The 41,507-nt window shown below is 66.0% G+C and carries 39 protein-coding genes and 1 pseudogene (1 of these 40 running past the window's edge); 31 read left to right on the top strand and 9 right to left on the bottom strand.

Translation table 11 applies throughout. From position 1 onward, the window contains the following. The first annotated feature begins 215 nt into the window (after positions 1–215). Positions 216–1,718, top strand: a complete 1,503-nt coding sequence (locus tag B3Z70_RS02085; protein ID WP_292020679.1) for a methyl-accepting chemotaxis protein — start codon at positions 216–218, stop codon at positions 1,716–1,718. A gap of 8 nt (positions 1,719–1,726) precedes the next feature. Here B3Z70_RS02085 and B3Z70_RS02080 read toward each other — a convergent pair whose 3' ends face one another. Continuing rightward, entirely contained in the window at positions 1,727–2,251 is a 525-nt protein-coding gene (locus B3Z70_RS02080; RefSeq protein WP_292044517.1) for a MarR family winged helix-turn-helix transcriptional regulator, read from the bottom strand. A gap of 258 nt (positions 2,252–2,509) precedes the next feature. Here B3Z70_RS02080 and B3Z70_RS02075 point away from each other — a divergent pair, with 258 nt between their 5' ends. The 3 genes from B3Z70_RS02075 to B3Z70_RS02065 all read left to right on the top strand — a co-directional run bounded on the left by B3Z70_RS02075 (position 2,510) and on the right by B3Z70_RS02065 (position 7,649). After that, positions 2,510–5,029, top strand: a complete 2,520-nt coding sequence (locus tag B3Z70_RS02075) for a sensor domain-containing phosphodiesterase (protein ID WP_292020684.1) — start codon at positions 2,510–2,512, stop codon at positions 5,027–5,029. A 360-nt stretch (positions 5,030–5,389) separates the two neighbouring features. Further along, positions 5,390–7,153, top strand: coding sequence for an ATP-binding protein (locus B3Z70_RS02070; RefSeq protein ID WP_292020686.1), 1,764 nt, complete (start codon positions 5,390–5,392; stop codon positions 7,151–7,153). Between the two features lie 127 nt (positions 7,154–7,280). After that, entirely contained in the window at positions 7,281–7,649 is a 369-nt protein-coding gene (locus B3Z70_RS02065; RefSeq protein WP_292044515.1) for a TA system antitoxin ParD family protein, read from the top strand. A 75-nt stretch (positions 7,650–7,724) separates the two neighbouring features. On the opposite strand, the gene B3Z70_RS02060 is transcribed toward B3Z70_RS02065, so the two are convergent. The 3 genes from B3Z70_RS02060 to B3Z70_RS02050 form a co-directional block, all read right to left on the bottom strand. Further along, positions 7,725–9,023, bottom strand: a complete 1,299-nt coding sequence (locus B3Z70_RS02060; RefSeq protein ID WP_292020703.1) for a putative bifunctional diguanylate cyclase/phosphodiesterase — start codon at positions 9,021–9,023, stop codon at positions 7,725–7,727. A 411-nt stretch (positions 9,024–9,434) separates the two neighbouring features. After that, positions 9,435–10,406 (bottom strand): tyrosine-type recombinase/integrase, encoded by a 972-nt coding sequence (locus B3Z70_RS02055; RefSeq protein ID WP_409514368.1) that lies wholly within the window; start codon positions 10,404–10,406, stop codon positions 9,435–9,437. Continuing rightward, a complete protein-coding gene (locus B3Z70_RS02050) occupies positions 10,376–10,837 on the bottom strand; it encodes an Arm DNA-binding domain-containing protein (RefSeq protein ID WP_292020690.1) in 462 nt (153 codons plus the stop codon). The genes B3Z70_RS02055 and B3Z70_RS02050 overlap by 31 nt, the downstream gene beginning before the upstream one ends. Before the next feature lie 479 nt (positions 10,838–11,316). On the opposite strand from B3Z70_RS02050, the gene B3Z70_RS02045 reads away from it, so the two are divergent. From B3Z70_RS02045 to B3Z70_RS02020, 6 genes are all read left to right on the top strand, one after another. Further along, positions 11,317–12,138, top strand: a complete 822-nt coding sequence (locus tag B3Z70_RS02045; protein ID WP_292020692.1) for an RNA polymerase sigma factor — start codon at positions 11,317–11,319, stop codon at positions 12,136–12,138. Then, entirely contained in the window at positions 12,083–13,063 is a 981-nt protein-coding gene (locus tag B3Z70_RS02040) for a FecR family protein (RefSeq protein ID WP_292020694.1), read from the top strand. The genes B3Z70_RS02045 and B3Z70_RS02040 overlap by 56 nt, the downstream gene beginning before the upstream one ends. Positions 13,064–13,157: 94 nt before the next feature. Then, a complete protein-coding gene (locus B3Z70_RS02035; RefSeq protein ID WP_292020697.1) occupies positions 13,158–15,524 on the top strand; it encodes a TonB-dependent receptor domain-containing protein in 2,367 nt (788 codons plus the stop codon). 2 nt (positions 15,525–15,526) lie between these two features. Further along, on the top strand, positions 15,527–16,810 hold the full coding sequence (locus B3Z70_RS02030; RefSeq protein ID WP_292044512.1) for a ComEC/Rec2 family competence protein: 1,284 nt from the start codon (positions 15,527–15,529) through the stop codon (positions 16,808–16,810). A gap of 131 nt (positions 16,811–16,941) precedes the next feature. Then, complete coding sequence (locus tag B3Z70_RS02025; RefSeq protein WP_292022752.1) at positions 16,942–19,659, top strand: TonB-dependent receptor; 2,718 nt, start codon at positions 16,942–16,944, stop codon at positions 19,657–19,659. 59 nt (positions 19,660–19,718) lie between these two features. Then, the gene (locus tag B3Z70_RS02020) at positions 19,719–20,741 is read left to right on the top strand and encodes a hypothetical protein (protein WP_292022754.1); all 1,023 of its coding nucleotides are present in this window, start codon (positions 19,719–19,721) and stop codon (positions 20,739–20,741) included. Here the strand turns inward: B3Z70_RS02020 and B3Z70_RS02015 are convergent. After that, positions 20,738–23,620, bottom strand: a complete 2,883-nt coding sequence (locus tag B3Z70_RS02015; RefSeq protein ID WP_292044510.1) for a TonB-dependent receptor — start codon at positions 23,618–23,620, stop codon at positions 20,738–20,740. The genes B3Z70_RS02020 and B3Z70_RS02015 overlap by 4 nt on opposite strands. Before the next feature lie 333 nt (positions 23,621–23,953). On the opposite strand from B3Z70_RS02015, the gene B3Z70_RS02010 reads away from it, so the two are divergent. The 5 genes from B3Z70_RS02010 to B3Z70_RS17235 all read left to right on the top strand — a co-directional run bounded on the left by B3Z70_RS02010 (position 23,954) and on the right by B3Z70_RS17235 (position 26,739). Then, complete coding sequence (locus tag B3Z70_RS02010) at positions 23,954–24,493, top strand: RNA polymerase sigma factor (RefSeq protein ID WP_292019599.1); 540 nt, start codon at positions 23,954–23,956, stop codon at positions 24,491–24,493. A gap of 86 nt (positions 24,494–24,579) precedes the next feature. Further along, positions 24,580–25,413 (top strand): FecR family protein, encoded by an 834-nt coding sequence (locus B3Z70_RS02005; protein WP_292019601.1) that lies wholly within the window; start codon positions 24,580–24,582, stop codon positions 25,411–25,413. Positions 25,414–25,463: 50 nt separating this feature from the next. Next, positions 25,464–25,916, top strand: a complete 453-nt coding sequence (locus tag B3Z70_RS02000; RefSeq protein WP_292019602.1) for a MarR family winged helix-turn-helix transcriptional regulator — start codon at positions 25,464–25,466, stop codon at positions 25,914–25,916. Between the two features lie 36 nt (positions 25,917–25,952). After that, positions 25,953–26,549 (top strand): SDR family NAD(P)-dependent oxidoreductase, encoded by a 597-nt coding sequence (locus tag B3Z70_RS01995; RefSeq protein ID WP_292019604.1) that lies wholly within the window; start codon positions 25,953–25,955, stop codon positions 26,547–26,549. Then, on the top strand, positions 26,479–26,739 hold the full coding sequence (locus B3Z70_RS17235; protein ID WP_409410502.1) for a hypothetical protein: 261 nt from the start codon (positions 26,479–26,481) through the stop codon (positions 26,737–26,739). Before B3Z70_RS01995 ends, B3Z70_RS17235 begins: the two co-directional genes overlap by 71 nt. An 894-nt stretch (positions 26,740–27,633) precedes the next feature. Here the strand turns inward: B3Z70_RS17235 and B3Z70_RS01990 are convergent. Next, positions 27,634–28,854 carry a PQQ-binding-like beta-propeller repeat protein gene (locus B3Z70_RS01990; protein WP_292019606.1) on the bottom strand — a complete coding sequence of 407 codons (1,221 nt, stop codon included), beginning with the start codon at positions 28,852–28,854 and terminating at the stop codon, positions 27,634–27,636. After that, positions 28,790–30,058, bottom strand: coding sequence for a hypothetical protein (locus B3Z70_RS01985; protein WP_292044509.1), 1,269 nt, complete (start codon positions 30,056–30,058; stop codon positions 28,790–28,792). The genes B3Z70_RS01990 and B3Z70_RS01985 overlap by 65 nt, the downstream gene beginning before the upstream one ends. A gap of 221 nt (positions 30,059–30,279) precedes the next feature. Between B3Z70_RS01985 and B3Z70_RS01980 the strand changes: the two are divergent. Continuing rightward, positions 30,280–30,670 (top strand): annotated as a pseudogene (locus B3Z70_RS01980) (IS5 family transposase); the annotation flags it as partial. Between the two features lie 30 nt (positions 30,671–30,700). Here B3Z70_RS01980 and B3Z70_RS01975 read toward each other — a convergent pair. Beyond that, complete coding sequence (locus B3Z70_RS01975) at positions 30,701–30,901, bottom strand: hypothetical protein (RefSeq protein ID WP_292019610.1); 201 nt, start codon at positions 30,899–30,901, stop codon at positions 30,701–30,703. Between the two features lie 274 nt (positions 30,902–31,175). Here B3Z70_RS01975 and B3Z70_RS01970 point away from each other — a divergent pair, with 274 nt between their 5' ends. From B3Z70_RS01970 to B3Z70_RS01915, 12 genes are all read left to right on the top strand, one after another. Continuing rightward, complete coding sequence (locus tag B3Z70_RS01970; protein ID WP_087120598.1) at positions 31,176–31,949, top strand: YebC/PmpR family DNA-binding transcriptional regulator; 774 nt, start codon at positions 31,176–31,178, stop codon at positions 31,947–31,949. Between the two features lie 47 nt (positions 31,950–31,996). Further along, the gene (locus B3Z70_RS01965; RefSeq protein WP_292019612.1) at positions 31,997–32,278 is read left to right on the top strand and encodes a hypothetical protein; all 282 of its coding nucleotides are present in this window, start codon (positions 31,997–31,999) and stop codon (positions 32,276–32,278) included. Then, a complete protein-coding gene (locus B3Z70_RS01960) occupies positions 32,275–32,550 on the top strand; it encodes a type II toxin-antitoxin system RelE/ParE family toxin (protein ID WP_292019614.1) in 276 nt (91 codons plus the stop codon). Before B3Z70_RS01965 ends, B3Z70_RS01960 begins: the two co-directional genes overlap by 4 nt. 77 nt (positions 32,551–32,627) lie before the next feature. Then, entirely contained in the window at positions 32,628–33,146 is a 519-nt protein-coding gene (locus tag B3Z70_RS01955; RefSeq protein ID WP_292019616.1) for a hemerythrin domain-containing protein, read from the top strand. 18 nt (positions 33,147–33,164) lie between these two features. Continuing rightward, the gene (locus B3Z70_RS01950; protein WP_292019618.1) at positions 33,165–33,527 is read left to right on the top strand and encodes a hypothetical protein; all 363 of its coding nucleotides are present in this window, start codon (positions 33,165–33,167) and stop codon (positions 33,525–33,527) included. A gap of 58 nt (positions 33,528–33,585) precedes the next feature. Further along, positions 33,586–34,104 (top strand): crossover junction endodeoxyribonuclease RuvC, encoded by a 519-nt coding sequence (gene ruvC / locus B3Z70_RS01945; RefSeq protein WP_292019620.1) that lies wholly within the window; start codon positions 33,586–33,588, stop codon positions 34,102–34,104. Beyond that, complete coding sequence (gene ruvA, locus B3Z70_RS01940) at positions 34,101–34,718, top strand: Holliday junction branch migration protein RuvA (protein WP_292019622.1); 618 nt, start codon at positions 34,101–34,103, stop codon at positions 34,716–34,718. The genes ruvC and ruvA overlap by 4 nt, the downstream gene beginning before the upstream one ends. Positions 34,719–34,878: 160 nt before the next feature. Next, positions 34,879–35,910, top strand: a complete 1,032-nt coding sequence (ruvB, locus tag B3Z70_RS01935; protein WP_292044508.1) for a Holliday junction branch migration DNA helicase RuvB — start codon at positions 34,879–34,881, stop codon at positions 35,908–35,910. 54 nt (positions 35,911–35,964) lie between these two features. Further along, positions 35,965–37,437 (top strand): alpha/beta fold hydrolase, encoded by a 1,473-nt coding sequence (locus B3Z70_RS01930; RefSeq protein ID WP_292044507.1) that lies wholly within the window; start codon positions 35,965–35,967, stop codon positions 37,435–37,437. A 4-nt stretch (positions 37,438–37,441) separates the two neighbouring features. Further along, the gene (locus B3Z70_RS01925) at positions 37,442–37,816 is read left to right on the top strand and encodes a hypothetical protein (RefSeq protein WP_292044506.1); all 375 of its coding nucleotides are present in this window, start codon (positions 37,442–37,444) and stop codon (positions 37,814–37,816) included. Positions 37,817–37,842: 26 nt separating this feature from the next. After that, positions 37,843–38,295, top strand: coding sequence for a tol-pal system-associated acyl-CoA thioesterase (gene ybgC, locus B3Z70_RS01920; protein WP_292044504.1), 453 nt, complete (start codon positions 37,843–37,845; stop codon positions 38,293–38,295). Positions 38,296–38,498: 203 nt separating this feature from the next. Then, complete coding sequence (locus B3Z70_RS01915; RefSeq protein ID WP_292023734.1) at positions 38,499–38,930, top strand: hypothetical protein; 432 nt, start codon at positions 38,499–38,501, stop codon at positions 38,928–38,930. Positions 38,931–38,946: 16 nt separating this feature from the next. On the opposite strand, the gene B3Z70_RS01910 is transcribed toward B3Z70_RS01915, so the two are convergent. Then, entirely contained in the window at positions 38,947–39,687 is a 741-nt protein-coding gene (locus B3Z70_RS01910; protein WP_292023732.1) for an SDR family oxidoreductase, read from the bottom strand. Between the two features lie 303 nt (positions 39,688–39,990). Here B3Z70_RS01910 and tolQ point away from each other — a divergent pair, with 303 nt between their 5' ends. The 3 genes in view from tolQ to B3Z70_RS01895 are tightly spaced (at most 4 nt apart) and all read left to right on the top strand, a layout consistent with a single transcriptional unit that may run on beyond the window. Next, positions 39,991–40,743, top strand: coding sequence for a protein TolQ (tolQ, locus tag B3Z70_RS01905; protein WP_292044502.1), 753 nt, complete (start codon positions 39,991–39,993; stop codon positions 40,741–40,743). Between the two features lie 3 nt (positions 40,744–40,746). Continuing rightward, positions 40,747–41,202, top strand: a complete 456-nt coding sequence (gene tolR, locus B3Z70_RS01900; RefSeq protein ID WP_248118418.1) for a protein TolR — start codon at positions 40,747–40,749, stop codon at positions 41,200–41,202. A 4-nt stretch (positions 41,203–41,206) separates the two neighbouring features. Beyond that, a protein-coding gene (locus B3Z70_RS01895; RefSeq protein WP_292044499.1) for a cell envelope integrity protein TolA crosses the window boundary here: on the top strand, positions 41,207–41,507 show its 5' portion. Its footprint extends 608 nt past the window's final position; only the first 301 of its 909 coding nucleotides appear in the window; it begins with the start codon at positions 41,207–41,209; its stop codon lies off the right edge, out of view.

Raw genomic sequence — 41,507 nt, 5'->3', positions numbered from 1 at the left:
GTGAATGTCGATTCGTCCTAGTCCGACGTTGGGTGACCGATGGCGCCTCGTCGCAACCGCTGGGCGTCGGGTCCGGGCTCGTTCATATTTTCGGGCGGCGGCGCCCGGGCGGAACCGAACGGCAGGCTTCGGTCTTGGGAGATATATCAAGTTTGATATACCGGCTCTTAGGGTTTCCGCCTTAGCCGATGGGTTTCAACCGAAACAGGCAGACCATGTTCGATCGCACGAAGAAGCGCGTGGCGGAACGCCACCGCGTCCACGATCTAGAGGCGCGTGTGGCGGCGATCAGTCGGTCGCAAGCCGTAATCGAGTTTGATCTGGATGGGGCCGTTATCACGGCCAACGAGAACTTTCTCAACGTGGTCGGCTATGCGCTGGAAGAGGTCGTGGGCCGCCATCACGAGATTTTCGTCAGCGACGAGCAGAAGGGCTCGGACGACTATCGCCGATTCTGGGAGCGTCTTCGGGACGGGGCCTTCATAGCGGACAAGTTCCTGCGACGTTCAAAGTCCGGCGATCCCGTCTGGATCCAGGCGACCTACAACCCTTTGTTTGACGATCAAGGCAAGCCGTACCGGATCGTCAAATTTGCGTCTGATGTCACGGCGGTGGAGACAGAGAGGCTGACATACGAGGCTGAGCGTCAGGCCTTGACGGCTGTTCGGGAGGACGCAATCGGCCGAGTCGCAGACACGCTCCGAGGCCTTGCGGCGGGGGATCTCACGCGGACCCTGCCAGGCGATTTTCCTCCGGACTTTTCGAGGCTCAGGGCAGACATCAATGACGCGCTTGAGGGGCTCGCCGGCGTTGTTTCGGTCATCACGACAGGTGCGCAATCGATCCGTACGGGCTCCGACGAAATTCGTCTGGCGGCTGACGAACTATCGCGGCGGACCGAACAACAGGCCGCCGCATTGGAGCAGACGGCGGCTGCACTCGATGAGATCACGGCGACGGTGAGGCGGTCCGCTCAGGGGGCGGACGCGGCGTCCGCGGTCGCCTTGTCGGCGACGACACAGGCCAAGTCTTCGGGCGATGTCGTGTCCAAGGCGATGACGGCGATGACGGCGATCGAACAGTCTTCCGTCCAGATCGCTCAGATTGTCGGCGTGATTGACGAAATCGCATTTCAGACGAACCTGCTGGCGTTGAATGCTGGAGTCGAGGCGGCGCGGGCCGGCGAGTCCGGGCGCGGCTTCGCTGTCGTCGCGTCGGAGGTTCGCGGGCTCGCGCAGCGATCTGCAGCGGCTGCGCGCGAAATCAAGACGCTTATCTCGGCGTCAACGGCCGAGGTGGAGGAGGGGGTAGGCCTGGTGGGAAGGACGGCGGAGGCGCTCCGCCTCATCGAAGATCGTGTTGATCAGGTCGCAGGCTTGGTCGCGGAGATCGCAGCGTCGTCGCAGGAGCAGGCGATCGCGCTCGCCGAGGTCAACACAGCGGTCAATGACATGGACCGCATCACCCAGCAAAACGCCGCCATGGTGGAGGAGGCGACCGCCGCGAGTGACGCTCTGGCCCAAGAGGCAACGGCTTTGGTCGAGAGTGTCGCGCGGTTCCAGACGGAAGCGAACAAGCGGGACGAGGGCCATCCAGATTCGACGCGGCGTGTCCTCGCGAGCGGACTGCTTGCCGTCACGACCCCGCCCGTAGCCCCGCCAAGCGTTCGGACAGCGCCGAGACTGCACGTGGTCGATCGGACGTGGGAGGCGTCCTAGGCGGCGTCTTAGAGCCGTTTCGCCGTGGGGCGTCCGTCTGGCGCGAACTGAGGTCTCAAGGCCGTGTTCAAGCGCTGAAGCTCGTCCGTCAGACACTCTAACCCCGCGCTGCTCAGCGGCAGTCGTCGCACGACCTCCTCGCGCACCGCCTCGAGATGACTTTGTGTCGCGATCCCTTTTTCCGTCAGGCTGATCCAGGTTTTGCGGTCGTCGTCCGCATCACGTCTCTTGTCGATGAATCCGGCCGCAGCCAGCCGCTTGATCAGGGGCGTCATCGATCCTGTCTTGAGAGACAGCCGGGTTCCAATCATCCCGATGGTCTGCGCTTTTCGGGTTTCGAGAAGAACGATGAGGATCAGGTACTGAGGATGGGTCAGACCCAGCGGCGCGAGCAATTTTCGATAGAGCTTCACGACGAGAGCGCTGGATGTGGAGAGGGCCAGACAAAGCTGGGCGTCGACCGCCAGTTCCCGCGATGACGCCGGATGACGGGAGGTGGTGCTTGCCGCTGGTTGAGGGATCGCTGTGGCCATTGGCTGGACGATAAGCACGACCGGGTCGCGAGGGAAGCGGCCGGGTCGCTCGGCGTGACCTTGACGAGGCGCCCGGCGCGGCAGGCGACAATCATCGACGCACTGTGGCGCTTCCGATATTCCGCGTCGTTGGGGAATGACTGCTGAATGGGCGGGATGCTCGTCTGAAAGGCCCTCAACTTCGTCGCTTAAAAAGAACGGCTGTCGAAGGGTGATCTTCTTTACGGCCCCGTAAGCCTGATCTGACACCCTCAGGGCATGGCTCTCCTGGACCGAGACAGCATCGCCGTGCGGGAACAGGCGAGACTGAGCGCGCTCATCGATCTGAATATTCTCGACACGGCCCCCGAGACAGAGTTCGACGAACTCGCCCGCATCGCCGCGACGCTCGTCGGTACGGCGAGCGCAGGCGTCAGCCTCATCGATGAGCGTCGGCAATGGTTCAAGGCGCGACGAAACATCGACTTCTTAGAGTCCGAGCGCAGCCTCGCGTTCTGCGATCACGCGGTCGCGCAAGGCGAGCTCATCGTGGTGCCCGACGCTTCTTCGGATCTGCGTTTCGCCGACAATCCTCTTGTGACGCAAGACGGGGGCATTCGGTTTTATGCGGGCGCGCCGCTGAGGCTCGCGTCTGGCCACTGCATCGGGGCGCTTTGCGTGTTCGACCCCGTGGCGCGACCCGACTTAAGCGAAGCGCAGAAAACGACCCTCATGCTGCTGGCGGATGTCGCCACGGCGTTAATCAAGACCCGTCACGCTCGACGGCTCGACAGGATCGCCGCCGAAGTCGTGACGGCTTCGGCGGATGCCGTCGTCGCTGCAGATGCTGAGGGAAGGATTGTCTACGCCAATGGAGCGGCTGAGCGGCTGTTCGGCCGACCGGCGGAAAAGATGATCGGTCAGGTCCTTGAAAGTCTGTTCGATGGACCTGCCAATCCGGTGCGCAGGTTGATGGACCAATTCCGAGATCGGGCGGAACGGTCGTCGTCTATCTCGTCTTTCGTAAAGCGCGACGACGGCGTGTCCACGGCTGTTGAAGTGACGGTCTCGCCTTGGGGGACAATGGAGGAGCGCGGCGTGGCGGTCGTGGCGCGCGACGTCTCCGAACAGCGCCGTGTCGAAAAGGCGCGGGCCGACGTACAGGGACTGCTCGACAATGTTGTCGCCAATCTCCCGGCCATGCTGTTCGTCAAGGATGCGCAGACCTACGACTACGTCCTGATCAACAGGGCGGCCGAGGCGGTCATGGGCAAGACCGCCGCCGAAGTTCTGGGCTCGAATGACCGGCGACTGTTTCCCAAGATCGGAGCCGCGTACGAGAGTCGCGACGCGGAAGCCGTCTTACGCAGGGTTCCGCATGTCTTCGAAAGCAGTTTCGTTCGCGACGATGGCGTAGTCGCCCGTTTGCGGACAACGCGCGTCTTGATCGACGGTCCGGATCGCCGCGACCAGTATATCCTCGGCTTCTCGGAAGACGTGACCCCGACACGGATTGCGGAGGCGAAGGCGCTCCACCTGTCGCGGCACGACGACTTGACCGGGGTGGTCAACCGGTTCGGCGCCGCCGAGCGCCTCGAGCGCCAAGTGCAGGCGGGAGCGCGGTTCGCCATGCTCAGCGTCGATTTGCGGCGCTTTAAAACGATTAACGAGCAATGGGGGCTGACGGCGGGCGATCAGGTGCTGACCCAGGCGGCCGATCGCTTGCGGGCCATCGTGTCGCCCTCCGACTGGATCGCCCGTGTGGGGGGCGATGAGTTCGCCGTTGTCTTGATCGGCTCCGAACCGAAGACCCGCGCCAGGGATGCCGCCGAACGGATCGCCGCATCCCTGTCCGCGCCCTACGCCACGGATCGCGGTCTGGCCCATCTCGACGTCGCCGTCGCCGGCGTCATCGCGCCAGATCATGGAGAGACCGCCGCCGAACTGCGCGAAAATGTCGATGTCGCCCTGACGCGCGCGAAACAGTCCGAGACGGGCGCCCCCTGCTTCTTCGACGAAACCTCCGATGTCGAGACCCGGATGCGACGCCGCTTGAAATCGGATCTGCGCGGGGCGATCGAGCGAGGCGATATCGGTTTGGCCTATCAACCGGTCGTGGCGGCTGAAACGGGGAAAATCACCAGCGCCGAAGCCCTGGCGCGGTGGCGCCATCCGTCTTTGGGGCCGATCCGTCCGGACGTCTTCATCGGACTGGCCGAGGATCTCGGTCTGATCGAGGCGCTCGGCAGCTGTCTGCTGCGCCTTGCTTGCCAGGATGCAAGTCGCTGGCCCGTTCCCATTCGTGTTGCGGTCAACCTTTCGCCCGCGCAGTTCCTCTCGGGTCGATTGGTCGAAACGGTCGAGGCGGCCTTGGCTGTCTCAGGCTTGCCCGCGAACAGGCTTCAGCTCGAGGTCACCGAAGGCCTAGTCATTCGCGACGTGGAAAGCACGTTCGATCAGCTGACGGCGTTGAAGGCCCTGGGAATCCAGCTGCTGATGGACGACTTCGGCGTCGGCTATTCCTCGCTCAGCTACTTCAAGCGCTTCCCGTTCGACAAGGTGAAGATCGACAAATCCTTCGTCGACGACATTGAGCAATCCCAGGCCTCACGAGCGGTGATCGCCGCTGTCGCAGGGCTCGGACGGGCCCTTGGGATGGGGATCGTTGCGGAGGGGGTGGAAACGCACGCTCAGCGCGCCGAGCTTGTCGCCTTGGGCTGCACGCACCTTCAGGGCTACCTCTTCAGCCGGCCGCTCGGCGTCGAGGACATGATGACCTTTATCACCGCCTCGACCTGAGACGCCAAGTCTGACGAGCGGCTCCGCACCGGCTGATGAGTCGGCAACCGGCGGCTCTGGATTTGGCTAAGTCTGCGGTATCGGACCGAACCCGACATCGACGGTCTGTATTGGGTGCGCTTTTTGGGCATAGCATTTGGAATTGTCCGAGTGACGCTCGACGCGCGAAGAGTTCGCAAGCTTTGCAGTCATGCTGATCAATGCCCGTGTGAATTAAGAGTCCGCCGCTATCGTCGAAGCTTTGCCTTATCAAGAAATCGAAACCTATGTCCTAAACCGTACATAGTCTAGATTTTACCTTAATTTCATATCGGCGATACATGATGCATCGTTGACTGCCTCTTCGAAAGCTTGGCTCCCATGATGGACGAATCCCGGAGGCCGCTCATCGAAAGGTTCGTGGCGGATGGCCATCTCCGATATTGGGTGATCACGGCTTGGGCGGCGGCGCTTCTTACGGAGGTCGACGTTCGGTGGGTTGCGGTCTGGTATGTGGTGACGATGGGTTTCGGCTTCGTCCGCGCGACGTTTGAACATCGGGCGCTGGCGGATCCCAGACTCTCTCGCCTTCGCCTCGCGCGCATCCTTGTAACCGTCGTCTGCGCGGCATGGGCCGGAGCGCCGTTCCTCGCGTGGTTTTATGGGGGCGATCAGGGGCGCGTCTTGGCGGCGATCCTGTTGTGTAGCGGCTATATGCTGGTCTTCACCCAGATGAGATCCGCTCTGAAGGACGCCGTGATCGTATCGACGCCTTACACCCTGGTCGGTCTTGCGATGACGGTCAGCCTCTGGGGAAAGGCTGGATTCTGGACCCTTCTCAGCGCCGGACCCGTGCTCGCGGTGTCTCTTCTCATCAAGGTCGTGGTCACCCGCATACGAGATCGTGAAATCGCCGAAGCGCAGGCGCGTCAGGATCGGTTGATTTCGGATCTGGAAGACGCGCGCGACCAAGCGAACGCCGCCAATGACGCCAAGTCCGCCTTTCTGGCGGTCGTCTCCCATGAGCTTCGGACGCCCTTGAATGGCGTGCTTGGCGCGGCCCAACTGCTCGAGATGGCCGCTCTTGAAGACCGCCAACGTGAACTTGTCTCCGTCATCCGCAAATCCGGCGATGGTCTGTTGGTGACCCTGAATGACATTCTCGATCTCACCAAGGTGGAGGCTGGAAAGCTTGAACTTACGCCCCTGCCCATAACGCTTCGTGAGCTTCAGGACCGATTGATCGGACCGTTTCGAAGCCAGGCCGAAAGCAAGGGACTGGAATTCGTTGTGGAGACATCCGGTGAGTTGCCCGCCGTCCTGAAGCTGGACGCGCTGCGGGCCGGCCAGGTCGTCCAAAATTTGCTGGGCAACGCCATTAAGTTCACGGCGTCCGGACGGGTGACTCTATCGTTGGGCGTCGAACGGCTCGGCGACGCCACAGCGGCGCTGCGCGTCTCCGTGACCGACACCGGCGAGGGGATTTCCGCCCACGACCTGGAGCGCCTGTTTCAGCCGTTCACTCAAGTCGATGCCTCATCCACGCGTCGGTTTGGGGGCACCGGGCTTGGGCTGAGCATAGCGCGCAAGATCGCGAGCTTGTTCGGCGGTGATGTGAGCGTCGTCTCCGACGTGGGGCGTGGATCCCAATTCACCTTTTCGGCGACGGTCGAGGTCTTGAATTGGGAGAGCGATGACGCCTTGTCAGCCGACGCAATCGATCTGACGAACGTCGCTGGCGCTCCGCTCAATGTATTGGTTGTCGAAGACCATCCTGTAAACCTGATGCTGTTGCAGACTTGGCTCGGATCGATGGGCCACCATTGCATCGCCGCGCGCGACGGGATCGAAGCGCTCGCGTGCTGTGCGGAGACGCCCTTCGATCTCATCCTCATGGACATCAACATGCCGCGCATGGACGGATTGACGGCCACACGTGCGCTGAGGTCCAAAAAGGGGCCGAACCAAGGGGCTGCCGTGGTGGTGCTCTCCGCGTCCGCCCGAATGGAGGACCACACGCTGGGACTTGCTGCCGGCGCAGACGCCTATCTCAACAAGCCGATCGACTTCGACGCGCTTTCGGATGTCGTGGCGCAAGCCGCACAAGGGCGCGAGGCGGTTGGTCGACCTTCCAGGGCGGCCTAGCGTCTCCGTTGTCTACAGGGGGCACCAGCACCGCAACGCTGGAGATCGCGGCGACGCGCGCGCAAAGGATCGGCGGGTCCCGCTGCCGCGCAGCGGCTCTATGCGGGCCTGACGGCCGGGGTGTGCGATGAGCCTTCGATGGGGTCAACGCAGCTCCGCTTACTGGTCGATGGGCAGATGGCATAATGCCAACGGCCATTTGGAGGTTGGCCTGCCTCAGGCCGGGAAGCTTGGCGACGACATCATGAAAGTCGTTCGGCGCGAGTCCGAACTGCATAGTCGGTCGGTTGCGAGACAGATCGTCCACTGGGTGCGGATGGGGCGCGGGATCGAAGAGTCGGGCAGCTTCGGTCATACGCGCATTACCGCGGCGCTTGCGGGAACGATCGATACGGCCGAACTAACCGACGAGGAGAAGGATGTCTGGCTCGACGCCTTCGTCCACGCAGGAGTCCGGTCTGCTCCGGGTGAACAGCGGCTCTTCGATGATCGCTGACGACTTGGGCTTGGGGCAGCCGTCTCAAATCCGACGGAGAGACCGACGCTTCGAACGGACGGCGCCGCGTTGGAGCTAGGCCCGCCGCAGGGTGTCGGTGGATGTCATCACCAGAGCCAAAGCGTCCGCAGCGTCCAGCGCCTGGCCGAAGACCGTCCCCTGGGCTTGGCCACAGCCTTGAGCCGCCAACGCGGCGCGCTGTTCCGAGGTGCTGACCCCTTCGGCCGTCACGGCCAAATCAAGCCCCTGTCCGATCCCGATCAAGGCCTTGACCATCACCGCCGCCTTACGGTCGCGCGTCATGGCGGCTATGAAGCTTTGATCGATCTTGATGCGATCGAGCTTCAGCTTTTGAAGGTTGCGCAGATCAGAGTAGCCCGTGCCGAAGTGGGCGGCCACGATGGCGACGCCGGCTTGTCGCAACGGTCCCAGCAAGGCTTCGGCCGCATCCAGATCTCGGATCAAAGCGCCCTCATCCACCTCGAGATCAAGCCGCGTCGGCGACAGTCCGGTCGCCGCGAGGCTGGCCAGGACGCGCAAGCCGAAAGTGGGGTCCGAGAGCAACGCGCCCGGCAGGCTGAATGACAATCGCACGTCGGCAGGCCACGCGGCGGCGGACAAGCACGCCTCTCTAAAGAGACGGTCCGTCAAATCTGTCAGCAAGCCCGCCTCTTCGGCGACGGGCGTGAAGCGATCCGAACCGATCTGACCCAATTCCGCGTGGCGCCACAGCGGAACCGCCTCGAAGCCGCCGACCTGCGCCCCTTGGATCCCGACCACGGGCTGATATTTCAAGACGAAGCTGGGGCCTGACCAGTCCTGTCGCAGCGCGCGTTCAAGATCGGCCCGTTCCTTCAGGCGGGCGTCCATCTCAGCTTCGAAGAACCGCAGCGCCGATCGACGTTCCGCCTTGGCGCGATAGAGAGCGACGTCGGCCTTGCGCAACAACTCCTCAGCCGTTTCGCCGTCCTGCGGCGACAAGGCGATGCCTATGGCCGTGCCGATGGCGTGACGCAGGCCCCCGGTCTGGACCGGTTCGGCCAGACACTCGGTCACACGCAAGGCGATCGAAGCGGCGCCCTCGGCGCCCGCCACATTGCGCGCCAGAATCACGAACTCGTCGCCGCCCAGCCGAGCGACCAGATCGCCGTCGCGCACGGCCCGCAGCAATCTCGCGCCCACATGGATCAGCACCTGGTCGCCGACGGGGTGGCCATGGACATCGTTGACCTTCTTAAAGCCGTTGAGGTCCAGCATCAGCACAGCGTGCGCTTCCGGCGCAGTGGGCACGGTCGCCAGCGCGCGGCGGAAGGCCTCGTCGAACTGGCGACGATTGGGCAGGCCGGTGAGAGAATCCTGAAGGGCCAGGTTCATCACCTCCCGCTCGGCTTCGAGGCGGCGTCTGTTTTCCCTGACGTGTTCGCGCGCGCGTCGCCAAGTGTAGAACAGAGAACAGGCCGTAACGACGGCGACCAGTCCCATCAGCTCATTGAGCTCGAGATCCAGTTTGGCGCGCGAGATCCGCAGTTCGCCGCCGAAAATATCGATCTCGAAGACGACGACGCAGGCTGCGGCGATCAGCACGAAGATGAAGCCGAGATCGAAGATCTTGGTCCTGTTTCGCACCATCCAGTTCCTCATCACCGCGACAAGGCGACCCCGTTGGTCCATCGGTGAACCTCCAATGAGATCCGACATTGGCGCCGCCGACTTAACCCACGGTTGGAAAGCGTGCTTAATGCGCGTTGAGGCCTCGAAAACGGCAGGCCCGGACCTGCCTTGCCGTCAGCCTCGGTGGCTGGTGGAGGTAAGCGGCCAGGGATCGTTTGCGGCTTCCAGCCCGAACATGGCTGCACGAATGACGCCGGTCTGACGGGGTTGCGAAGCGGTAGGGGTGTCATAGCTGACGATCTTCAGCAGCAGCGCTTCCCATCCCTTCAGGGCGGAGCGTTTGTCGACCATATATTCGTTGACGTCATAGTGGGCGCTGGAAACCTGCGCGCCGCCGCCGGTGTCGGAGCTATGACCGAGCACCTTCGATCGGATCAGCGGAGAGACGCGCAGACGCTCGCTCGTCAGCGCAGTCGAGCCGGTGCGGCGCAGGTCGTGAACGGTCAGGTCTTCCACGCCGATCAGCTCTCTCAATCGACCCATGGCACGCGTGAGGGCGGCCGGCTTCATCGGCTTGGTGGTGTCGCGGGGGTCGTGGAAGACGGGTCCCGACATTCGGTCCGCTGGCAGACCGGAAAGCGTGATGGCCCTGCGGATCAGTTCGACGGAGTGTGGCGGGAGCGGCACCTGATGTGGGCGGCCCGACTTCATTCGACGTGGATCGATCATCCAGAGACCCTGATCGAGATCGAGCTCTGCCAGGTCCATCCCTACGATCTCCGTTCGGCGCTGGAGCAGCAGCATGGAGAGTTGGAGCGCAATACGGACCTGCGGTCCTACAAAGATTTCGTCCGACTTGATCGCCTTCGGAGGCTCCGGCTCGGTCAGAGCCCTCCAGAGCAGGCGCAGTTCATGATCTTTCCAGATTCTCAGCCGGGGTTTCTGGGCGTGGAATGCGGGAAAGCCCGTGGCGGGATTGATTTCCACCAACTCCTCACCGATGCCGAAATTGTAGGCCTGCCGAATGACGGCCTGAACCCGGTTTGTCTGGGCGGTGATGCCCTCGCGGACCATCTCTCTGAGCAGCGACTTCACCGTGGAGCGTTTTATTGCGGTCAACGGCAGATCGTAGAGTACGGGTTGGATATGGCGTTCGGCGAGACGCTTTTCATAGGCGAGGGTGCTCGCGCGTTTTCGCTTTCGCTTGGGTTGCCGCCGGTCTCGCAGGCCGTCCAATAGGCCTCGATGAGCTTGCCGAACGTGGCTACAGCATCCTGTCGAGCTTGTTCCTTGGCCTGCCGCCTTTCGTGAAGCGGATCGCCGCCGTTAGCGATCAGCTCCCGAAGACGACCCGCCTCAAGACGCGCCGCCTTCAACGTCAGCGCAGGGTACTCGCCCAGACGATGGCGAGCGTGTCGTCCGTCGTGTCCTCGATATCGCAGAAGCCAAACCTTGGCGCTCTTGTTGCTGGCGCGCAGCGCCAACCCAGGGCACCCGGCGTCCGAGATCTCTATCCGCTGTCTGGACAGAGGTTTCAGACTGTTTAAGTATCGATCCGTCAACGTGACGGTGGTCATACCGGCCTCCAGATTTGGGACCCCTTGGGGACACAGAGCGACGCAACTGGAGGGTACGTTATGAAACCACGAAAACAAGTATATTGTGGAATATGCAAGCTTTCTGAGCCGCATGAAACGGCGTGAAACTCACCAAATACAACCGCTGAGCGATTCCTAAAGCCGAGGTCGGGGGTTGGAGTCCCTCCGGGGTCGCCACCTCACTGTCCCTGCAAGTTAAGGTTGGCACGAATCCAACTTAAGACGCGAAAGACAAGCTAAGGCGAGATCGAGCAGTCGGGGTGGAATGTCTGCCTATGACTCCTAGCTGATGTTCGGAATGTCCGCTCCTCGGCAGGTATGGCCGACCAACCACCCCGTCGCGCAGAACGTGCAAATGTATCGGTTGGGCCATGTCCAAAGAAGCGCAGCGTCGCGTTCGACAACGCCAAATATTGCATTGGGCGCAGGGCGGTCGTTGCGCTGGGTGCGGACAGCCCATGGGCCTGAAGCGCGGTCTTCCACGTGACCGGCCCGAATATCCGACTTACGACCACATCGTGCCCAAGAGCCATGGCGGCGGCCATGGACTGGTGAACGGCCTGCTGAAGCACTTCGCCTGCATTCGACGAAAGACGTATGGCCTCGTTCAGAAAGCCTGTCCGGGTGCGTCCCGATGTCAGCGGATCGTCACAGCCGCCTGCTATCGCGCGCCGATGGGGCTGGTTTCCACGGAGCGCGCGATCTGGCTGGGCCAGTGGGTCTTTCCCAATGAGGCCGAACTGCGCGCCTGGCTTTCGCGCCGCGCGCTGGCGGGAATGGAAGTCGACGACATCGTTCAGGAGACCTACGCCGTTCTGGCCGGTCTGGAGCGCGTCGATCATATCCGCAATCCGCGCACCTATATGTTCGAAGTCGCCAAGACGGTCGTCTATCGGTCGCTGCGCCGTTCGCGAGTGATCAGTCTGGACGCCCTGGCCGAGGCCGTGGACGGCCTGCAGGCGCCGTCGGACGCGCCCAGCCCGGAGCAGGCGGCGGCGGATCGGCAGGAGCTGGGACGGGTCGCCGCCCTGATCGCGGCTCTGCCGCCGAAGTGTCGCGAGGTCTTCACCCTGCGGAAGATCCAGGGCCTGTCCCAGCGCGAGGTCGCCCAGCGCCTCGGCCTGTCGGAAAGCACGGTCGAGAAACATATCGGCAAGGCGCTCGGAATCTTGACCGCGAAGATCGGACGTGGCGGAAGCTGGCGGGTCGATGCATCTAGGAACCATGAGGCTGACCAGCACGCCCCCGACCGAACTGCGCGAGAGCGCCGCCGCGATTGAGGCGGCGGCCCTGGCCTGGGCGGCGAAGGCGGACCGCGGTCCCCTGTCCGCCGAGGATCAGGCCGCTCTGGACGCCTGGGCGGCCGTGGATGCGCGCCGGGCCGGAGCCTATGCCCGCGCCCTGGCCGCCAACGCCTATCTGAACCGCGTCTCGGCCCTGGGCGCCGACTATCGCCCGCCGCGTCGGACGATGGGGCGGCGCGCGATCATGACGGGCGGCGGCGCCCTGCTGGCGGCCAGCCTGGTCGGCGCGGTCGGCTATGGGGTGCTGCAGCATCGGGAAAGGATCGTCACCCGCTTGGGGGATGTCAGGCGTGTGTCTCTCGCCGAGGGTTCGGCGATCACGCTCAACACCGATACGGTAGTTCGGCCGGAACTGGGCCGGAACGAGCGGCGCATCCTGCTGTCGCGCGGAGAGGCTTTGTTCGACGTGGCAAAGGATCCGTCGCGGCCTTTCGTCGTCGTGGCCGACGCCGTGCGGGTGCGCGCCGTGGGCACCAGTTTCACCGTACGCCTGCGCGACGACGGCCGCGTCGACGTGGCGGTGCGTGAGGGCGTGGTGGAGGTTCGTCGCGGCGACGGGCCGGCGATCCGGTTGCAGGCCGGGGATCGACAGAGTGTCGCAGCCGACGGCGCGGTCGCGACCGAGCGCCTCGCGCTCGAGACCATCGAACGGGGCATGGCCTGGCGGGAAGGGCGACTGGATCTCACCGGCCTGACCCTGGGACAGGCGGCTGCAGAGTTCGGTCGTTACGCGGACCGGCCTATCCTGATCGACGATCCCGAAGTGGCCCGGATGAAGGTGGCGGGCGTCTATAATCTCAGCGACCCCAAGGGGTTTGCGACGGCTGCGGCCATGAGCCTGGGGCTGGAGACGACCCCGACGGCGACCGGCGTGCGGATCGGCCGCGTCGGCGGGCGTTGAAATTTTTCCGGCGGACGCATGGGGGAAAATCCCGTCGCCCGCCTCTAGTCCTGGAAGCCGGCGTATGGGGACCGGCGCGCTTGGGATCATCGACATGTCCATCAAACCTTGGCTGGGTTGCGGCGTCGCCGCAGCCGCGATCGTGCTCGCGCTTCCGGCGGTCGCACAGGAGCGCAACTTCGACATTCCGGCGCAGGACCTGAGCGCCGCCATCTCGCGTTTCGGGCGTCAGTCCGGTCTGCAGATCGTGGCCCCGGCCGATGTCATGGCGGGTCTGCGCAGCACCGCCGTCTCGGGACGCATGGAGGCGCGGGCCGTTCTCAGCCGACTGATCCAGGACGCCGGTCTGGAGGTCGCCTCGGACGCCGACGGGGTCATCGTCCTGCGTCGCGCGGCGCCTGGGTTTCAAGGCCCCCCAGCCGCGCCGGCCGCCGTCGAGGACGTCGTCGTAACCGCCCAGAAGCGCGACCAGCGCGCCCAGGAGGTGCCCATCGCCCTGACGGCCTTCTCCGGCGCGACGCTGGAACGGCATCAGCTGGAGACGCTGCGCGACGTGTCGCGCCTGACGCCGGGTCTGCTGGTCTCGTCCTTCAACCAGAGCAGCCCGACCATCGCCGTGCGCGGCGCGACCAACACCTTCAGCCAGATCGGCGCCAACAAGCCGGTCGCCGTGGTCGTCGACGACCTGTTCATCCCGCGCAACAGCGCCGCGACCTTCGAGCTTTACGGCCTCAACTCCATCCAGGTGCTGAAGGGGCCGCAGGGCACCCTGTTCGGTCGCAACGTCACCGGCGGCGCCGTGGTGCTGGACACCGGCAAGCCCGTCTATGGCGATCTGGGCGGCTCGGCCCGTCTCTCGGCAGGCTCGTACGATCTGCGCCAGTTCGACGGCTTCGTCGATGCGCCCCTGGGCGAACAGGCGGCGGTGCGCCTGGCCGCCTCGATCAAGACCCGCGACGGCTTCGGCCATGACCGGCTGACGGGGCGCGAGCAGGACGATCTGGACAGCCGCAGCCTGCGCGGTCAGTTCCGCCTGCGGGCCACGGACGATCTGGAGATTCTGCTCGGCGCCGACTATAGCGACGACCACAACGGCGGCCGCACGCTGTCGTCCAGGGCCCTGGGCGACGACGGGGATCGTCGCACCTCCGAACTGGGCTTCGATCAGGCCTTCGACCGGAACCAGGGCGGCGTCTCGGCGCGCCTGTACTTGACCCTGCCGATCGGCCAGCTGATCTCGATCACCGGCTATCGCGGCTCCCAGTCCGGGGAAGACTATTCCGGCGTCGGCGCCGGCTACCAGTTCCTGACCACGGGCAGCCAGACGGTGAACCGCGACGTCGATCAGGTCGGCGTTCTGTCGCAGGAAGTCCGCTACGTCAGTCCGAAATGGAGCTGGGGCGATTTCGTTGCGGGCCTCTATTACGCCGACGAGGAGGCCAAGCGTCAGCTGACGGTGCGCAATCTGGCCGCCGGGACGGGACGGGTCACGTCGAACGTCCTGACCGATCAGGCGGTGGACACCCTCAGCTATGCGGTCTTCGCCGACGGATCCCTGCACCTGCCGGCCCATCTGGATCTGACCCTGGGCGCCCGCTGGACCCGCGACGAGAAGACGGCCTCGCTGAACCGCGTCGACGCGATCAGCGCCGCAGGCAATTTCGTCGCGCGAGACCTGAAGGCGGACTGGAGCGAGGTCACGCCGCGCGCGGTCCTGACCTGGTCGCCGACCCAGGACTTTCACGCCTACGCCAGCGTCACGCGCGGCTATACCGCCGGCGGGTTCAATACCGACGCCGCCGCCCTGGCCGCCCTGACCACGCCCTTCGATCCAGAGACGGTGACCAACTACGAGTTGGGGGTGAAGTCCGAATGGCTGGAGCGCCGCCTGCGGGTGAACGCCGCGGTCTTCCAGATGGACTATCAGGACAAGCAGGAGCTCTTCTTCAACAACTTGACCCGGATCCTGACCATCACCAACGCCGGCGAGGCGACCATCAAGGGGGCGGAGCTGGAGGTCGCCTATCGGCCGACCGGATGGCTGGGGCTGACAGCGACCTACGGCTATCTGGACACGGTCTATGACTCCTTCGTCATCCCCGGCGGCGCGACCTACACCGGCAACGCCCTGGGCTCGTCGCCCGAGAACAAGGCGTCTCTGGCCGCCGATCTGGATTTGCCCCTGGGCGAGGCGGGCTATCTGATCGGTTCCGCCAGCTGGGCCTATACCGACACCTACAACACCGGCGCGGCCGCCGATCCCAACCTGCAGATCGACGCCTATTCGCTGGCCAATCTAATGGTCGGCTACGAGCCTGCCGACCGCGCCTGGCGGGCCGCGGCCTGGGTTCGGAACCTGACCGACAAGGACTATGTCCTGACCAATTCGACCCAGGGCGTCCTGGCCGAATATCTGGGCGAGCCGCGCACCTGGGGCGTCACCCTGTCGGCGCGGTTCTGACCATGGGCTGGTCGCGCCGCACCCTGTTGCTGGGCGCCGCCTCGCTGGCGGTCGGCGCGAGGGGCGGCGCGGTCCGGGCGGCGACCGACGACGGCGATGTCGTCGGCCAGCCGCTGCGTCCCTGGCGACCGGGGATGCTGGACATCCACCACATCTCTACCGGACGCGGAGACTCAACCCTGATCGTCGGCCCGGACGGCTCGACCGTGATGATCGACGCCGGGGCCTCGCTGACGCCGTCGCCGCCGGCCCTGACCACGCGGCCGGACGAGAGCCGCCGTCCCGGCGAATGGATCGGACGCTACGCCCAGCGGCGGCTGCGCGACACAGGCGCGAGCGCGCTCGACGTCTTTCTGGCCACCCACCAACACCCGGATCACATCGGCGACGTCGATGAAACGACGCCCCATGCGGCGGGCGGCGACTATCGTCTTTCCGGAGTCACCGATGTCGACGCCATCACGCCGATAAGTCGGCTGATCGATCGGGCTTATCCGTCCTACGATCTGCCGCGTCCGATCGCGTTGCCTTTCCAGCAGAATTACGAGGCCTTCGTGCGGGCGCGTGTCGCGCAAGGCCTGGCGGTCGAGCGATTCACGGCCGGGACGCTAAACCAATTCCGGCGCGATCCCGCGTCCACCGCCTTTCCTGAATTCTCGATCCGCAATCTGGCGGTCAATGGGCAGGTGTGGAGCGGCGAGGGCGAGACCAGCCGACCGGTCTTCCCGGACATGGCGTCCTTGTCGGCGGCGGATATGCCAGAGGAGAATGTCTGGTCTGCAGCCGTTCGTGTGTCCTATGGCGCGTTCGGCTATTTCGCCGCAGGTGACCTGACGAGTTCGACGTTCGACGGCGTCCTGCCCTGGCGGGACGTGGAGACGGCCGCAGCCCGCGCTTGCGGTCGAGTGGACGTGGCGGTCGCCCCGCACCACGGCATGTTCGACGCCACGGGGGCGGAGGCGGTCAGAGCCCTTCAGCCGAGAGCCTGGATCGTGTCGGCCTGGCATGCGCTGCACCCCAGCCCCAGCACGTTGGATCGCGTGTTCAATCCGCGCCTCTACCCCGGTCCGAGAGACGTGTTCGCCACGGCCCTGGACGAGACGACCGATCTGACCATGCCATGGCTCACGGGGCGTCTGGCCAGCCGCGATGGCCATGTGGTGGTCCGTGTCGCGCCGGGCGGTGCGACCTATCGGATTGTGGTCACCAGCAACCGGGATGAAGCCGACAGGGTCGTTAGCGTATCGGGGCCTCTGGGAGCCCAGGCGTCGGGCTCTGAATTATGAAGCATTCATAAAGTTTCGGCGCGTCGAACGGCGGGCCGCGTCCTTGGACTTGGGGGCATATCTCAGCTCCGGTTCAGGGACTGCGGTCGATGAAGATTCTTTCGTTCAAAACCAGACTTCTCGCGTCTTCGATGGCGCTTCTTTCGGTGTTCGGCGCAGCGCAGGCCGCCGCTCAGGATCAGGCGGCTGCCGCTGGCGACACAACGAACGTCAGCGAGATCGTCGTCGTCGGCACGCGCAACGACGCCATGCGCACCCAGATGCGCAGCGACAACGCCGTCAGCGTCATGTCGGCGGAGGATCTGGAACACACGGCGGTCCACAACGTCGCCGAAGCTCTGGCTCTGCTGCCGGGCATCAGCGTGCAGAACACCGGCAACTCCTTCTTCGGCGGCGTCGAAGGCGCCTCGCGCGGCGAGGGCATGTTCGTCGGCGTGCGTGGCATGAACTCGGAGTTCACCCTGGCCCTGATCAACGGCGTCAACGCCGCCCAGGGCATGCCCTATTCGCGTCAGGTGCAGCTGTCTCTGCTGCCGCCGTCGGGTCTGAAGACCATCGTGGTCAACAAGAACTCGACCGCCGACATGGACGGCGACGCCATCGGCGGAACCATCGACTTCATCACCCCGTCGGCCTTCACCTTCCGCGACGGCTACGCCTCCCTGTCGGTCGCCGGCCGGGTCGAAAGCCGGGCCCGTGACTATGACGAGGACGGTCTGGGCGGCGGCGCCAGCGGCGAATTCGCCCAGCGTTTCGGGCGGAACGATGAGTTCGGTCTGTACGTCAGCGCCTTCTACGACAAGCGCAACTTCGCCAACTCGATGGTCTCGGGTCTGATGGCGGCGCAGAACGACGGCGGCTGGGCCTATCTGCACTCGGCTACCAACTCGGGCGGGGGAACCAACCCGGCCGGCATGGATCGGGAGGCCAACCTGATCCAGACCGGTCTGAACCTGGGGGTCTCGACCGGCTACACCGAACGTTACGGCGGCAACTTCTCGCTGGACTGGCGGCCCGACGACAGCCTGGACGTCTATCTGCGCGGCTCCTACGCCTTCGCCGACACCCAGCAGAACTCCACCCACAATCAGATCATCCAGGGTCGCAGCCGCGTCTTCAACGCCGCGACCGGGCTCTATGACCTGAACCTGACGGATTCGTCGGTACGGATGTGGTACACGACCAACCCCGAGGACGCCGACCTCAGCACCCTGACCTTCGGGGCGCAGAAGCGTCACGGCGCCTGGACCTTCTCGCCGTCGGTCTTCTACTCCTACGGCGGCAATGATCGGCCGCACCACATCGAAGCCTCGGTCCGCAACAACCAGTCGGACAAGTACAACACCGGTTCGCTGTTGCCCTATAGCGGCCTGTTCGTCGGTTACGACAAGGACGGCCATGCGATCCCGCTGCTGACCCAGGCCCAGCGCGACCTGCTTAACAACTCCGGCAGCGCCCTTCTGGCTCGCCGCGCCGGCCAGCTAACCGAACAATTCTCGAACCAGCAAAAGGTCGGGGGCAGGTTCGACACCCAGTACGATTTCGACAGCGGCGCCCTGTCCTACGTCAAGGCCGGCGTGAAATATGTCCAGAGCCAGCGGCGTGTCAGCAGCCATGACTGGACCAACGACCATTTCGCCAATCTGCTGGGCCGTCCCGGCGTGACCTGGAACGAACTGGGTCTGATCGAAGGCTATTTCGACTCGGCCTATCCGGGTCTCTATGACGTCCGGGCGCCCAAGGTGAACCACGACCGGCTGATGGAGCTGTTCAATCAGTATTTCAACGCGGACGCCGCTGCTGCCGACCTCTGCTACCTGAACTGCAACACGCTGAAGGGCGACGAGAACGTCGCCGCCGCCTATGTCACCGGCAAGTGGAACGCGGGCGCGGTCGAGATCATTCCGGGGCTGCGCTTCGAGAACACCCGGATCGAGAACACCTACTGGAACAACGACGCCCAGGCCCAGCGGTTCGAGACCAACTCGACCGAGTACAACGAATGGCTGCCCAGCCTGTTCGTCAACTATCGCCCGACCGATGAGGCCGTGTACCGCGCCTCGATCACCCGCGCCTATATGCGCCCGGCCCTGGTGCAACTGGGCGGGTCGGAAACGACCTCGCGCGGCGACAACTCGATCACCGTCACGCGCGGCAATCCGGACCTGGAGACGCTGAAGTCCTGGAACTTCGACGCCTCGGGCGAATGGCGCAGCAGCTTCGGCGGCTACGCCATGGTCGGCGCCTATTACAAGCAACTGTCCGACTATCTGTACGACAACGGCTCGACCACGGTGAACGGCAGCCAGACCTCGGGCGGCACCGAGTACAACGGCGAAATCTTCGACCGCGTGACCATCATCTCGCCGACCAACGGCGGCGACGGCTACGTCAAGGGGATCGAGATCCAGCTGTACCAGGCCTTCGATATGCTGCCGGGCTGGATGTCGGGCTTCGGCGCCGGCGTGAACTACACCCGCCAGTGGACCGAGGTCGACATCGGCGGCGGCGAGAAGCACCGGATGCAGAACGCCCCCGACGAACTCGCCAACGTCAAGCTGAACTACGCCTGGCGCAACCTGACCCTGGACCTGAACTGGAACTACTCCGGCGAGACGGTCATGGCCTACAACCGCGTCGCCGGTCTGGACTACTGGACCCGGCCGACCCGCCGCACCGACCTGCACGCCGGCTACGCCTTCGACAACGGCGTGGTTCTGGACCTGTCGGTGTCCAACCTGTTCGAGGACTACAGCTATTGGGCCCATGTCGGCCACAACAGCCTGGCCCTCTCGGACGTGGTCGACTCCGGTCGCACCACCCTGCTGACGCTGAAGTACGACTTCTGATGTCAGCGCGGGCCCGGCGCGATCCCCTGGCGCCGGGCCCCTCTTTTTTCGAGGTCCGCATGATCCGTTCGTTCGTCTTCGCCTTCGGGATCGCCCTGATCGGCGCCGGAAGCGCGTCCGCCCAGTCGCCCCGCACGGTCGCGGCCCTGGACGATCTGCGGGCGGCTGCGCAGGGGCTGACGGACGAACATCTGCGGCAGGAGACCCTGTCGGGTCTGCAGTCCCGTCCCTGTGTCCGGCATCGCACGGGCCTGACGGCCGCCGACGAGCAGGCGATCCTCGTGACGCTGCGCGCCGAAAGACTGCTGCCCACGCCGGCCGATGCGGCAGAGGCCGAGCGTCAGAGGGAGACGATCTTCCCGCCCCTGGCCCGGCGCGCCGACTGCCCGGTTCTGCCTCAAGCCTTTGAAGTCGCCCCGGGCGGCAACTCCGGTTCGCACCACGACTGGCCCGGCGGCCTTGTCGATCATGAGGGGTTCAACCTGCGGCTGGCCCTGGCCCTGGCCGATCTCTACGCCGCCGAAGGCGGCGTCCCGGTCGACCACGACGCCCTGGTCGGATCGGTGCTCTGGCACGACTGGGCCAAGGCCCTGGTCCTGCTGTTCGACGCCGACGGAGACCTGCCGCCCGAAGGCCCCATCGCCGGGGCGGGCGCGCACCATGTTCTGGGTCTGGCCGAGTCCATGGCGCGCGGCCTGCAGCCCCGCATGATCCTGACCCAGGCCTGCGCCCATGTCGCCCCGGTCGGCGAGGACCGGCGCAAGGTCGAGGACTGGCTGAGGGCGGCGGCGATCATCTCGCGCACCGAATGGACCACCTCGGTCGTCGCGACCCGCGAATGTCTGATCAGCAACGCCGCCGACGACAACTGGATTCACGCCGAGACCTCGGTCCATGCGGCGGACGCAGCCTTGGCGCGGCTGGCCCCCCGCTTCGGTCATCCGGACGCGAACGGGGCCGACTATCGCATTCGGCTGCGCAATCCGGCGCTTGAGGTCCTCGGCGCCGATCGGATCAGGACGTTGGCGGAAACGGAAGGCGACGACGCGGTCGAACGCGCCTTGCGGGACGCCGGTCTCTAGAAGACGCTTCTGACGCTGACGACCATGCGTCGGCCGGAATCGACCACGTCCGACAGGGCGGTGCTGTCGCGTCCGACATGGGCCCAGTAGCTGTATGCCCCGGTCAGATTGGTCATGGTCACGTCCAGCCGCGTTCGGGCGTCGAACCGCCAGCGGGCGCGGGCGTCCAGACGGGGCACGGCCCGGACCCACAGATTGTCCCAGTCGCCTTCGGCCCCCAGCACGTCATAGGCGGACAGATAGCCGCCGGTGTAGTTCAGGCTCAGATAGGCGGCGGCGCGCCCCCGGCTGTAGGCCAGTTCGGCGTTGCCCAGCCATTCCGGCGCGTTCAGCATCGGCTGCGATCGTCCCAGCACGGCCCCCAGATCGACCTTCGACCACTGGCGGCTCAGATTGACGTCCAGGCTCGCCTCGCCGCCCAGGTCGAAGGGATCGCCCAGCGGCTGGAACCACTCCGCCTCCAGGCCGCGCGTATCGCCTCGGCCGCCGTTGCGCGGGGTGACGATGCGAACCCCATCGCCGAGATGGGGACCCGGATCGACGCCCAGCCCCAGGCCCGAACCGCTCTCGTACAGATAATGATCGATCCGCTTGGCGTAGGCCGACAGGCTCAAAGCCCCGCCGCCCGGAAGCCAGGTCTGGTGTGACAGGTCCAGATTCCAGGCGTCGGCGCTCTTCAGGTCGGGATTGCCCCGCGTGATCGTCGTCACCCCGTCCAGGGTCTCGGTCCGCGCGCCGCCGCCCAGTTGCATGAAGGCGGGGCGGCTGTAGGACCGCCAGACCGCCGCCCGCCAGACGCCGCGGTCGTTCGGTCGCCACGACAGGTTCACGCTGGGCAGCCATTTGTCATAGGCGCTGCGGCTGACGCCCCAGTCGCCGACGGTCTCGGCCTGACCCATGTCGGGCATGATCCAGAACCGGTTGACGATGCGGGCGCGCTCGTGCCGCAGACCGAACTGCGTCTCCCAGCGGCCGACAGCGTGGGTGGCCATGGCGTAGGCCGCCTCCACGGTTTCGCGTCCCGACTGGCTGTTGCAGTTCAGATTGTTGACGAACAGCGCGCCGCAGGTGTCGAAACTCTCGTCCGTCCGGTTCGCCTGGAACAGAGTCTCCAGCCGGTCATGGTCGATCCTGGGGATCGACCAGCCGTACAGGCCGGGAAAGACCTCGGCATAGGTTCCGCGCGCCACGCCCAGATCCTGCCAGGTCAGGCCGGGGGTCTGGTACAGGTCGGCGAAGAAGCCGTTGGTCCAGTTGCGATCGGTCAGGCTCCGGTCGCTATGCGTCAGCTTGGCCCCGACACGCAGACTGCGCCATGGCCCCTGATCGGGAACGAAGCTCAGACCAAAGCCGCCGCCGTAGCGGGTCTGGTCGCTGAACTGTTCGGTGCGCTGTCCGGCGCGGCGGGCCAGCAGGGTCGACCCTGCCTGGTTCAGGTCGTCGAAGACGCTCTGCGACCACTGGGGAACCGGCAGGCCGTCGCGATAGGCCACCGTCACTCCTCCGAACGGACGCGGCGTCTGGCCGGTGTTGTAGGCGTCGTTCTGATCGACCCAGACCGAGGCCTCCAGATGGTCGGGCCGGGCGCTCTCGCCGTGGCTGGCGAACAGATAGGGCGACAGGCGCCAGCGCCCTTCTACCAGATCCGCCGCCAGACTGGTCGTGGACAGGGAGACGTTGTCGGGATTGGTCTCGTACCAGACCCGCGTCGATAGATCCTCGACCGACAGCCGGTACAGGCCCGCGCCGTCGGGGATCCGGGACTGGGCGCCGCTGACCACCTGGCTGAAGGTGGAGTTCTGCTCTGTGCGGGCCTGGGCGTGGGTGGCGTTCAGTCGAACATCGACGCCGGGCGCGGCCCGCCAGTGCAGGGCCAGGGCGTAATTCTGCAGGCGGCTGCGGCCGCTGGAAACGCCGACGCTCAGACTGGTCTGAACCAGGTCGTCCTGCGGCCGCGAGGGATCGACCGGTCCGCCCGCCGCCGAACCTGACACCCCATAGGCCCAACCCCGGTCGTTCTGGGCCGCCATGACGCCGGCCAGTTCCGAATTGACGAAGACGCGATCCTCGTGGGCGGCGGCGAAATAGAGGCCCAGCTGATCCTCGGCGCCGAAGCGGAGACCGTGCTCGATGCGGAGATTCTCGCCCAGACCGTCGTCGCCATAGTCCCGGGCTCGCGTCTCGACCCGGCCGCCGACGCTCACGGCGGTCCAGGGCGTGCGCGACAGGTCCGCCGGCCCCGGCGTCTGGAAGTCCAAGGCGGCGGCGATGAAGTCGCCGTCGAAATCGGCCCGGCCGGTCTTGTGCACCACCACCGTCTGGAAGGCGTCGGGCGGCAACAGGTTCAGTTGCACCCCGCGCGAATAGGGCAGGCCCTGGGCCACAGAGACCCCGTTGATCATGCTCAGATTGTATTCGGCGTTCAGCCCGCGATAGGCGGCGTAGAGCCCCTCGCCGCGAGAGGCCGAGTCGATGCCGCCGATGAAGGAACGGCCGGTGTTGATCACCGTCATGCCCGGCAGGTCGCCCAGGGCCTCGGACAGGTTCTGGGCCGCGCCGCGCTCCATGTCGTCGCGTGACAGGCTGCGTACCGCCGTCGCCGCCTCCAGATCGCCGGCCAGACGTCGCTCGATCTCTTTCGGATCGGGCCGCCTCGCCGTGACCAGGATCGGATCCAGTTCGGCCGTCGGCGGCGGATAGGGGGGCGCGATCGCTCGGCGGGAACGCGCCACGATGACGAAGGTGCGGGCGTCCACCCGGCGCGCCTCGAACCCCGCGTCGCTCAGGGCCAGGTCGAAGGCGTGCGTCACCTCGATCCGGCCGACCACGGCGCGGCTGCGTCGGCCCTCCAGTCGCTCGGCGGGAAACAGAATCTGCACCCGCCCCTGCCGCGCCAGCTCGCGCAGGGGCCGAGGCCAGGGGCTGGGCCGGCACGTCGAAGACGGGGGCGCGACCAGCCGCCGTCGCCGTCGTCGGCAGGATCGCCGCGACCAGGGCCGCGCCGCCTGCGATAGACCGTAGGTAAGCGTGACGACCGTCACCGCCCATAGGGGACGATCCGTGAATGAACCTCGCGACTGCGCGGCTTCTATGGTCGGGCTGCAATGGATTGATGACATTTCGGCCGTTGATTTGGCGGCCTGTCGACGCGGCTGCGTCTCTTGCAGTAGAGCCCCCCGCGAGTTCGGATGTTTGACGGCGTCGCCCTATCGATGACAGCTTCACGGAAGCCCGCCGATCCGGTCGAGGGGATCATGGCCGCGCTGATGGCCCGGTTCGACGACCGGCTGCGTCGACATCTGTCGCGCTTCCTTGCGCCTGCGGACGTCGAGGACGCCCTGCAGGATATCTATCTACGCCTGACACGGCTGGCGGGTGGCGTTCCGCCGCCGGAGTTCAACGCCACCTATGTGTTCAAGACCGCCGACAGCGTCGCGCGCGACCTGCGCCGGCGGCGGATGGGGCGCGGCGGCGACCGTCACGTCGAGATGTCGGACGACCTGGCCCATGACGCCCCGTCTCCCTTCGACGAACTGCGCTGGCAGCAGAACGCCGACCTGCTGCGCCGGGCCATCGCCGCCCTGACGCGGGAACAGCGAATGGTGCTGATGATGCACCGGATTGAGGGGCTGACCCTGGTCGAGATTTCGGAACGCCAGCGTATCCCGCTGCGGACGACCCAGCGCCTGCTGGCCGACGCCCTTGCACGTTGCCGGCACAGGCTTAAGGATTGTGGATGGTTCGAACAGTAATTCCCTTTCGTCCCGCCCCGCGCGACGTCGAGGCCGACGCCTTCGTCGCCGACCGCCTGAAGGAAGAGACGGGCGAAACCGCCTCGGTGCGTGCCGAGCAGGGCCAGATCGTCGACGTCTGGGACGCCCTGGGCCAGCTGGACGTCGCCGACTTCGAACAGGATCGCGCTCGGATCGAACCCGGCGTGCGGATGAACCGTCGCGCCTGGATGGTCGGCGGGACCTTGGCCGCCGGCGTCGCCATGGGCGGCGTCTTCCTGTGGCGGCAGCAGCCGGTGATCCACGAGACCGCCGTGGGCGAACGTCGCACGATCCGCCTGCCGGACGGGTCCGAGGTCACTCTGAACACCGCCACCCGCATCGCCGCCCGTGTCGACGGTGACCGTCGTGACGTGGTGCTGGAACAGGGCGAAGCCTTTTTTGACGTGGCCCATCTGGACGGCGCGGCCTTCAACGTTTTCATCAATGAGGCGCGCGTTCACGTCACGGGAACCCGGTTCAACATCCGTCGCCATGCGGGTTTTGCCGAAATCGACCTATTGGAAGGTAGCGTCGTTATAGGTCGGAAGGACGATGTCGACGGCAAGAGGCTGCGGCTGACCGCGGACCAGGCGATCCGGTTCGATCGCAAAGGCCAGCCAGTCGCTCCGGCGACGCCGGCTCGTGCCTCCTATGTCGAGGACTGGCGACAAGGCCGCGTCAGCTTCTATCGCACACCATTGCGTGAAGCCGTCGGTGAGATGAACCGCTACAGCCAAACCCCGATTGTGGTCGACGATGAAGCGGTCGGAAATCTGTCTGTCGACGGTGTGTTCGAGACAGGTGACACTGTGGCCTTCGCTAAGGCGCTTCGCGACCTGCGTGGCATTCGAATTCGGCAGGGCGCGCAGGCTTGGCATCTTGCATCCCCCACAAAATAACTGGCCGGAGTGCGTGCAAAAGCTTTCAATGGACCTATGGCTGCGGCGCCATGACGAAGACTGACATAGACCAGACCGCCCAACTCGCTGATATCCTCGAACGCTTCATGCGTCGCTTCAAGGTCTCCGAAGCCACGGCCGCTATGGAGCATGCCCTGAACGGATTGGACATTCAGGCGCTGCTCTTCATCAACGATCATCCCGGATGCGCCTTGGGCGACGTGGCCCGGGAGCTTCAGGTCGCGCTCACGACCATGTCGTCCTCTGTGGATCGGCTGGTGCGCAGGGAGATGCTTCAGCGGGAGCGCCCGGAGTTCAATCGACGCACGGTGGCTCTGACGCTGACCACGGCAGGGAGACAAGACGTTCGGCGCTATGTCGACGGCTACCGCGACACCTGCGGCGCCATGCTGGCGGCGCTCGATCAGGTCGAGCGAGAGCAGTTGGTAAAGCTGATGGGGAAGGCTCTAGGGTCCGATAATTATACTATACGAAAATCGTAGTATGTGTGGCTTGGGGCATGACTGCGAGGAAATAGCGTGACCATCGACCATCGTCGTACGGCGCTCATCACCGGAGCCAACAGGGGCATCGGACTCGCGATCGCCCGTCAATTGGGCGCGCGGGGCCATAGCGTTTGGTTGGGGTGTCGCGACGCCCAACGTGGCGAAAGCGCTGCGCGAGCCCTGCCAGGTGCCGGTATCGACGCCCGCGTGGTCCAACTCGATGTGGTGGACGAGGCCAGCGTGGCGAAGGCGGCCGCCCTGCCGACGGAAAGCTGCGAGCAACTCGATATCCTGGTCAACAAGGCCGGGCTGATGGTCGCCCCGCCGACGTCTGCTGCCGAGGAATCGGTCGATGACGTCAAACGGATGTTCGACACCAATGTCTTCGGGGTCATGCGGGTGACCCAGGCCTTCCTTCCACTGCTGCGCAAGTCGGACGCGGGCCGGATCGTGATGATGAGCAGCGGCCTGGCTTCGCTCAGCGAGGCGCTCGACATGCGCGGTGAGACCTTGGGGGGTCAGCTTCGCTGGCTATTGCGCCTCGAAGACGGCGCTGAACATGTTCACGGTCAAGTTCGCCAAGGAACTCGAGGCCGATGGCATAAAGGTCAATGCCGTACCCGGGCCTGACTTCGACCGATATGACGGGCAACGGCGCCGGGCATTCGCCAGAGGGGGGCGCCCGTGCGGCGGTCGCCTTGGCCATGACCCACGCCTATGGCCCGACGGGAGGATTCTACGCCTGCTCGGAAGCTGGAGCTTTGCAGTTGAAGCCCTGGTTGGGACAAGAGCGGTCAGCGCCGTCCAATCTGTGGGCTGACGGGCGGGCATGATGCGTGTCGGCCATGTCCGAGTTTTTCGTCAGCGTTTGGCGCGCTCAGGATAACGGCTCGACGACTGTTTTCTCAAACATTTTGGCGGTCGAACATGATTTTGAGCAGGTCTTAGGTGGTTTGGGTCGAATTTGAGCACCTTTTAGGTGGTCAGCTTAAGTGGTCAGGCTTCTAAAGCCCAGCGATCGCGGGCTCCGAGTGAGCAGGTCTTAAGTGGTCCCGACAGTTTTTGTCGGTGCAAGTTAAGGCTGGCACGAATCCAACTTAAGACGCGAAAAACAGGCTAAGGCAGGATCGAGCAGCCGGGTGGAATGTCTGCCTATGACGCCTAGCTGACCTTACGAACGTCCGGATGTCGATGCGCTATTTAGGCAGCTTTGACAGAGGCGTTGGTTGTATTGCCAAGCTGACCTAGCCTCCGGTTAACGGAGGGGCTCATGACAGATCCAATCGAGCCAAAGGACGAAGCAGAATCCGAGTTGTCCCTAAAACGATCGGGTGTTGTCTGTATTCACCGAAGCTGTCGCTGATACGGAAGGTCTTGATGACGTATCCAGTCGGTTTGCTGATACGCCTGGTCGCCCCGCACCGTGACCCTGTCTTATTGAAGGTGAGTGCGGAGGCCGCCCCAATTCCCGGTCAGGGTCGTGCTTTGCTGGGCTCGCTGCCCGACTGAGGCGGGCGTCGCGCTGTGGGCGAACGCCGCGGCAGCCAAGGCCGCGCCAAATGTCAGGGCGATGACGAAGAGGTTGGATATGCACATGGCGCCATCTTGCGCCGCGGCGAAATCGCCCGGCGTTGCTGGCGATCAGGGTGCGGCGAGACCTGGCGGACGGGATCGAGAGGACATCGCTGAAGACGTCCTCCCGATCCCTTTTGGGTCAGGGCAGACGATAGGCGATCACATAGTCGCCGCGATCCGGCGACTGACGGGCGCCGCCAGCCGTCACGACGACATACTGTTTGCCGCTGACGGGCGAGCGATAGCTGATTGGGCCGCCCTGGCTGCCGACGGGCAGGCGGGCCTTCCATAGCTCCTTGCCGTTGCCGCTGTTGAAGGCGCGCAGATAGAAGTCTTGCGTTCCGGCGATGAAGACCAGGCCGCCCTGTGTGGTCAGGGCGCCCCCCAGCGTCGGCATGCCGACCGGGATCGGCAAGCCCATGCGGATGCCCATCGGTCCGGTGTCCTGAACCGTGCCGACCGGGACCTGCCATTTGATGGCGCGGGTCTTCATGTCGATGGCGGTCAGGGTGCCGAAGGGCGGCGACTGGCAGGGAATGCCCAAGGCCGAAAGGAAGCGGTTCTTGTCGACCGCGTAGGGGGTGCCCTTCATCGGCACGGCGCCCATGCCCGCATTGACGGCCTCGCCGCCAGATCCGGCCTGACCAGCGGTCTGAGGCGCCTGAGGCAGCATCTTGGACCACAGACCCAGCCGCATATCATTGGCGTAGATCGTCTGGCTGTTGGGATCGACCGACAGCCCGCCCCAGTTCATGCCGCCCAGAGACCCGGGGAAGCTGAGCGAAAGGTCCGTGCCCGGGGCCGTGTAAAGGCCCTCATAACGCATTGACTTGAAAGAGATGCGGCACAGCAGTTGGTCGAACGGCGTCGCCCCCCACATGTCCGCTTCCTTCAGCGTCTGGGCGCCGATCTGGGGCATTCCGACCGAGCGGGGCTGGGTCAGGGAATAGGGCTCGCCCGGAATGTTGGCGGCCTTGACCGGCTGTTCGACAACCTCCGTCAGCGGGCGTCCGGTGGCGCGATCCAGCACATAGATCTGACCAGCCTTGGTGCCGAACACCAGCGCGGGAACCGTCGCTCCATCGACAGGGAAGTCGATCAACGTCGGCGCCATCGGGATGTCGAAATCCCACAGGTCGTTATGGACGGTCTGATAATGCCATTTTTCCTGACCTGTCGTGGCGTCGATGGCCAGCATCGAGGCGCCATAGCGGTGATCGAGCGGCGTGCGCGTTGCGCCATAGACATCGACCGACGAGCTGCCCATCGGAGCGAACACGGTGTTCGACGCCGCATCATAGGTCATGCCCGCCCAGTTGTTGGGCGTGGAGCGCACATAGGTTTTGCCCGCTGCGGGCACGGCCTTGTCCTGGATTGCCAGGGTCGAAGGCCCAGCGCATCTGGCCGGTGATGACGTCGAAGCCGCGCATCACGCCGCCAGGCATGTTGACCTGCACATTGTCGGCCACACGACCGCCGACCACGACGGTCGTGCCCGCCAGGGTGGGCGCGGACGTCAGCTGGTATTGCGGATCGGGCGCCGCACCCATGCCGGCCTTCAGATCCACCACGCCATTCGCGCCGAAGTCGGGGCACAGGGCGCCGGTGTCGGCGTCGATGGCGATCAGGCGGGCGTCGATGGTGTTGACGAACAGACGGCGACGGCATGCGGCGCCCTGAGGAAGCACGGCCGCCGGAACCGCCGTTGCGCCCGGTATCGTGGGCTGTTGAAGCGGCGCGGCCGCATCGAAATAGGCCAGGCCCCGGCACCGTTGCCAGATGGAGCTTTTGGCGTTGATCATCGTCTTCCACTTCTCGCGCCCGGTGTCGGCGTTCAGAGCGATGACGTTGTTGTGCGGCGTGCAGACGTACAGGGTGTCGCCGATCTGAAGCGGCGTGTTCTGGTCTTCCGCGCCATTGCCGTCGCTGACGGCGACGTCGCCGGTGCGATAGGTCCAGGCGACCTTCAACTGATTGACATTGTCGCGGTTGATCTGGTTCAGGCCGACAAACCGGCTGTTCGCGGCGTCGTGCCCATAGGCGGACCAGTTGCTCGCTGCGGCGCCCTCAGCCTCTGAAAACAGGTCGGGCACGGCGCCCTTGAAGGCGACCGGCGCATGAGGAACGAACATGCCCGCAAAGCCGGCGACAGCGCCCACGGCCAGAACACCAGCGATGGCGAAGGACGGCGCCCGCATCGGCGTGCGCCCTTCAAACCGGCGCAGCAGCGGATAGCTGACGGCGACGGCGACCGCGCCGACGGTGATGGCCAGCAGGCGCGAATTCAACGGCCAGAACGTGAACCCGACCTCCCACACCGCCCAGACCACGGTTGCGACGTAGACCAGACCAAAGATCAGCGCCCCGACCGGCCTGCGCGCCACGATCAGCCCGCCTGAAAGCAGCAGCGCCAGTCCCGCAATCAGGAAATATGCGCTGCCGCCCAGCATCAGCAGACGCGCGCCGCCAATGGTGAAAAAAAGGGCTGCGGCGACAAGCACCACGCCGAGCAAGCTTAGCCATATGCCGGCTATCGGGCCAGGCCGAACCGATCTGTCAGACATTACACGGGGCCTTTTGCTGCGGTGGAACCGGTAGGAACGTCGACGTATCGACAGCTTCGAGAAACCTGCGGCGATATCTTATAGTAAGTCGGATTTCTATTACGTGGCTATATGCTTCGTCCTTGCCGTCATTCCCTTGCGAGAAGATGCGACGCGCGACGGGCTTTCCAAGGCTTCGGCCCTGTCTTCTTCGAGCGTCTGAATGTCGTCCACACGCTTGCACCAAGGGCGGCATGAACACCAAGCTTCACGCCGTAACCGATGCAAACGGCAGGCCCATCAGCCTGTTCATTACGGCGGGCCAGGTCAGCGACTACATCGGCGCCGCTCCTCTGCTGGACAACTTGCTCCGAGCCCAATGGCTGCTGGGCGACGGAGGCTATGATGCAGACTGGTTCAGGCGCCTTGAAAGCCAAAGGGATCGCGACCTGCATCCCAGGCCGCAAGACCCGGACCGAACCCATCCGCTACGACAAGCGCCGTTACAAACGACGCAACCGCATGGAGATCATTTTCGGCCGCTTGAACGACTGGCGAAGCGTCGCCACTCGCTATGATCGCTGCCCGACCGTCTTGCTATCCGCCATAGCCCTCGCCGCAACCGTCTTCTGACTATCAGTCCTGAGTCTAGGACTCTGGGTCCTACTCGTCCAGGCGGCCGATGAGGAACAGGGCGCCGACGGCGGTGAGGGCGCCCAGGGTGAAGGCGGTGATAACGGCGCCGGCGGCGACGGCCGTGGAGACGGTGACGGGGCGGGCCTCGTACCATTCGACGATGTCGGCCTCGTGCAGGTCGTCGTCCATATAGCCTTCGGCCTGGTAGATGGTGTCGTCGGCGGTCATGACTTTACGCTCCGTCTCTCTTGCCGGGATCAATACGCGCAAACGGTGGAGGTTCCACCCCCGCGAGCCATCGTGACAGGATGCCGCCCATGGGCCGAGCCTTGACCGGCCGAAGAGAAATCGCTTCGCGATTTCGCAGTCGCCGTGAATCAAGGCTCGGTTTGAACATGGAGCCTGATTCACCGTCTCGTCGAAGCGCGCAGCGCTTCCACTTCGGCGGATCAGGCTCTATGAGGCGCGGCTCAAGGTTTCAGAACGCGCAAAAGACGATCCCATGGCCGGCCACTCGAAATTCAAGAACATCATGCACCGCAAGGGGCGCGCCGATGCGCAGCGTTCCAAGCTGTTCTCCAAACTGTCGCGCGACATCACGGTGGCGGCCAAGTCGGGTCTGCCCGATCCAGCGGCCAACCCGCGCCTGCGTCTGGCGGTCAACAACGCCAAGGCCGAAAGCCTGCCCAAGGACGTGATCCAGCGGGCCATCAACAAGGCCGCCGGCGGCGACGTCGATACGATGGAGGAAGTCCGCTACGAAGGGCGGGGTCCTGGCGGCGTCGGCATCATCGTCGAAGCGTTGACCGACAACCGCAACCGCGCGGCCTCCAACATCGGCACGGCCTTCAAGAAGAACGGCGGGGCGCTGGGCGAGATGAATTCGGTCGCCTTCATGTGGGACAAGGTGGGCAAGATCACCTATCCGGCCGAGGCGGGCAGCGAGGACGCGGTGATGGAGGCCGCCATCGAGGCCGGGGCCGCCGACGTCGAGAGCGACCTGGTCAAGCCCGACATCTATGAGGACGCGCCGGGCCACGTGATCTGGACCGCCTACGAGGACCTGAACGAGGTCGCCGAGGCCATGTCCAAGGTGCTGGGGGATCCCAAGTCCACCGCCATCGTCTGGAAGCCGCAGTCGGACGTGCCGGTCACCGGCGAGGCCGTGGGGACCCTGTTCAAGCTGCTGGACGCGCTGGACGCCGAGGACGACGTGTCGGCCGTCTATTCCAACGAGGACGTCTCGGACGAGGACGCGGCCAAATACGCAGGGTGACGGGCGGCGCATTTCATGCGCCCTGGGAGCTGTGATACGGTTTGCCCATGACCGTGCACGTGACCATCGCCCTGGATGAGGCCGTCAAGGCCAAGCTGGACGCCCTGGCGGACGCCCGACAGGCGCCGATCGACGAGATCGTCGCCATGGCGGTGCTGGACATGGCGGTGGAAGAGGAGGCCGCGCCTTTCGTCTCCGCAGACGATGAGGCGGCTTTCGAGGCGGCTGTGGATGAGGGTCTGAGGTCGCTGGACGCCGGAGAGGGCATCCCGCACGAGGTGGTCGTCGCCGAGCTGCGCGCGCGTCAGGCGGCGCGGACCCAGAGTTGAAGGTCATCTGGTCGCCCGCCGCTCGCACGGACCTTGAAGAGGTCTGGCGGTATATCGCGAGCGATAGCGTCAATGCCGCGACCCTAGTTGAAAACCGCATCATCGATGCCGTCGATGGGCTGAGCGTCTTTCCAGAAACAGGGCGACGTTTGAGGGGCGACCTGAGGCAGTTCGTCGTCGCCAAGACCGGATATCTGATCATCTATCGCGTCAAGGCGGATCACATCGAGATTGCCCGGGTGTGGCACGGCGCGCGCGAACCGTTCGCCTGAAAGCAGCGAGTCGTTCGCACGGAACCGGGCCGGGCGTGGGGCGTATCGGGGCTTCACCATTACGCCCGGAGCGCCCCATGGACATCACCCAGCTGATCCTCGACGACCATGCCGAACAGCGCCGGCTGTTCTCGATCATCGAACAGATCGATCCGAAGGACACGGACGCCCTGACCAAGGTGTGGGGCCGGCTGTCGGCGTTTCTGGACGTGCACGCCGAGGCCGAGGAGCGGTTCTTCTATCCCGAACTGCTGAAACAGGGCGAGGGCGCCAACGACGCCGAGGACGGCACGGTCGAGGGCGAGACCGAGGACGCCATCGAGGACCACAACAAGCTGCGCGATGCGGTCAAGGCGGTCGAGAAGCACAAGGTCGGCTCCAAGGCCTGGTTCGACGCGGTGGGCGAGGCCAATGTGGTCAACTCCAAACACATGGGCGAGGAGGAGCGGCAGGGGCTGACCGACTTCCGCATGAACGCCGATATCGCGGCGCGCCACGACCTGGCGGTCAAGTTCGCCGCCTTCGAGGCCGAGCACATCACGGGCGTCAAGCCGGTCAACAAGGACCCCGAGACCTATATCGAAAAACACGGCTGAGGTCGGGAGCGACGGACGATGCAGCAGGGGCGCGATCCGAGGACCGATCTGCCCGGCGCGGCGGGGCCCCCGGTGGAGGGGCGACGCTGGGCGTGGGTCAAAGCCGGCGCCTGGGGCGGGGCGATCGTCTTCCTGCTGTGCGCCGCCGCCGTGACGACCTGGCTGGTGACGCGGGTGCAGACGGCCGTGGCGAACGGGCGGCAGGAGGCGACGCCTAGAAACCAGGTGGTGGAGCCGCCGCCGGTGGTCTACGAGCCGACGCCGGCGCCCGAACCCGTGACGGCGGAGGCGGATGTCGCGACGGTCGAGGTCGAGCCCGTTTCGACGGAGCCGCCGGCGCAGGACGCCCCGCCTCGGCGACCCTTGCGGATGCAGCGCTGAGGGTCGATCCGAAACCGTTCATTGCCCGATAACCCTCTTTGCGGCATGAGGGGAACGGATGGCGAACGAACCGATCAGAATCATCGGGCTGGACCCCGGTCTCAGGCGCACCGGCTGGGGCGTGATCGCGGCCGAGGGGTCGCGGCTGCGGTGGATCGCGCACGGGGTGGTGACGCCGCCCGAGGCCGCGCCCTTCGCCGAGCGCCTGGTGCATCTGCTGGACCATGTGGCGGCGGTCTGCGCCGCCCACGGCTGCGAAGAGGCGGCGGTGGAGGAGGTGTTCGTAAACGTGAACCCGTCCTCGACGCTGAAGCTGGGTCATGCGCGGGCGGCGGTGATGCTGGCCCCGGCCAAGGCGGGGCTGGCGGTGGCGGAATATTCGCCGAACCTGATCAAGAAGGCGGTGGTGGGCGCCGGCCACGCCGACAAGAGCCAGATCGCCTTCATGGTCAAACGGCTGTTGCCGGCGGCGGGCGAGGTCAAGGCGGACGCGGCCGATGCGCTGGCGGTGGCGATCACCCATGCGCAGCTGAGGAAGCGGAGCCTGTTGGAAGCGATGCATCGGGGGGCGGCGTGATCGGTCGTCTGAGAGGGGTTCTGGCCGAGGTCGGGGAGGCGGACTGCCTGATCGACTGCGCCGGCGTGGGCTATGTGGCGTCGTGCGGGGCGCGCACGCTGGGGCGGCTGCCGGCGCCTGGCGACGAGGCGACGCTGCATATCCATTCGCAATGGAGCGAGGATGCGGGGCCGCGCCTGTATGGCTTTCTGACACGCGACGAGCGGCGGGCGTTCACGACCCTGCTGGCCATTCAGGGGGTGGGGCCAAAGGCGGCGCTGGCGGTGCTGGACGTGCTGCCGCCCGGCGAACTGGCCGGGGCGGTGGCGCGCGAGGACAAGGCGGCGGTGGCGCGGGCCAACGGCGTGGGGCCGAAACTGGCGCTGCGGATCGTGACCGAGTTGAAGGGCAAGCCGCTGGGCGACGTCGGTTTTGCGCCGCACGCGCCCGGGATGCATGTCGAGATCGCGCCGCCCCCGCCGTCGATCACCGGCGAGGCGGTGTCGGCCCTGCTGAGCCTGGGCGTGGTGGAGGTCAATGCGCGCCGGGCGGTCGATCAGGCCCTGATCCGGCTGGGCGACCAGGCGGAATTGTCGGCCGTGATCCGGGCGGCCCTGCAGGAGTTGGGGCGGTGAGTGCAAGAGAGTGGCGAGTGGCGAGTGGCGAGTGGCGAGGGGTGATGAGTGCTGGTGAGCAAGAGGTGAGCTGTGATGTCGCCGTCCCTGCACCTCGCTGGCTTCCGCGCTCACGTCTCACTCGCCACTCGCCACTCGCCACTCGCCACTCGGATCAGCCATGACCCGCATCCTCTCCCCCGAGGCCGAAACGGGCGAAGCCTACGACCGCGCCCTGCGGCCCCAGACCCTGGCCGAGTTCGTCGGCCAGTCGCAGGCCAAGGGCAATCTGAAGGTCTTCATCGACGCGGCGCGCGGGCGGGGCGAGGCGCTGGACCATGTGCTGCTGTTCGGGCCTCCGGGCCTGGGCAAGACGACGCTGGCGCAGATCGTGGCGCGCGAACTGGGGGTGGGGTTCCGGGCCACCTCCGGGCCGATCCTGGCCAAGGCGGGCGATCTGGCGGCGATCCTAACCAATCTGGAGCCGCGCGACGTCCTGTTCATCGACGAGATCCACCGGCTGAGCCCCCAGGTCGAGGAGATCCTGTATCCGGCCATGGAGGACCATGTGCTGGACCTGATCATCGGCGAAGGGCCGTCGGCGCGGTCGGTGCGGATCGATCTGGCGCCGTTCACTCTGGTCGGCGCCACGACGCGGGCGGGCCTGTTGGCGACGCCGCTGCGGGATCGGTTCGGCATTCCGCTGCGGCTGGAGTTCTACACCCCCGAGGAGTTGACCGCCGTGGTGCGGGGCACGGCGCGCAAGATGGGCGCGGGCATCGACGAGGGCGGGGCGCTGGAGATCGCGCGCCGGGCGCGGGGCACGCCGCGCATCGCCGGGCGTCTGCTGCGCCGGGTGCGCGATTTCGCCGACGCGGAGGGCAGCGCGGTCATCACCCAGGCCGCCTCGGCGCGGGCGCTGGCGCGGCTGGAGGTGGACGAATCCGGCCTGGACAGTCTGGACCGCCGGTTTCTGAAGGCGCTGATCGAAAACTATGGCGGGGGGCCGGTGGGGATGGACACGCTGGCCGCCGCCATCGCCGAGGCGCGCGACGCGGTCGAGGACGTGATCGAACCCTATCTGCTGCAACAGGGTTTCATCATGCGCACCCCGCGCGGCCGGGTCGCCTGCGCCAAGGCCTACGCCCATCTGGGGCTGAGCGCGCCGCAGTCGCCCCCCGCCGGTCCTGTGCCGGGCGACCTGTTCGAATAGGCGTTGCCAAGCCGGGGCGGATCGGCGTTTGCTGGCGCGGCATCGGAGCGCCCCATGATCTTTCGTCCAGTCGCGGCATTGGTTTTGAGCCTTGGATTGTGGGTCGGCCTGGCGGCGGCGACGCCGGCCCGCGCGGCGGCGCCCGTCTTCACCGAAAAGCCCTGTCCGGCCGACTGGCCGACCGACGTGCGCAAGACGACGTGCGGTATCCTGACGGTGGACGAGGCGCGCGGGACGGGCAGCGACCGGCGCATCGAGGTGGCGGTTGTGGTGCTGAAGGCCAGCCAGCCGTTCACGGACGCCTCGGGCCGGACGCTGCCGCCGGTGTTCATGTTCCACGGCGGGCCGGGCGGGGCGCTGACGCCCGGCGTCGGCAATATGCTGCGCGCGCTGTCGCGGCGGCCGGACCTGATGGCGGTGGATCAGGACGTGGTCCTGTTCGACCAGCGCGGGGGCGGGCGGGGCGATCCGTCTATGGACTGTCCTGGAGTGCAACTGACCGATGCGGGGCCGCCGTCGGACGCCGACCGCGACGGTCTGATCGCCTGTCTGAAAGCCTATCAGGCCAAGGGGATCGACCTGAACCGGTATAACGCCGCCGTCATCGCCGACGACGTGCGCGATCTGGTCCAGGTGCTGGGTTACGACAGGATCGACCTGTGGGGCGGCTCCTACGGGCCGCGCATCGAGGCCGCGGTGATCACCCATCATCCCCGGATCGTGCGGGCGGCGGTGATGGACAGCCCCTGGCCGCCCGAGGGCAATTGGGCCGTCGGCACGCCCGAGCAGGTGTCGGCGGCGGTGCGGCTGATCCTGGCCAAATGCCAGGCGCAGGCGGCCTGCGCGGCGCGGCATCCGAACCTGCAGGCGCGGTTCGAGGCCGAGGCGCGAAAATGGCTGGCCGGGCCGGTCACGGGCAAGGACGGGCGCGCCTTCACCGTCGACGACCTGTCGGCCTTTCTGATGGACACGACCTATAGCGCGACGGGGGTGCGGCGGCTGCCGGCCGACCTGGAGGGGATCATCGCCGGCAATCTGACGCCGGTGGCCGAGATCGCGCAGAACCGCACCTATTACACCGAGGGCCAGCACATGGCCCATCTGTGCAAGGAGGAGCTGCCGTTCGAATCCAAGGCGCGGCTGGCGGCGGGCGCGGCGGGCGACCCGGTGGCCGAGGTGCTGGTCCCGTCGCTGTCGCGCCTGTTCGACGTGTGCGACGCCGTGGGCGAGACCCCGGCCGCGCCCATCGAGAACCAGCCGGTCAGGACCGATATCCCGACCCTGTTCGTCGCCGCCGAGATCGATCCCGGCTGTCCCCCGCCGCTGACCGAGGCGGCGGCCAAGGGCTATTCCCGCAGCCAGGTGGTGATCGTGACCAACGCCACCCACGGCGTCATCAACGCCAGCCCCTGCACGCGAAAGATGGCGCGCGACTTCCTGCGCGATCCGTCCGCGCCGGTGGACCGCAGCTGCCTGCCGGCGGCGGACACGCCGCTGGACTTCATCGAGGCCGCCTCGGCGGGATAGGGCGATGCGCGGGCGGTTCTCCCAGCAGCGACGGACGACGGCCCTGATCGCGGCGGCGGGGATGCTGGCGCTGTGCGCGGGCGGGGTGTGGCTGGCGACGCGGCCCAGCGGCGCCCCGGCGCCCGAACCGGCGGACGAGCGGGTGATGCGCCAGATCCGGGTGCAGGCGGGGCGCGGGGCCGAGTTGCGCTATTCCGAGCCAGGGCAGAGACGGGCGGTGTGCGGCTATATGGGGCGCCGGCCGGGCGGGCCGGCGACGGCCTTCGTCTCTATTCCCAACCGGATCCTGTTCAGCGACGACCCCCTGCCGACCGAGTTCCGCGAGATGCGGCTGCGCTATTGCCCCGGCTTCACCGGCGCGCCGGCGGGGGCGCGCTGAGGCGTCGGTTGCGCTAGATTGCGGCCATGAGCATCGACCTTCCCACCGCCGGCCGATTCGAGGGGCGCGACCACCTGCTGCCGGTGCGCGTCTATTACGAGGACACCGATTTCACGGGCCTGGTCTATCACGCCAACTATGTGCGGTATTTCGAGCGGGGGCGGTCCGATTTCCTGCGCGCCATCGGGGTGGGCCACGCCGATCTGCTGGAGGAGGCCGAGCCGCTGGCCTTTGTGGTCGCTGAGTTAAATATCAGATATCTGAAGCCGGCGCGCATCGACGACGCCCTGGTGGTCCGCACCGTCTATGAGCAGGTGAAGGGCGTGCGGCTGATCATCCGCCAGAGCGTGGAGCGGGCCGGCGAGGTGCTGTGCCGGGCCGAGGTGACGGCGGTCTGCATCCATCTGGACGGCCGTCCGCGCCGACCGTCGAAGGGGCTGGTCGAAAAGGTGACGCCGTGGCTGGCAGGGGCGGGGTAGCACCCTCGTATCCCGCTCATCCCGGCGAAAGCCGGGACCCAGTGCTTTGGGCGAAGGTTGCACGAGATCAAAAGTCGGTGGTCATCCGACGCACCCTCTCTGCGAAAGATCTGGGTCCCGGCTTTCGCCGGGATGAGCGGAGAAGTTGGGTGCATACTGGCCGTGAAGTGCTCTAAAATCACCGCGAAACGAGGGGGAAGATCATGGCGAGCGAAAACTACAATATGTCGGCCAGCGCGGTCGTGGTGTCGGTTCTGCTGGCGTTGCTGCTGGTCGGGGGCGGGCTGGTGGGATGTCCCTATTACAAGGTCTGGGAGCGCAAGATGGCGGGTCAGGCCGAGCTGCAGTATCAGCAGGGCGCGCGCCAGGCCTTGATCGCCCAGGCGGCGGCGGAAGACGAGGCGGCGATCAAGCGGGCCGAGGCGGCGACGCGCCGGGTGCTGGGCTGGACCGATGCGGCCAGGCGCGGCTGCGCCGAACTGGGCCGCCCCGGCGACCGCCAATGCGAGGAGCAGCTGCTGAAGGACGCCGCCACCTATTCCATCGCCAAGGAAGGCCACGAGGGCGTCATCATCAGCGTCGGCGCCCCGGTGTCGGTCGCGGTCGATCCGACGCGGCGGGCGGCGTCGGAATAACGGGGGAAGAAGCGCGCTATTGCATGATCAGGCCGCCATCCACCGCATACTGGCTGCCCGTTACGTAGGAAGCGTCGTCCGACAGCAGGAAAAGCGCAACGGCCGCCGCCTCTTCGGGCCTGCCTGCTCGGCCGAGAGGTACTTGGCTGACGACAAAATCCTCGAAGCCGCGCTTAGCCTCTTCCGGCAGGAAGTGACGGAAATTGGTGTCGATCGGACCCGGCACAACCACATTGACGCGAATACCGCGAGGCGCCAGCGCCGAAGCCCAAGATCGCGTCATGGCGATCAGCGCGCCCTTGGTCGCAGCGTAAAGGCCGGTTGCCGCCGCACCTTCGTACACTGACGAGGAGGCGGTTACGACGACGGAAGCACCAGCTTTCAGGTGGGGCGATAGCGCGGCGATCTGCAAGGCGGGGCCACGCACATTCGCGGCCATCATGCGATCGAACGCCGGGGGGTCGATGTCTTCAGGCGCGCCAAGCGCGGCGTAGGCTGCGTTCAACCACAGCCCGTCCAGTCCCCCCGCCGTCTCGGCCGCTTCCGCCAGTACGGCGGCCGCAGCAGGATCGGCTGCGTCGTTGGCGAGAACCTCCCCCTTCTCGCCGAGCGCTGTTCGTGCCGCGTCGAGGCGCGCCGGGGTCATGCCGGTTACGATGACCGAACCACCCTCGCGGACGATACGTCCGGCCCCGGCCAATCCCATACCGCTGGTTCCGCCGGTGATCAGGACGCGCTTGTCTTGGAAACGAGCCATCTGTCTTCCTAACTACTTCAAAAGGGGCCTCGAGATTCCGCAGGCGCTCAGGCCCCTACGTCGATACCGTCGCGCGTGTCATACATGGAACCGGGTCTATCGCCGCAACCGGAAACTCATACCGCGCTCATCGTCGTTTCGACCTTTCGCTGACGTCGCGATAACTTGCTGTTAACCCTTATGACGCGCCTGTCAGATGACGCGCGGTCGGGTCGTCGTTAAACGGGCCGGACGCCACACAATGGTCACGTCGGCTGGGTCGAAGACGAGGTGACCGATCCCGAATCCGCCCGGAGCGCCTGAATGACCATGCCCGTCGACGCCTCGATGATGAACCCCGTCGAGCTGTTCATGACCGCCGACTGGGTGGTGAAGACGGTCATGATCGGCCTGGCGGCGGCCTCGATCTGGTCGTGGACCATCATCATCGACAAGGCGGTGCGGTTCACCGCCTTGAACCGACAGGCCGACGACTTCGAAAAGGCGGTGCAGTCGGGCCGGTCGCTGGAGGAGGTGTCGGCCCAGGCCGGGCCGGAGCCGGACCACGCCCTGCCGCGCATGCTGGCCATCGCCCTGTCGGACTGGCGCGAGGCGCGTCAGCGCGGGGCGCTGAACGAGCACCAGGGCGACCTTCTGATGGTGCGGATCGACAAGGCGATGAACAGCCTGATCGCGCGCGAGAGCCAGCGGATCGAGAACGGGCTGGGCGTGCTGTCGGTGGTGGCCACGGCCTCGCCCTTCATCGGCCTGTTCGGCACAGTGTGGGGCATCATGAATGCGTTCGGGCGGATCGCGGCGGCGGGCAACACCAATCTGACGACGGTGGCGCCGGCCATCGCCGAGGCCCTGTTCGCCACGGCCATCGGCCTGGCGGCGGCCATCCCGGCCTATATCGCCTACAACAAATTCTCCATCGACGCGGGCAAGTTCACCGGCCGGCTGGAGGCGTTCGCCGACGACCTGCAGGCCGCGGTCGCGCGCCGGCTGGGCGGCCCCTCAGCCCCGCCGCCGCCGCCCCCGCCCGCCGCCGATCTCAGCCTGAAGCGGGGCGGCTGATCCATGGCGCTTGGCGGTGGTGGTTCGAGCGGCGGCGGGCGTCGCGGGCGCAGGGGGCGAAAGGGCCCCCTGACCGAGATCAACGTCACGCCCCTGGTGGACGTGATGCTGGTGCTGCTGATCATCTTCATGATCTCGGCGCCCCTGCTGACGGTGGGGGTGCCGGTCGAGCTGCCCAAGACCGAGGCCAGCGCGGTCGAGACCAAGTCCGAACCCCTGTCGGTCAGCATCGACCAGCAGGGCGCCATCTTCGTGGGCGACAGCGAGACGGCGTTCGACCAGCTGTCGGCGCGGCTGCAGACCGAGGCGGGCGGCGCGGACAAGGCGGCCGAGCGGCCGGTGTTCGTGCGGGCCGACGGGCGCGCGCCCTATCAGGCCGTGGCGCGGGTGATGGCGCGGTTGAGCGCGTCCGGCTTCACCAAGCTGAACCTGATCACCGACACGGCGCCGGAGGCCTGAGCCCTTGCGTCGTCCGAGCCCGGCCATCCTCGGATCCCTCGCCCTGCACGCCGGGGTGATCGCGCTCGCCTTCGTGACGTTTTCGCACCAGACCGAGGAGGAAAAGCCGCTGGTCGCCTCGGTGCCCGTGACCATCGTGTCGCAGGAGGTGGTCCAGGCCGCGCCGGCCGACAATCCCCAGCCCGAACCCTCGCCCGACGACGCCGCGACCGCGCCGGTGCAGCAGCCCGATCCGGTTCCGCCGACGCCCGAGCCGACGCCGCCCCAACCGCGTCCGCAACCGCAGCCCCAGCCCCAGCCACGCC

Origin of the sequence: Brevundimonas sp. UBA6550 (assembly GCF_002434505.1) — a bacterium.
Lineage (GTDB): Bacteria > Pseudomonadota > Alphaproteobacteria > Caulobacterales > Caulobacteraceae > Brevundimonas.
The sequence above is the reverse complement of the archived record's forward strand: the minus strand, read 5'-3'. Positions and strand labels throughout refer to the sequence as shown.

Bases quoted from the DNA above. Each gene is read 5' to 3' on its own strand.
- B3Z70_RS02085 (WP_292020679.1), top strand. From the start codon at position 216: ATGTTCGATCGCACGAAGAAGCGCGTGGCGGAACGCCACCGCGTCCAC.
- B3Z70_RS02080 (WP_292044517.1), bottom strand. From the start codon at position 2,251: ATGGCCACAGCGATCCCTCAACCAGCGGCAAGCACCACCTCCCGTCAT.
- B3Z70_RS02075 (WP_292020684.1), top strand. From the start codon at position 2,510: ATGGCTCTCCTGGACCGAGACAGCATCGCCGTGCGGGAACAGGCGAGA.
- B3Z70_RS02070 (WP_292020686.1), top strand. From the start codon at position 5,390: ATGATGGACGAATCCCGGAGGCCGCTCATCGAAAGGTTCGTGGCGGAT.
- B3Z70_RS02065 (WP_292044515.1), top strand. From the start codon at position 7,281: ATGAGCCTTCGATGGGGTCAACGCAGCTCCGCTTACTGGTCGATGGGC.
- B3Z70_RS02060 (WP_292020703.1), bottom strand. From the start codon at position 9,023: ATGAACCTGGCCCTTCAGGATTCTCTCACCGGCCTGCCCAATCGTCGC.
- B3Z70_RS02050 (WP_292020690.1), bottom strand. From the start codon at position 10,837: ATGACCACCGTCACGTTGACGGATCGATACTTAAACAGTCTGAAACCT.
- B3Z70_RS02045 (WP_292020692.1), top strand. From the start codon at position 11,317: ATGGGCCTGAAGCGCGGTCTTCCACGTGACCGGCCCGAATATCCGACT.
- B3Z70_RS02040 (WP_292020694.1), top strand. From the start codon at position 12,083: ATGAGGCTGACCAGCACGCCCCCGACCGAACTGCGCGAGAGCGCCGCC.
- B3Z70_RS02035 (WP_292020697.1), top strand. From the start codon at position 13,158: ATGTCCATCAAACCTTGGCTGGGTTGCGGCGTCGCCGCAGCCGCGATC.
- B3Z70_RS02030 (WP_292044512.1), top strand. From the start codon at position 15,527: ATGGGCTGGTCGCGCCGCACCCTGTTGCTGGGCGCCGCCTCGCTGGCG.
- B3Z70_RS02025 (WP_292022752.1), top strand. From the start codon at position 16,942: ATGGCGCTTCTTTCGGTGTTCGGCGCAGCGCAGGCCGCCGCTCAGGAT.
- B3Z70_RS02020 (WP_292022754.1), top strand. From the start codon at position 19,719: ATGATCCGTTCGTTCGTCTTCGCCTTCGGGATCGCCCTGATCGGCGCC.
- B3Z70_RS02010 (WP_292019599.1), top strand. From the start codon at position 23,954: ATGACAGCTTCACGGAAGCCCGCCGATCCGGTCGAGGGGATCATGGCC.
- B3Z70_RS02000 (WP_292019602.1), top strand. From the start codon at position 25,464: ATGACGAAGACTGACATAGACCAGACCGCCCAACTCGCTGATATCCTC.
- B3Z70_RS17235 (WP_409410502.1), top strand. From the start codon at position 26,479: ATGTTCACGGTCAAGTTCGCCAAGGAACTCGAGGCCGATGGCATAAAG.
- B3Z70_RS01985 (WP_292044509.1), bottom strand. From the start codon at position 30,058: ATGTCTGACAGATCGGTTCGGCCTGGCCCGATAGCCGGCATATGGCTA.
- B3Z70_RS01975 (WP_292019610.1), bottom strand. From the start codon at position 30,901: ATGACCGCCGACGACACCATCTACCAGGCCGAAGGCTATATGGACGAC.
- B3Z70_RS01970 (WP_087120598.1), top strand. From the start codon at position 31,176: ATGGCCGGCCACTCGAAATTCAAGAACATCATGCACCGCAAGGGGCGC.
- B3Z70_RS01965 (WP_292019612.1), top strand. From the start codon at position 31,997: ATGACCGTGCACGTGACCATCGCCCTGGATGAGGCCGTCAAGGCCAAG.
- B3Z70_RS01955 (WP_292019616.1), top strand. From the start codon at position 32,628: ATGGACATCACCCAGCTGATCCTCGACGACCATGCCGAACAGCGCCGG.
- B3Z70_RS01950 (WP_292019618.1), top strand. From the start codon at position 33,165: ATGCAGCAGGGGCGCGATCCGAGGACCGATCTGCCCGGCGCGGCGGGG.
- ruvC (WP_292019620.1), top strand. From the start codon at position 33,586: ATGGCGAACGAACCGATCAGAATCATCGGGCTGGACCCCGGTCTCAGG.
- ruvB (WP_292044508.1), top strand. From the start codon at position 34,879: ATGACCCGCATCCTCTCCCCCGAGGCCGAAACGGGCGAAGCCTACGAC.
- B3Z70_RS01930 (WP_292044507.1), top strand. From the start codon at position 35,965: ATGATCTTTCGTCCAGTCGCGGCATTGGTTTTGAGCCTTGGATTGTGG.
- B3Z70_RS01925 (WP_292044506.1), top strand. From the start codon at position 37,442: ATGCGCGGGCGGTTCTCCCAGCAGCGACGGACGACGGCCCTGATCGCG.
- ybgC (WP_292044504.1), top strand. From the start codon at position 37,843: ATGAGCATCGACCTTCCCACCGCCGGCCGATTCGAGGGGCGCGACCAC.
- B3Z70_RS01915 (WP_292023734.1), top strand. From the start codon at position 38,499: ATGGCGAGCGAAAACTACAATATGTCGGCCAGCGCGGTCGTGGTGTCG.
- B3Z70_RS01910 (WP_292023732.1), bottom strand. From the start codon at position 39,687: ATGGCTCGTTTCCAAGACAAGCGCGTCCTGATCACCGGCGGAACCAGC.
- tolQ (WP_292044502.1), top strand. From the start codon at position 39,991: ATGACCATGCCCGTCGACGCCTCGATGATGAACCCCGTCGAGCTGTTC.
- tolR (WP_248118418.1), top strand. From the start codon at position 40,747: ATGGCGCTTGGCGGTGGTGGTTCGAGCGGCGGCGGGCGTCGCGGGCGC.